The organism is uncultured Hymenobacter sp. (assembly GCF_964242765.1).
In the GTDB taxonomy this organism is placed as follows: Bacteria; Bacteroidota; Bacteroidia; order Cytophagales; family Hymenobacteraceae; genus Hymenobacter.
In genome coordinates, this window is sequence record NZ_CAXTBM010000035.1 from 1 (window position 1) to 57,546 (window position 57,546).

A 57,546-nucleotide genomic window follows, 5' to 3' on the forward strand; every position below is an offset into this window, starting at 1 on the left:
AAGGTGCTCAGCGGAGCGTTTCGAGAAATTCTCAACCAATACGCGGTGCACTTTACCAATGGCTAGCTGGTTGCGCAGGCGGCTGTGCTGCTGCTGTAGGTCGATTACTTCCTGAAGCCGGCGCTTTTTCACGAGCAGCGGTACGTCATCATCCAGCTTGCGGGCAGCCAGCGTGCCGGGGCGCTCGGAATAAAAGAACATGTAGGCCATGTCGTAGTGCACGAACTCCATGAGGCTCAACGTGTCTTGGTGCTCTTCCTCGGTCTCGGAGCAGAAGCCCGAAATCATGTCGGTGGAAATGGCGCATTCTTCGCCCAGTATGCGACGGATAGCCCGCACCCGGTCCTCGTACCAAGGCCGGTCGTAGGTGCGGTTCATGAGGGCCAGAACGCGGGAATTACCGCTTTGGGCCGGGAGGTGGATATACTTACAGATGTTGTCGTGGCGCGCTATGGTGTGCAGGACCTCGTCGGTGATGTCTTTGGGGTGCGAGGTGGAGAAGCGTACCCGCAGGTCGGGGCTGACCAGCGCCACGCGCTCCAGGAGCTGCGCAAAGTTGACGTGTTCGGTGCCATCTTCCGAAGCCCATTTGTAGGAGTCTACGTTCTGGCCGAGCAGCGTAACTTCCTTGTAGCCAGCGGCCACCAAGTCCTGTGCTTCGCGGATGATGCTGTGCGCGTCGCGGCTTCGCTCGCGGCCCCGGGTGAAGGGTACCACGCAGAACGAGCACATGTTGTCGCAGCCGCGCATGATGCTGATGAAAGCCGTGATGCCGTTGGAATTCAAGCGAACCGGCGTGATATCGGCGTAGGTTTCTTCGCGGCTAAGCAGCACGTTCACGGCCTTTTGGCCGCCGTCTACCTGCTGAATAAGTTGTGGCAGGTCGCGGTAGGCATCGGGGCCAACTACCAAGTCCACTAGCTTTTCTTCTTCTAGGAATTTGCTTTTTAGGCGCTCGGCCATGCAGCCCAGCACGCCCACCAGCAGGCCCGGGTTGCGCTTCTTATGGCCGTTGATCTGCGAAAGGCGCATGCGCACGGTCTGCTCGGCCTTCTCACGGATCGAACAAGTGTTAAGCAACACCAAATCAGCACCTTCTAGCTGCTCGGTCGTGTCGAAGCCCTCCTCAAACAAGATGCTGGACACGATTTCGGAATCCGAGAAATTCATTTGGCAACCGTAGCTCTCGATGTAGAGCTTGCGTTTGCGGCCCGTTTCGGTGGCCGGACTCACGCGCACGGCACCCGACGGGCTATCCTCGTGCGTGGTAGCGTCCGGGGTGGGAGTAGGCAGGGTATCGAGGAAATCTAAAGTAATCAGCGGTTGAGACATGGGTTGAGGCGCGGCGTCAGCTTCACGTTCGGGAGAACGGCAAAGGTAGCTGTTTTGGGGTGAAAATGACAGAATGGCAGACAGAGGAGGTGGTGAACTTATGAGATTGTGAGACAGTGGGTTTGCTGTTTAACTGGCGCAAACGGCACAGATTGAACCTGAAATTCGCCATTCCACAACTTCACAAACTTGCTACTCCTAGCACTTCCAGCATTGCTTGGGCTTTGAGGAGGCACTCCTCGTATTCGCGTTCCGGTACGGAATCGTAGGTGATGGCCGAACCAACTTGGAAGCTTAAGTAGTTGGTGTCGGCGCGGTATTGCAGGCTGCGAATAACCACGTTGAACTCGAACTCACCCGTGGGCCACACGTAGCCGATGCTGCCACTGTAGAGGCCGCGGCGGCTGTACTCGTAGTGCTCGATCAGTTGCATGGCTCGAATTTTTGGGGCGCCGGTCATCGAGCCCATGGGGAAGGTAGCGCGCAGTACATCGATTAGGTCTACTCCGGGTTGTAGCTCGGCTTGTACCGTTGATATCATTTGCCAGACGTGGCGGAAAGGGTAGAGTCCGAACAGCTCGGGCACGCGCACCGTGCCGGTTTTGGCAACGCGGGCGAGGTCGTTGCGCACCAAGTCCACGATCATCAGGTTCTCGGCACGCTCCTTTTCGTCGTGCAGCAGCGTGAAGCGTTGCTGTTCGTCTTCGGTGGGCGTAGTGCCGCGCCGGATGGTGCCCTTGATGGGTTGGGAAACGAGGGTGGGGGGGTGGTGGGCCAGAAACCGTTCGGGTGAGGCGCAGAGCAGGTAGTGGTCGTGCCAACGGTAGAAGCCGGCAAAAGGGGTGGGAGACGTCTCGTTGAGTTCAAGAAAAATAGCTGCCGGGTGTAACCGTACCTGCTCGGCGTAAAACTCCTGGCACAGATTCAACTCGTACACCTCGCCATTCAGTATGTCTTCGCGAATGGCCGCTACGGCCCTCAAATACTCGCTTTTAGGCATCCGGGAACGTAAAGGTGGCACCTGGGCGGGCGTTGACGGTGGCGCCGACGCAGCTAAAATAGCAGCCAGCACGCCTTCTATTTCCTCGCCATAAATCTCCAGCGTGTCTGTGCGCCAGTGCAACCAAACTTGCGGGCGAAAGAAATGCAGCTGTGGCCAGTCTAATTCCGTGAAATTATCACTGCTCAGGGCTTCAACTTCATTTTTGACGTCATAGGTGACAAAGCCACAAACCGGGGCGGCAGCGGGGGCAGAGCCAAGCCATTCTCGTAGCGCCGTTAGCGTGCCAGGCGTGTTGGTGGCTGTTGCAGCTACAGCCAGAATGCGGTCGAAAGTGCCACTAGGATAAGCTAAGTCGTTGGGTTCAAAATAAGCGCAGTAAATGAATTGGCTACCCCAGTGCAAAGCACGGGCGCGAAAGTCGAAGGGCAGGTCGGTGAGCGGAACAGATAACACGGGGCGAAGATACTAGGAGCAGGCAGCGCGTGCGGTGGGGGCAAGTTGCACAGTGCCGAACAGCGTTGCACATCTGCCGATTGGGAAATTAACCCGGTTGGCTGGCCTATAGTTTGAAGCGTAATGCGCCCAAGCCTTAGTTAATGGCTAGGCGGGCTCCAGCAAACGGCAAGTCATTTTAACTCGGCCAGGGCTAGCTTGGCTTTGGTGTCGGTGCTGTTTTTATACTCGTGTTTGGGGTAGCTCAGGGCTTTCTGAAAATAAGCCTTGGCCGTATTGTTTTGCCCTTCCGCCTGATACAAGTAACCAAGCTGCAAGGCCGACTGCGGTGCAAAGTAGTAAGGAGCCGTACCCGCCAATGCGATGGTGCGGGCGAAAAACAAACGGGCGGAATCCAGCTGGCCAAGGCCCTGCCAGGCGCGGGCGCGGCGGTAAGGTGCCTCTAGTTGGTCGCGTAGGGAAGTGGCAGCCGTGGTCCGAAAATTGACCAGCGTGGCGAGAGCCTCCCGGTAGTAGCCGCCGTCAATTTGCAGGCGGGCGCGAGTGAGTTGGCGGTTTAGTGGTTGCTGGTCGTCGTAAAAGCGTTGGGCGTAAGTGTCTTCTTCTACTATAGTGCGGCCACCCGCATCAATTTGTTGGCGGTATTGGTCGGCTGCACGCCCATCGTTCGAGAGCCAGGCGGCGAGGTAAAGCTTGAAATACGCGTCTTTGCGATAATGGGCACCTCGAAACTCTTTCAAAAAAAGCTCGTTTTCGCGGCGTGAGGCAGCATATTGACCCTGATAAAGTAGCAAGTCGGCGGCCATGTGGCGCAGATAGGGAAGCGGTATGTAGCCAACTCCTGTGGGGTGGGCGCGGTAAGCAGCCAACGCCGCATCGGTGCGATGCTGCTTTTTGTTGAGGCTGATAAGCAGGTAGTTGAACAGTAGGTTGTCGGGTTGCTGCTCACGTAGGCGAACAACGAGTTGCAGGGCTTCGGTAGGCTTTTTGTAGTAGGTTTCTTCTATCAGAGCCAGAATGATCTGGGCTTCGGTCTGGAAATCATTAGGCTGATGAGCAGCAGCGCGCAGATTGCTGAGCCCGCTTGTGATGCTGCCAGGCAAACCTAGCAGCTTCAAAAACCAGCGGTAGCCTTGCGGCAACGAGCCGATAAAGAACTGCATCATGCCCAATGTTTTGCGAGCCGGCAGATACTTTGGATAGCGTTTCACGGTGGCTTGCATCTGCTGGTAAGCTTGCCGTAAGTTCCAGGCTCCCTGTACTTCGTGCCCAAAAGCCACCTGCGCCGCCGCTTGATGCAACTGAATTTCAGCCCGCGCATATTGCGGTAGCGCTCCAGGTTCTCTGGTTTTTCCCAGCGCTTCCAGTCGCTGGTTTTGCGCCTCAACAGTAGCGGCATAGCGGCTGGCATCCTGGCCGACCATCAGTTCCGTAATGCTAAGACAGTCTTGAACCAGTAAGGTGCCAGCCGAGTTAGGTGGGGTTTCCTGCAGCAGGGCGCGAGCCGCCTCAGCACGCATTTTTAGCACCTCTGCATAAGCACGGGCTTGTCGAGCAGTGAGGGCGCTTTGAGCAGCAGCTTCGGGCTGGCGTGATACTCGCTGCACCAGCACAGGGGCGCAGAATGTTTCGCCAAGGAGTCTGTAGATAAGTGTCAGCAAGACTAGCAGCTTCTGCGCCCCTCTACGAATCTTTTTGCGTGCCTGAGCGGAAAACTTCATAGCAAAAAAAGAACGGCACTCAGGCCGTTCTTTTTTAAGTTAGAAAATCTAAAGCTTAGGAAATGCGGGCTTCTACATCGGCTAGTACCCGGCCGCAGTGTTCGCACACGATGATTTTCTTGTGCGAAATGATGTCGGCTTGGCGCTGGGGGGGGACCGTGTTGAAGCAGCCGCCGCAAGCATCGCGCTTTACCGTTACCACGGCTAGGCCGTTGCGTACGTTGCCACGGATACGGGTGTAAGCGGTTAGCAGGCGCTCTTCTACGGGTTGCGTGGCTTTGGAGCGCTCGTCCATCAGCTTTTTCTCGTCGGCTTCGCTTTCCCCTACGATGACATCCAACTCAGTTCTTTTGTTGGTAAGGTCTTTCTTCCGCTCGTCCAACCGCTGCTTAGTGCCTGCGATATCGGAGTTTTTCAACTCGATTTGGTACTGAGCTTCTTTGATCTTCTTGTCCGAGATCTGAATTTCCAGCTTCTGCAATTCGATTTCTTTGGCAATAGCCTCGTACTCACGGTTGTTGCGGACGTTTTGCTGCTGGTCTTCGTAGCGCTTGATAAGACCTTCGGCGTCTTTGGCGTTCTGCTTGCGCTGCTTGATCTGGTCGTTAAGGGAAGCAATTTCCTCATCGAACTTGCTTACGCGCACCTCGTAGCCAGCAATTTCGTCTTCCAGGTCGCGCACTTCTTCGGGCAAGTCGCCACGCACGCGCCGGATTTCGTCGAGCTGCGAGTCAATGCGTTGCAGGTTAAGCAGGGCTTCTAGCTTGCTGGCAACGGGTACATCGGCCGGGGCAGTAGCGACGGTATTAGAAGTCATAATGGACGGGGTTGGTATGGGTCTCGGCAATGAAGAGCGCAAAAGTACTACCAAAGGTTGAGGCAAGCAAATCCTGAAATATCTCGCCGGTGAATTGTTCGCTCTCAAAATGGCCTACGTCGCAGAGCATCAATTGTTTCTCGGCTTGAAAGTACTCGTGATACTTCAAGTCGCCGGTCACGTAGGCATCGGCGCCGGCCGCGCGGGCTTTGCCAATCAGGAAACTGCCGGCACCTCCGCACAAAGCCACTGTTTTTATGGATTTTTCGAAGGAAGTATGCTTGATTACCGGCACCAGCAGCGCCTTTTTCAATTGGGCGCGAAATTCCTGCGCACTCAGCGCCGTCGGCAACTCGCCGACCATGCCGGAGCCAACTTCCTGATTGCTGTTTTCCAGCTTGATAATTTCGTAGGCTACTTCCTCGTACGGATGCGCCTGCCGCAAAGCCCGTAGCGCGGTGCTTTGCAAGTGCAAGGGCAGCAGTACTTCCACGCGCTCCTCGGGTGTGGTTTCAGGCAATCCAACTTCTCCCTGGTAAGGAGTGGTGTCGGCGCCGGGCGTGAAGGTGCCGGTGCCTGCCATCCGGAAGCTACACGCCGAATAATCGCCGACCTGACCGGCGCCGGCGGCGTAGAGAGCTGTCAGGACGGTTTCGGTGTGCGTGGCCGGCACGTAGGTAACAAGTTTGGCGAGCAGGCCGGCTTTAGGGTCGAGGATGCGCACGTTGACAAGGCCTAACTTCTCGGCCAGCTTGCGGTTCACGCCGTGGCGGACGTTGTCTAGGTTGGTGTGCGCGGCGTAGAGTGCAACATCGTTTTTGATGGCTTTCAGGAGTGTCTGCTCGACTTCGTTGGCGCCGGTAAGGCGTTTGAGGGGCCGGAAGATGAGGGGATGATGCGCAACTACCACGTTGCAGCCTCGGCGCAGGGCCTCATCTACTACCGCCGGAGTGCAGTCGAGGGCAATGAGTACACCTCGTACTTCCATTTGCGGGTCACCACATTGCAGGCCCGCGTTATCATACGATTCCTGATAGGCCAGGGGAGCAGCGGCTTCAAGCACACGGGCTAGGTCTTGGACGGTAGGCATATATTCTGGCTCTGAACGTTTAGTGGGAAATGCGAGGGGCACAGTAACAGTATAGGTATCAGGAGCTAACAACAGATCCTAACACTTCTGCATAGCGCGCCACGTGGAGCGGCAACTCACGGCACTTGTACTGCATAAGGTAGCGCGGGTGGTCGAGTACGTGAATTTCGTTGAACAAGCCTAGTTCCTTGTTCAGCTTTTCAAACAGCAAGCCATTGCGGCGGCCTAGGCAGACGGCTGCTGTGCGCACCAGCCCTAGCTCGTCAACCTGTCGTTGTAAGGAAACACGAATAGCAGGTTCCAGCGCCGTAGTTAAAGCGGAGGAGTCGTAGTAGTTGTAGTTCTTGCCGTGGCGCAGCAACACCAGCGGGTAAAGAGAACCCAGGTAGAAATCTTGATAAAAAGCGGCGGGGCCGCCCAATGCCGCCACCACTCGATATACGAACTGGCTACTTAGCTCCGGGTGCTGCGGCAACTCGTTCGGAATGCCGCACGCCCCCGCCAGCGTGGCCGGATCGGTGAAGGCCACGCCCGTACGGCCAGCGCCAAAACGACCTGGATTGATACCAAGCAAAGCCACACGGGGGCGTTGGTCAGCATAATATTTCTGGCCGAACTGTGTCATTAGACTGGCTACTGTGGAATCCTGGTACGGATTGTACGCCTGTACCTCGTCGGGCAGAGTGGGCGGCGCCGGGAAAGTGGAGAGGAAGTGCAGTAGCCGGTCGGCGAAGGAAAGCATAGATGAAATTTAACAGTCAACCTGCCTGGTACGCATACCTGATGGGTTTGGTCCGCTAACTTTGCCGGCATGCTTGGTCTGCTCTCCTTGTTGCTCTTGCCTGCTGCCTGGCTGTACGCCGGCATTATGGCTGTGCGCAACTGGCTGTACGACAAAGGTTGGAAAGCGTCGGCGCGGTTCGGCGTGGTGCCCGTTGTTGGCGTGGGCAACTTGCGGGTCGGGGGCACCGGCAAAACGCCGCACGTCGCCTGGCTGGTGCAGGAAATGCGCCGCCAAGGCCAGCAGCCCGCTATTCTGAGCCGCGGCTACGGCCGCCGCACCCGCGGCTTCCGCCTCGCCAGCGCCGCCGAAACGGCCGCCACGCTCGGCGACGAGTCGTTGCAGCAATTCCAGCACTTTCGGGAGCAGGTGCCCGTGGCGGTGTGCGAAGACCGGCAGGCAGGTTTGCACGAACTGCTTCAGCAACAACCGCTTATCAGTGTCGTGGTTCTCGATGATGCCTATCAGCACCGCCGGGTACGCCCCGACTTTAGCGTGCTGCTTACCGAGCAGCAGCGGCCTTTCTACAATGATATGGTGTTGCCAGCGGGGCGCCTGCGTGAAAGCCGTGTTGGAGCGGTCCGGGCGGATGTGGTGATAGTTACGAAGTGCGAATCCACCTTAACGGCAGCCCAGCAACTGGCCATAGAGCAACGCATCCGCCGCTACAGCCAGCCCGGTATACCCGTCTTGTTTAGTACCTATGCATACGGGGCGCCGGTACCGTTAACCGAGTTGAATGAAGTTGTTGGCACGCCTTACTCTTCGGAAATTGTGCTGTTGACGGGTATTGCGCAGCCGGGCCCGTTGCGGGATTATCTGCTGGCAGTTGGCTACCACATCGTGCACCACGCCGAATTTGGCGACCACCACGTTTTTACAACCCAGGAAATTGCGGCATTGAAGGCGTATTCCGGGTCTGGGCGCCGTATTTTTACAACGCAGAAAGATGCCACTCGTTTGCTCGACCCCGTGCTGCATACGGAAATGGTAGGTCTGTCCGTTTTCTACATTCCAATTGCCGTGGAGTTTCTGGCCGACGGGGCGAACCGCCTGCGCCAGCTACTTCCAGCCGCTATTCAGCCCCAAGCTGTTGTCTGACCACTTGCTCTCCACCTTTTCAGTTTGCTGGCCGCTGCGCCAATTCACGGTTTTTATAGCCTGGTTTCGGCGCTACTGGGCGGCTTTGCTGTCCGTGCTGCTCTTGTTGGCAAGTACCATACCTACGGCGCAGGCCCAGATACTCGACGATTCCTCGAGGGTGCTGTACGGGGCTCGGACCACCCGCATCATCCGGGAAGACGACGTGCTGCGTGACCGAACAGAAGGGCGCATCATTGATACAACCCTCATCAACTTCCCCTCGGCCCGCAGCTGGTATCACGACAGTACTTTCCATCAGGATCTGGGCCACGTAGGCACGGCCGCCCGGCCCCTGCTGTGGCGCACCAACACGCAGCTCGGCACGCGCCTGGGTCGCAACGTTTTCGACCGGTACGCCCGCGACCCGGCCACTATTCCGTACTACGATACCAAGTCGCCCTACACGTTCTTTCGCTTTATTCAAGGCGGCAACGGCGAGCAGGTGTTCGAGTTGTCGTACACGCGGAGTATCAGCAAGAACGCCAGCGCCGGTTTGGCTTATGAGCGTTTCGCGGCCAATAAATTGTACGCTACCAATTCGCGTTCGGGGTTAGTTGAGCATACCAACTTCCTGTTTTTTGCCCGTTTTCAAAGCACCGACGAACGTTACCATGCGCTGTTCAATTACAGCAATGTGCGCCATCGATCAGTAGAGCAAGGTGGTATTCAGCCGCAGGGCGAGAGAGTAAACGGGAGCGTAACAATTCCGGCGGACACTGTTCCAGGGAATTTGTTTAGTTACGGAAATGAAGTTCCTCGTTTGTTTCAGGCTTCCAATACCGAGCACCGCGACGGCCTCCGCTTTGTTCACACGTACCGGCTGATTGGCCGTGGCCTGACGGCCTATCACATCGCGGATTGGCGGCGGCAGATGAATCGGTTTCAGGATGTTTTTACAGTAAATAGCCCTTCCAACACCAACGACATAGATTTCTTTCCGGTGGCGCTGCTGAGCCGCACTGCCACCGACGACCGGGCCGAGTTGCAGCAGGTGGAAAACACGGTAGGCGTGTTGGGCCGCAGTGAGGCCGTGGAGTACCGCCTGTATGGTCGTCACCGGGGAACTTCCTATATCACACGTCGGCGCGTCGGCGACCCGGGTATCTCCTCTTCCGCCGGAACAGAAAATGGCACCGATCTATTCTTGGGGGGCACGGCCAACTTTCGTTACAAGATATTTGCTATTGAAACCGCCGGAGAGTACGCTTTACCAACCGGGGAGGCTGCACTCGGCGAGTACTGGGCAAGTGGGCGGGCTCGCCTCGGACCGCTAACTGGGGAGGCACTTATTACCAGCTATTCCCCAACGCTTACGCAGCAGCAGTTTAGCGGCAACCACTATCGATGGGGTAGAAATTTCGATCAAAGGCAGTTCGATTATAGCGACGGTCTCGAGCTCGAGAACACGAATGTCCAGCAGCTCACAGCACGCCTCGACCAGACATTGGGGCGACACCGAGTGGAAGCGTCAGCCGCTATTATAAATATCACCGATCTTGTGTATTACGACGAGTTTGGTGAGCCCGCGCAAGTAGGTACGGCCCGGCAACTGCTTACCGGTTCGTTGCGCCACCGTTTCAACGTGGGTAACTTGTTCTTCGACAACCAAGTGCACGTAACCAGGGGTGGGCAGGTAGATGAAATTCGAATTCCCGACCTCATCACCAACAGCAAGGTGTACTATCAGGGCTATCTGTTTAGGAAGGCCCTGTTCGGACAAATTGGCGCAGAAGTGTATTATCAATCAAGCTGGCAGCCTTATGACTACAGCCCTAGTACGCAGCAATTCTTTCTGCAAAACCACTTCAACGCTGCTAATTTCGCCGTGGCGGATGTGTTTGTAACCGGCGACATCCGCACGGTGGCCGTCTTCCTTAAGATGGCCTATATAAATCAAGGGCTGCTGCGCGACGGTTATTTTGTGACACCCTACTACACCAGCTTACCCCGGCGGTTTGAGCTTGGTATCCGGTGGCAATTTTTCGACTAATTAGGTACGGGCTGCTGTCTTTCAAGCTTCCCATCTACTGTAGCAAGCTCCTGTGCTAAGCTTCACAGCAGCTATCTTGAGTGGCTTAGTTAACAAGGCCGGAAAGGCGCCTAGCACTCTCAGTAGGATTTACGCATCACTTACATGGAATCTCAGGATAAAGAAAAGACCATCCTTAAGCTCAAGCTCAATACCGACCCACGGTGGGTGGATATTGCCAGCAAGAACATCGAGGATATTCTCGTTGATCACGCTTGGTGCGAGCAAAAAGCGGCTAGTACGGGCATCAGTATGATCATTCATTATCCCGAGAAAACCCGGCTGGTGGATGAGTTGACCGACTTGGTGGCCGAGGAGTGGAGCCATTTCGAGCGGGTGCTGCTGGAGTTGCGCAAGCGCGGCTACCAACTCGGCCGTCCTCGCCGCGACGAGTACGTGGTGCAACTGCTAACGCACGTGCGCAAAGGTGGCCCCCGCGAGCGACAACTTATGGATCAACTTTTGGTATCGGCCCTCATTGAAGCCCGCAGCTGCGAAAGGTTCAAGCTGCTCTGGAAACACATTCCTGACCCCGAACTCAGCAAATTCTACTACGAGCTTATGGTGTCCGAAGCCGGTCATTTTGTGAGTTACGTCGACCTAGCCAAAGAATACTGCGACTCGAAAGAGGTGGAAATGCGCCTCCAGGAACTGCTTAAGCTGGAAGGCGAAATCGTAACCAACCTACCCGTCCGCGACGACCGGATGCACTAAGGGTTGGGCTACCGTTAGCAGTCAATTACTGAAAGTAAGAGTTGAGGGTGCCACATACAAAATACCGCTTCGCAAGTAGTTACGGAGCGGTATTTTGTATGTGGTAGAATGAACCTTCAAAGCGAAGGCAAGTTATTTTGCGGGCGTTGGTTGTCCGGCTTGGCTAGGACTGCGCGAGTTTAGCAACCCTGGCGGCACTGACAAAGCGCCGGTATGAGGATCGATAAGGCCGTTACGCTCGTCTTCGATGTTGGTAGCTTGGGTATAGACGTCGCCGGCAATAGGACGGGCACGGAGCTCTTGCTTGAACAGGCGGATGTCTTCGGTGCGGGTCTCGGCGTCTTTCGGGCCGCCGTAGTCGGAGAAGCCGAAACCGCCCCACTCACTCACTAGCAGGGGCACTTGCTTGCGGTAGAAGAATGGGTCGCCGACGACGAGGGGAAAAGCGGCGGTGCCTTCCAACTCGCCCTGCACCAATCGGTCGAGCAACTCTTGCCAGCGGCGCAAGTCGGGCGTATAAAGGTGAGCCGTAAGCAAGTCGGATTTCAAACGGCCCTCGTAGGAAATGTGGTGCCAACCGTCGTTATCAACCACCAGAAACTGTGGATGCGCCAGTTGCATGAAGTGGTACATCTCCACGATGTAGCGCCGCGTTTCGGGATTGGTGGCAATGTCCTGAGCACCCCAGTCCTCGTTGTATAGGCTCCAGATGACGACGGCGGGGTGCGTGCCAATCAGCGTGAGCATGCGCAGCAGTTCGGCTTGGTGGTTTTCGCGGCTGCGAGCGGTGGAACTGTGCGGACTTGGCACTTCTATCCAGAGCAGTAGCCCCAACTCATCAGCTAAGTTGTAGATGCGCGGATCGACGCCCGCAATATGCACGCGTACCAAGTTGCAGCCCAGTTCTTTCATGGCGTACATATGCCGCCGAATTTCGGAGTACGTGGCCGTACCGGGCTGATACAGAATGCCGTCCAAGTAGGTTGGCTCGTTGTTGAGGTACACGTAGCGGCCCCGCGCCTCAATTTTGCGCAGCCCGAAGTAGGTTTCAATTTGGGCCACATAGCCGTCTTGGTCGATGAGCTTGGCTACCAGGCGGTAGAGGTTGGGCGATTCAGGCGACCAAAGGCGGGCATTGGGCACTTCCATTACCACGCGTTGCTGTCGTTGCCCGGCTTCGAGCCGCAGCGGAAAATCAGAAGTGGCCAGGGGCCCTTTCTCCGATTGGGCGTTGCGCTCAAATACTTCTAAGCGCAGTATGTAGTTGCCTGGGTCGTGGATGCGGGGTGTGAGGGTGAAGCGTACCAGTTGGTCTTCTACCACGCTCACCACGCTCACCCGGGAGCGAAGGCGGTTGCGTTCCACCATTTCCAACCAGATGCTGCGCACGGCTCCGGTGGAGGTTTGGTACCAAATACCACCACGTTTGTACACGTGCGACTCTTGCTTGCCGCGCGGCGTTTCGGCGTCCAGCGTATCGGCCACGCGTACGGTCAGGCGGTTAACGGGGCGTAAGAATTCGGCTTGCAATTCGTAGGAAAACGACGTGTACTCACCGTAATGAATTTCCTCGCCTTCAATAGTGCGCAGCAAACGCCCGTTCAGCCACACCCTGGTTTCGTAGCCACAGGCGCCGAAAGTAAGTTGCAGCATCGAGCGGTTAAGCGACTCGGCCATTTCCGGCATCGGAAACTCACGCTCATACCACGCTACTACGCTGTCGTGCCAGGTAGCGGGTTCGTGCTGGCCGTGGGCCTGGGCCATGTGCTCTTCCACCGAGCCCGGCCACTGAGCCCGGTGTTCGTAGTAGTGGCCGAGGTGCCAACCGTCACGCAGGCCCGCGTCTTCGGCATCAAGCGCAAAGCGCCAGTCGCCGTCGAGCAGCACGTGGGTATTGAAGCGCAGCACGGCGCGGGGCAGGGGGTTGACAAATGGTTCCGGGACGTTCAGTTCTTCCTGACTAATCGACAAGCCGTAGTTGGTTTGCTCGGAATTCATAGAGGTTGGTTTAAAGAAAAATAGCGCCCTTAAGAGTCGGCCCAAACCAGTCCTGAGTTGGGAAGAAGGCTTGCTCCCTAAGGAATTGCTGTCGGGCTTTTAAGAGTACGTGAGAAAAGTGGTTTATGCTGCCTCATTTCAAGGAAGCAGCTTTCGGGGTTTCAATTACCTCCCACAGTACGTACTCTACGGAAACGGAAGACGCTACCTACCTAAAATGTTAGCGGCCCGATTGTTTTTGCTGATAAGTCTGGGCTCAATAGCAAGGCGCTGGCCAGTGCGCTGCGTAAGAAAGTTGCGCGAATAGAGCAGTTTAATAGCCCCCATGGTTGTATTCGCTGACTACCCAGCCAAGCTACCTTTGCCGACAACAAGCAACTACCTGCGTCGTTGATGGTAACGAGAGTCGAACAGTTATTCGCAACCAATATTCTGGCAGAAATCTCGCAGCAAAGTTGGCACTAGGGTACTCGGAAGAAGTTGCCAGAGTCGTAGCCGTACGGCATCACGAGGTGTTGTCACGGCCTTGCCCGACGCGCTGCCCAGATCCATAGCGTGTGGATGGATGCAACAAGTGGATGGATGCAACAAGCCCTAGACTGCCTCCTTAAGCATTACCGCCACAGACGTACTTTATGAGTTATAATAAGTTAGTGGAAGGGTTTTTTGCAAAAGCGAGAGGCGCTCTTGAAAAAGCCAGCAAACGTTATAGAGTTTCAGTAGCACTGGCAGCGCTAAATTTAAATATCTTATGTGTCGGATTTGTTGGAATGACAATCCTACGTATGCATCAGGTCTTCTGCTTCTTTTTCTTGGCAGCCGGAAACAGTACGTTGTTGAGAATCAGACGATAGCCGGGCGAGTTGGGGTGCAGGGCCAAGTCGGTAGGATCTTCTTCTACTAAGTGTTGGTAATCTTCGGGGTCGTGGCCACCGTAGAAGGTCCAGGTGCCTTTGCCTAACGTGCCATGCATGTAGCGGACCTCGCCCGAGGCCTTGTTGTCACCCATCACCACCACATCCGATTTGATTAGGCTCTTGCGGAAAGCAGTGGTCTGGCCCATGAAACCCTTGATGGTTTTTTCGTGGTCCTGGGTGAGCATAGTGGGCACTGGGTCGTACTTGGCCGAGAAGGTGAAGAGCTGGAAGTAGTCGTTGTCTTCGTATACGCCCCGTTCGCGCGGGTCCATGTCGATGTTGCTGAACTCGTACTGGTAAGGGTCGCGTACAATCTGGAAGTCTTTGAAAGCCAGGGTGCGGTTGAAGTTGAGCTTACTTTGTGCCGCAGGGTCGGCGGGGTCGCCGTCGTACATGCTTTCGGCCATATCTACGCCCAAGCCGGCCAAAGCAATATCATAGGTATCGGTGGCCGAGCACATGGCAAATTGGAAGCCGCCGCCAGCAATAAATTCCTGCATCTTGGTTACCACGGCCGCCTTCATCTGCGAAGTTTTAGTGAAGCCGTGGCGCTTAGCAGCAGCTTCGGCCTCCCGGATTTGCTGCTGGTACCACGGCCGGTTGCGGTACATAGCGTAAAATTTGCCGTTTTGGCCCGTGAAGTCTTCGTGGTGCAAGTGCAGCCAGTCGTATTTGGGCAGCTTGCCGTCTAGTACATCATCGTCATAAATCTGGTCGTAGGGAATTTCGGCATAGCCAAGCACCATGGTCACAGCGTCGTCCCAGGGCTGCTTGCCTTTGGGCGTGTACACCGCAATTTTGGGCACCTTCTCCAGCTTCATCACGTCCATGTTGGCGTTGGGGTCGGCTATTTCCGAAAGGATGCTGCTGTACTGCGCTTCGCTGATAACTTGGTACGTGACATTACGCACCGCCATTTCATTTTCCACGCCCGCTGCTACCTCGCAAGCAAAAGAGCCACCGCGGTAGTTAAGCAGCCAGTCCACCTCCACTTGCCTAGTGAGCAGCCAGTAGGCAATACCATACGCTTTAAGGTGCTCTTTCTGCGCCTGGTCCATCGGAATAAGTACATGGTTGGCACGGGCAGTAAGAGGAGCAGCTAAGCCAGTAGCCAGCACTAGCAGCAGAAAAAGGCGAGAAAAATTCATAGAGCAAAAGTTGAATGCTGAATGTTAAAACGCCCATAAAGACGCTTAACAAGCTGAAAATGGATCGGGGCAAAAAGAATATTTACGTTTTCAGTTAAATCTAATTTAGGGGATTATGTTGGAAACTTGGACCTATTCTAGAAACTATAAAATTAAAATAATCAAATATCTTGGACATCTACTATAGGCAAGCACGCGAGCCTTGAATCTGCCGGAAACCCGCTACATTGCGTGCCTCATCCAACTTCTTGAACAACTATTTTGGGTGTTAAGTTAAGTGGGATTCCGCGCCGCCCGCGCCTTTTTGTTCTGTCATTATGCATCTGCTAGAAAACATCAAGGAGGCTTTCCGTTCCATTCAAAGCAATCTGCTGCGCACCGTACTAACGGCCCTCATTGTGAGCATCGGCATCATGGCCTTGGTCGGGATTCTAACGGCTATCGATGCCATGAAGTATTCCCTGAACCAAACCTTTGCCAGTTTAGGCGCTAATTCCTTTGAGATGAAGGCCAAGGGCTACACCAACCGGTTCCGGCGGGGTGGGGTACAGGGCCGGATTTACCCGCCTATTAGTTTGCTGCAAGCCAAAAAATACAAACAGGCCCTCGGCGACGAAGCGCAGGTGGGTATTTCAGCTTTTATCTCGGGAGCCACCGAAGTGAAGGCCAATGGTCAGAAAACCAACCCGAACGTGCAGGTGGTGGCTGGCGACGAAAACTACCTTCAAATCCAAAGTTATAACCTCGGAATCGGGCGGGCTTTTTCGCCGTTAGAACTGGAGAATGGTACCAACGTGGCCATTATTGGCGCGGAAATCAAAGATAAGTTGTACCCCACAGAAAGCCCGCTCGGCAAGTATGTGTATCTGTTGGGTCGGCGCTTTTTGGTGGTCGGAATGCTTGAAAAAAGCGGCAGCACTGGCCAGGGTGGGGGCGCCGACCGCCTCGTACTTATTCCGCTGGAAACCGGCAACCAACTCCCGCGTCAGCGCGCCCTCACCTTCGACGTGAAGACTGCTACCCCCCGGCCCGAAGAACTGAATTACCTCACGGGCCAAGCCACCGGCGTGATGCGCGCCGTGCGCCACGATCCTTTGGGGCAGGAAGACAGCTTCGATGTGGAGCGTTCCGACTCGATGGCCGCCAAACTCGACGAATTGTCGGGGGGGCTTAAAATGGGCGGCTTTCTGGTTGGATTCATTACCCTGCTCGGCGCTAGTATTGCGCTCATGAACATCATGATGGTGTCGGTAACGGAGCGCACCCGCGAGATTGGGATTCGCAAAGCACTCGGGGCAACCGCCTTCCAGATCCGGCAGCAATTCCTGATCGAAGCCATTGTCATTTGCCTGATGGGGGGCATGCTAGGCATTATCTTGGGCGTGTCTATGGGTAATGCCGTGTCGTTGTTTGTGGGCGAAGGTACTTTCCTGGTGCCCTGGTTCTGGATGATTTTGGGGCTCGTCATCTGCGTCACTGTTGGGCTGGCTTCCGGGTATTACCCCGCCAGCAAGGCCGCCGGCCTCGACCCAATTGAAAGCTTGCGCTACGAATAAAGTAGGAGCGGAAAGCTATGGGTTTCAGTGCATTTGAATGGAGAACCGGCTCGTTCCTACTGGCAGGACTGCTCCTCTTGAGTGGGCCAAAGGCGGAAGCACAGCTTGCGCCAAATAAACGGGCACGGATTTATTCTATTGCACCTACCGGCGAAGCAGCTCGGTTTCAGGTCCCGCAGGTACGGTTGCCGACTGCCGCCATAGCCCGGCGCATCAACCAGCAACTACTCCGCTACGTCATCAACGAATTCAGCTCGGTGGACTCAACTCAACAGCCAGTCCGCGGCGGCAGCTCTACCAGGCGGCACAGGAATGCTGCTACGACCAAGATGCGAAAAGCTGGCGAGCCGGCGGCGAGGGCTTAACTGCCACTGCCTACGAAGTGCTGCTCAATCAGGACTACCTTTTGTCTCTTGAATTTCAAAACGACTACCAGTGCCTTGCCGAGCCGTCCACTCACCACCTCACTTTCGACTTACGCACCGGCCGTCTTTTAACCCTAGCCGACCTTGTAGCCGACCCGCCCGCTCAGCTAAGTCGTGGGCTCTGCGCAGCCATCAGTCGGCGCTTGCGCGACGACTTAGCTACCGTGGCGGCCAATTATGGTGACTCCGCCCAAGTTGCATATGTGGCGGCACTTTATGGCATTCAGGAGTGGGCTGGCGCTCGATACTGCCAATGGCGCAAAGGCTGACCCGACCAAATTTGCATTGCAGCCTGATGCGCTATTGCTGTTCCATCCGGTGGACATGGCGCGTTATGATTTCGAGTTTTTGCCTGATGAAACCTACGTATTTCCGTTCGAGCGCCTAAAGCCGCAGGCCTTGCTGTTACCCACAGCCCGAACTGCCAAAAAACAAGAAGAACAGAATCAATATGGTAAAGCAGTAACATTGGTTTTTACCATTTGTACGTATATTGCGGCATAATTCATTTGTATAATGGCGGATTCAGGAACTGTAGGCCAACGCTTTACTCAATTGATTTCTCACTTGGGTATAAGCAAAAATGCTTTTGCTACGTCTCTAGATAAAACGGCAACCGTTATCCAACATCTTGTGGATGAGAGAAACAAACCCGGGTTTGACCTTTTGTGCAAGGTATTTGAAGTTTATCCAAATGTATCAAAAAGCTGGCTGTTGCAGGGAGAGGGCCCGATGCTTACTGACGCAGACCTGGCGCTAGACCAAGCTAATCCCGCGCCAGTAGTAAAGGCGTCTCCAACGGCATCGGTAGCAGCAGCGCAAGCGGCGCCACCTGAGCCGCAAGAAGTGAAGTTGAAAACAAACACCCAGCCTGCTGAAGTTGAGGTGGCTCCCCCAGTATCTAAGCCGACGGCCGAATCCACTACTGTACCAACCGAACTAGTGACACCCATGCCCGCGGAGCCGGTACCGCAAGGTGCTACAGTCAATCCGGTGGCGGCCCAACCTGCTGCATCTGCCGATGCAAGTTGGCAAACGGCGCTTTACACGCAACAGATGGCTCACCAACTAGCTATGGCGGAGTTACGTAATCAACACTTGCAGGAGCAGCAGCGCCTTATGCAGCAGATGCTAGATTTGATGCAACGGCAGTTGGTACGCTAGTAAGCGCGGCTAGAAACTGCAAAGGCCAGGTTCCGCTTGTTCGGACCTGGCCTTTTTTCATCCTGCCTTGAAAAAGTTTATTGTTTATAGCTAGTGCTGGAAAACTTCTATGCCGAGCTCTTCTGCTTCCATGAGGTTCTGTGGATTCACAGCTGTTAGGCGGAGGCGCTTGAGTTCTCCTACCAACAAGGGGTCGTATTTGGCCGCAACCCGGATGTAATTGGGAGTGAAGCCTTCTATACGGCCGTTAGTTACGTCATCCTCGAAGAGGACGGTGGTTTCTGCGCCTACGTGCTGGGCGTAGAAAAAGCGCTTTTTCTTTTCGGAAAGACTGCGTAACTGCGTGGTGCGTTCGTGCCGGTGGCGGTCCTGCACGCGGCCGGGCAAAGTAGGAGCCAGCGTGTTTTCGCGCTCTGAATACGGGAAAACGTGCAGGTAGCTTACGTCCAAGGCGTTGAGAAACTGGTAGGTCTCCAGAAAGTCAGCCTCGGTTTCGCCTGGAAAGCCCACAATCACATCAACTCCAATGCAGGCGTGCGGCATCACTTCCTTGATAAGTCGTACCCGCTCCACGTATAGTTCGCGGCGGTAACGGCGGCGCATGAGCCCCAGAATTTTGTTGGAGCCCGACTGCAACGGGATGTGAAAATGAGGCATAAACCGCTTGGAGCGCGCTACAAACCGAATAATCTCGTCGGAGAGCAAATTAGGCTCGCAGCTACTAATGCGGAACCGCTCGATGCCTTCGACTTCATCCAGTGCCTGCACCAAATCATAGAAATTCTCTTTCCGCTCGCGCGCCGGCCCCTGCAAGCCAAAGTCGCCGAGGTTGACGCCGGTTAGCACGATTTCCTTGACGCCGGTTCCAACTAGCTCGTTTACCCGCTCTACCACGCTTTGCACGGAGTGGGAGCGGCTCTGGCCGCGGGCCAGCGGGATGGTGCAGAACGAGCAAGAGTAGTCGCAGCCGTCTTGGACTTTCAGGAAAGTGCGGGTCCGCTCGCCGTAGGAGTGGGCCGCATGAAACTCGGTAGCCGCCGAAATAGCAGAGGCGTACACCCGGCCCGGCTCGCCCGGCGTCGGCTTTCGGAAGCCGGCTAGCGTCTCAACGAGCTGAAACTTCTCGGCCGCCCCCAGTACCGCGTGCACCCCCGGAATTTCGGCAATCTCCTGCGGCTTAAGCTGCGCATAGCACCCCACCACCGTTACAAACGCCTCGGGGTTGTGCTTTAAGGCTTCTTTCACCACTTTCCGGCACTTGCGGTCGGCGTGGTCGGTGACGGAGCAGGTGTTGATGACGTAAATATCGGCTGCGTCTTCGAAGGGTACTTTCTCGAAGCCATGTTCCTCGAATTGCCGGCCAATGGCGGACGTTTCCGAGAAGTTGAGCTTACAGCCCAGCGTATAAAAGGCAACTTTCTTGGTTTCCATAATAAGGCCGCAAAGATACAGCTTACCGGGCTTTGAAAGTTTCCTAAGCTACAGTTTAGTGGAGTTGAGTGAGAACCTTGTAGCCTGAGTAGTTTTGGAAACGCAGTTAGTTCTGTGCCCGGAGTTGTGAGAATAAGGCGTGTGCATAGCTGTCAGTTATAGTATAGTTGGCGGAAAGCTAGCCACCAGTTTCACCTGCCCATGCAGCAATACGCTTCGTCTTTGGTGGGGACTAATGCCGCTCAGACCGCAGTGCAAGGCGTGCGGTTATGGTTTGCATCAAGCCCGGCAAATCCAGACCGTCAAGCTCGGGCTTCGATAAAAAGAGCTGCCATCCATTGCTTGCTATTCTGAAGGCAGCAGGCAACGGGTATTCCCGCAGCTCAGGAAATTCCACCAAGAACTCGTCGCGGTGCAGAAACCGGGTCTTTACGGGCAAGGAATGCAGGAACTGTTTCCATTCGGGCCGCATACTGGCGTTGCCGTAGGTAATGCCGCACAGCGAGCAGGGGTACGTTTTGGGCGACACAATCTTGTGAAACATATCCAGCAGGCCGTTTGCCAAACCACTGTCAGCATTATAAACAAAGAGTAGCTCGGCCATAAATGAATAGGCTAGGGGCACCTGAATGATACAGATTTACGCTCCTCAGCAAGGGAACGATACTAGTGTTGCTACTGCCGAAGAAGCTTGCTAGCAGCTACGGGGGCTAGCTTTATATACGTGGGTTGGTCGCGGTTGGCAGTGAGCTTGCCCGCTTGATAATGAAGCTCCACCACCTGAATCAGGCTGCGCTTGGTGTCGATGCTGGCGGCGGACAGAGTGCCTTCGGTGCGGCCAGGATGAGTGAAATAGAACAGATACGCCCGGTCGCCTTGCACTACTACATCCGGATGGCCGCCAATCGCCTGATCGAAAGCACCTTTGCCGGGTAGTTCGAGCAGGCGTTCGGGCTGCGGTTGCCACTGCTTTAGGTCCGGGGAACTGTACACGCCCAAGCCTTTCCATTTGTCGATTATCATCCAATAGCGGCCTTGCCACCGGAACACTTTGGGGCCTTCGCCGCGCTCGGTTAAAGCTTTGCCTTGGTCCTGCCAGTGGTAGAGGTCGGGGCTATCGGCGTAATAAATGCTTTTGCCGTCCCGCTCGTTGTTGTACCACATGCGCCAAGAACCATCGGGCAGGCGGTACACACTGGCATCAATCACCTTATCGGTAGCCAGCACTAAGCTCGATTCGTACTTCCAGTTCAGCAAGTCCGAACTAGTTAAGTGAAGGATGCTACGCGGGTGGTTCCAATCGGTGAAAATGCCTGGCACATACGTTAGAAACATGTGGTACCGGCCTTTGTCTTCTAGCACGTCGGGAGCCCAGTGCGTGTACTGCGGAGTAGGACGGTAATTAATGTTGGCCGTATCACGGTAGCGCCACGTGGCGCCACCATCCACTGATTCGGCAATACCGATGCGGGTGCCGTGCACCCAGGTGACACCAGCGGCCGTGGTATCGGTGGCGCGGCGGTTGGTATAAAACATAAACCATTTCTTCTCTTGCTTATTCCAGATAATCACCGGGTCGGCGGCCCCGTCATAGATCGGGTCGCGGAACAACGGTTTGGGCGCAAGCTTACCTGTTGGCTTCTGCTGTGCCTGAGCGGCGGAAACCAGCACCAAAAGGAAAAGCACACAGCGAAGGAGAAGAAGCATCCTGACAGTAAGTAGAGGCTAGTAATGAGAGAGCAATAATAAACTATCGCCCTCCAACTTATGAATAAGCAGCACCGGGCTGGTGTGACAATTTTGTACTTTCCTGCGGCTGTGCTTCAACGAAGGATGCGCTTCCCACCGCCGGTTGTAGCACTTCAGAAAAGGAATCAGGGGTTTCTTTTGTAGATAACCGCTCCTACGCCATGAGTTCGTGCCCAACTTCAACGCTGAAGTTATTTCGCCAGATAATCTGCGTACGTCAGTTGCTCGTAAGCCTGGCCCTGCTGAAGCTGCGTGGCCGGTACTGCCGCATCGCGGCTGATTTCGCGGCGGGAGATATTGTCGAACAGCAGTAGACCGGCGGGCGTGATAAAGCCGAAGCCATCCGTATAGCAATAAAACGCCGACGGCTGAAGCACGGGGCGCAGTAGGTCGCGGCTCCAGCGGTAGGGAGCCGTAGGGAGTTGCAACTGGGCCAGCAAGGTGGCGGCTACATCGGTTTGGGAGCCCAGAGCGGACACCACGCGGCCCCGCGCCTCGGGACGCAGCGCCCCACCGGCCAGCACCAGTGGAATCCGGAACTTCGCCGGATCTTCCACCGAATTGTCGCCTGGCAGTTGATGGCCGTGGTCTGCTACCAGCACCAGCAGCGTGTTATCATACCAGGGTTGGCGGCGGGCCTCGTGCAGAAAGCGGCCCAGTGCCCAATCAGTATAGTACACCGAGTTGCGGAAAAGAGCCGTTTCGTCGGTGCCCTTGAATTTGCGCGCAATTGGAATTTCGAACGGCTCGTGGCTGCTCAGCGTGAAGATGGTGCTAAAGAACGGCTGCGGCTGCGACTCTAGGTCATGCAGCACCCGCTCGAACAACACATGGTCGTGGGCGCCCCATTTCGAGTTCTGCTGACTTTTAGGAAAGTCGTCGCGCTCCGTTAGGTTGTCGTACCCCGCCGTTACGAGGTAGCTTTTCATGTTGGCGAAAGCCAATTCTCCACCATAATAATAGTGGGAGCTGTAGCCCACCTGTTTCAGCGACTGGCATAAGTGCGCCAACTGCTCGGTTTTGCGCGGATACTTGATAATACTGTTGTTGGGCTGATTGGGAAAGCCAGATAGCAGCGCCACCAGCCCTTTCTGACTCCGGTCGCCGGCCGCGTACATGTTACTGAACAACACCCCCGTACGGGCCAGACTATCCAAATTCGGCGTTACGCCCACTTCACCGCCCACGCTGCCTACTAGTTTGGACGTGAAGCTTTCCAGAATAATGAACACCACATTGGGGCGCTTGCTGCGCAACAAAATGTGGGTTGTTGAATCGGGGGCCGGCTGGGTATAGGTGTAAAGCGGCCGTACCAGGCGGGCGGCGGTCGAGTCGGGCAGGAAGCGGTAACGGTCGGTGTTTTTGTCGCGCAGCCGCACGGAGTTGGCCACGTTCCAGGGCAGGTTCACGGCCGCATGGTTGGCAAATGGAACGGCGGAGAAATACACGTCACTCTGGTTGACGGGAATCTGCTGCAAGCCGCCCCGCAATGGCACCACCAGCAGGGCAGTGTAAAGCAGACCAGCCAGCGCCGCCCGGCCGCGCCCGAAACCACTGGGTGAGAGTGGTATTTTGCCTACTATCCTATTATACAGGAGTACCCCTACCGTCACCAGTCCCACCAACGCCAGCCCAAGTGCCAACAAAGGCGCACTTCCCGCTGAGGCCGCCATTTCAGCGGGGGAACTTAGATACTGCAAGGGGGTAGCATCCAGGCGGAAGCCCCAGACACGGTACAATTCCAGGTCGGCTACGCTTAACAAGGCCACCAGTAGGCCAACTACGGCCGTGTAGCTTCTTACAAGTGGCCCGAGCGGGAAGCGCGCCCCAATCAAGGAGGCCAGAATGAAAAGTATGAATGGGACTACGCTTAAGTATGCAGTTGTCGAGGCATCTAGCCGCAATCCGTAGCCAAATATGCCGGCAAGTGTAGTGGCCGGCAAAGGCGCTGTTTTAGAGAAATGGTAAAGCAGAAACAGCGCCTTGGCTACTACAAAATAAGCTAGCCAAAAAAGAAAGTAACGCCACTGAAACTGAAATCGGTTTTTCACGGGGCAAAGGTAACGGCCATGGCCTCGGAATGAAGAGTTCCCAGCCATTTTTAGCGCCCCTGATTGGCCTGCCTATTATAGTGACCACTGACTCACCTCTATCGGCTTGTATAATATGCTGAAAATACCCCTGTCAACAAAAAATTCACTTAATTTTCAAGTTAAGTGTCAATTTGAGAGGGGGGTGAGCAAGAAAACATGATTAATTGAAAAATAACTTTTGAAATTCAAGGGTCGTATTTGGAAAAGCAAAAAATGCGCTTCACATTTGCCATCATCAAGACGGCGCATTTTAACCATCTCACCCTTACATGGCAATACTTCGCTTCAAAGCACTCGAGTTAGTAGACCAGCGTAAACCGCTGATAATAGAGGGCAATGGTGAGCGTCGCTCTGACACATTCGGTAAAAATGTCTTCAATCTGGAAGCTATGCGGGCAACGATGCCCGGCGAGTACTTCAAGAAATTGCAGGCAGCAATCAAGCAAAGCTCTCCAGTAGAGCACAGCGTAGCTGATGCCGTGGCGTCGGCCATGAAAACCTGGGCCATGTCGAAAGGTGCTACGCACTACACGCATTGGTTTCAGCCGCTGACCGGCGCAACGGCCGAAAAGCATGATTCGTTCTTTGACTTAAATTCGGACGGTCGTCCGATCGAGAATTTCAAAGGCTCTGCGCTGGTTCAGCAGGAGCCAGATGCTTCGTCGTTTCCGAACGGCGGCATTCGTAACACGTTCGAGGCCCGTGGCTACACCGCTTGGGACCCAACTTCCCCCGCCTTCATTATCGAAACGGCCGGTGCCAAAACCCTGTGCATTCCCACCATTTTTGTGGCCTATACAGGTGAAGCGCTAGACTACAAGGCCCCCTTGTTGAAGTCGTTGGCAGCGTTAGAAAAAGCAGCCGTGGATGTGTGCCAGTACTTCGATAAGGACGTGAACCGCGTACACACCACGCTCGGTATCGAACAGGAATACTTCCTTGTTGATAAGGCGCTCTACGCTGCCCGTCCTGACCTGGTAATGACTGGCCGCACGCTGTTTGGGCACGCGCCAGCCAAAGGCCAGCAATTGGAAGACCACTATTTTGGCTCGATTCCGGCGCGGGTGCACGCCTTCATGCTGGACTTCGAAGAAGAAGCTAACAAGCTCGGGGTTCCGTTGCGCACCCGTCACAACGAAGTGGCGCCGCACCAGTTCGAGTGCGCGCCAACTTTCGAGGATGCCAACCTCGCCGTAGACCACAACCAACTCCTGATGGATATCATGGAGCGGACGGCCGACCGGCACAACTTCCGGGCGTTGCTGCACGAGAAGCCTTTTGCGGGCGTCAATGGCTCGGGCAAGCACAACAACTGGGCAATGAGCACCGATACGGGGGTGAATCTGTTGGCTCCTGGTCGTCGTCCTAAAGAGAATCTGCAGTTTCTGGCGTTTTTCATTAGCACCATCAAGGCAGTGCATACCTATGACGAACTGCTGCGCTCTAGCATTGCCTCGGCTTCCAATGACCACCGCCTCGGTGCCAACGAAGCCCCCCCGGCTATTATGTCGGTGTTCGTAGGCTCGATGCTGGATTCAGTACTTGATGAGTTGGAGCGCACGGCTAAACTGCCACTCGACAAAGGCGACAACATCTACCTGAAGCTGGGTATCGACAAAATTCCAGCTATCTTGCTCGACAACACCGACCGTAACCGTACATCGCCTTTTGCCTTCACCGGCAACAAATTCGAGTTGCGCGCCGTAGGTTCATCAGCGAACTGCTCGTCGGCTATGACCACGCTGAATGCCATTGTAGCCGACCAGCTTATCGACTTTAAAACGTCGGTAGATCAACTCATCGACCAAGGCAAGAAGAAGGAAGTAGCGATTGTAGAAGTGCTGCGTGAGTATGTTATCAGCTCGAAAAACATTCGTTTCGAGGGCAATGGCTACTCGGATGAGTGGAAAGAGGAGGCCGCCAAACGAGGTCTTGCCAACGTACCTACCACGCCACAGGCGTTGGATGCGCTGGTAACAAAAGAAGCGTTAGCTTTGTTTGAGCGTCACAAGATTTTCTCTCACGTCGAGTTGCACGCCCGGCACGAGATTTTGCTGGAGGAGTACATCAAAAAGATTCAGATTGAAAGCCGCGTAATGGGCGATTTGGCCATCAACCATATCATTCCTACTGCGGTATCCTACCAAACCAAGCTAATTACCAACGTACGCGGCCTGCGCGAGCTAGGCCTCGACGATGCGGATACGCAAGTAACCGTAGATACCATCAAAGCTATTTCGCGTCACATTACCATCATCAAAACCACTGTGGATGAGATGACTAATGCACGCAAAATAGTCAACAAGATTGAAGACACTCGCGAACGGGCCTTGGCCTATTGCGACAATGTCAAAGCACATTTCGACACCATTCGTCGCTCGGTTGATAAGCTGGAGCTGATGGTGGCCGATGAGGACTGGCCCCTCGTGAAGTACCGCGAACTTTTGTTCCGGCACTAAACGTAGGGTACAGAATCGGGCCGGAGTTGGGTGGGAATTTTCTCCGCGCATCGATTTCAAAAAAGCCGTTTCCGGGTGGGGGCGGCTTTTTTTGTTGCCTGAACTTTTCAGCTTTATTGGAAGGATTTTCTGCTTGGTCTAGAGATGCTTTTACTGCGTCGTCCCAATCGTAACAGGTTAACTTGAAATAGATGATATTAAATCATCTTGCGGAAGAGTCAGCCTTTTTATAACGGTGAAAAGAAGAAGTTATGCCAAGCTGTTTGGACCAGGGCTTATGATGCCTCAAGCACCAATAACCGATATAATTAAAAAGCTAGATTACGGCAAAGGAAATGCACAAAGAGGCGAAACTAGATAAGTGGGTTAAACTGCCTTATCTCTCAATTTTTTGATTTCATTTTTATGTACTACCCCTTTATATAAAAGAAGAAGGGGCAATAGCGCACAAAGTTGGGTAACAACTCGCCATCGTTGGAGAAACTACTACTGTATATCCCTCTTCGGGAAATCGCCACACATCCCCAGCCTGGGGCCGCTACTATAACCGCCAATAAAGCAACTTGATACTAAACTCAAGCGCCAGTGGTCGATTCAGCGCGGATCTTGTGCCTGCTGAGCGGCTCGCAGCCATTCCAGGCCTTCGATAACGCTGTCGAAGATGCGCATCTCAAGCTTTTCGTTCAGCTCGGTGTGCATGTTGTGGGCCGAAAACGCTGCGAAGGATTCCGAACTTACTACATGCGCAAAATGAGTGAGACCGAACTGGATGGCCCGCGGTGCCCAGTCGGTAGTAATCCATTCCAAGGCATGGTCCCAGGGGCCGACCACCTTGCTGTTGTCATTGAGCATATAAGAGCAATGATACTCTTTGCTGACTTTTAGGCTGGTATTAGCTCCGCCCACAATGCTGGCATAAGTCTGGTAGCCAAGCCAGTTGTTGTAAACCACATTAATTGCCTCGTGGAACTCAACGGTGAGGTATATTTCACCAAACGAATTACGTATTTCTGTCTTCATGCTGCGGATGGTCAAGTGCCTGCCAAGCAAGTAGAGAAAAGTGCAGTATGCACTATAAGGCTGTAACTGGTGGAAATCGTGGTTTTCTGAGTTAATGGCAGCTCTCATGGAGTGATCTGCTTATCAATTCCTTTTTCTTTATAAAAGAGAGTGATTTTAATACTATTTATCAGTATACGCGCAAAGAGCAAGTCACGGATATGCAGGTACTGTTCAGCTAGCACGAGGTGTGAAACAGCTAAGCACCATTCTATGCAAGCAGTTCTATAAACTGCTCTCCTATTAGCTTTTACCGTTCGCGCTTGGGTTGAACCTGGTCTTTAGTGCTAGTCGAAGAAAAAGCAGTTTATTCTTCCATGCTGCGGGTTAAGTACCACGTTATTAAGCCGCCCAAAAAGCCGGAACCAGCCAACTGAAACAGGTGGTCGATGAAATCTAGTTGCTCTTTGGTGAGTCAGAATTGGTTGGGCGGTAGGAAAACGTGACAGGCCCGGATGACCAAGGCAACCAGTAGAATAATGCCGGCTACAACCAATGTCGTCTATAACAGCGTTTTCATAAACTCATCACGGAAGTCGTTGGCAAAATGCAGCACGTTTTGCAAATGGATAAATTCAGAGGGCTGGTGCGTCGTCGTTAGCACAACCGCTTGCATTCCGGCATTTTGGGCGGCTTCGGCACCTTTGGGCACATCCTCGAAAACAAGGCAGTCAGCAGGCGAAACAGCTAATAATTCTGCGGCTTTAAGGAAAGTTTCGGGATGCGGTTTACTTAACACTACGTCATCGGCACTGACAATGGCTTTGAAATAGTGCCGGATGTTCAAGGTATCGAGCACAAAATCAATGTTAAACGGAATAGCGGCCGAACCAATAGCCATAGGAATTTGGCGCTGATAGGCATTTTCCAAAAAGTCGGGTAAACCGGGCAGAAGCTGTAGATGCGGCAGAAACTCGTCTTGGTAGCGCTGTTCTTTTGCAAGAGACAAGCGCTGCATTTCCTGCTCTGTGAATCTATCGGGGCCAAACATTCTCACCAATACTTCTTGGTTCTTGCCGTACATCTGCGGCTTCACTTCTTCCCAAGTGAAGTTGCCGCCCAGGTCGTGGTTGAGTATGTGTTGCCACGCTCTGGTATGGTATTCCATGTCGTGGATCATGGTGCCATTCAAATCGAAAATAAAGCCTTTCATAATGGAAGTAGGAATGGAAAAGGTGCGCGCAAACCTACCACGCAACCAGCACAAATGCCGTTGGCCCGTGTTTTTGTTTCGTATCTGCGTGCCTCCTTGCTGCTCATAAAGTCAAGCTATTAACTTGATTAGTTTGCTTTTAACTTCTCTGTTTTAATTGATTCGATTCCGCTAATAAACAGTTGAACTGCCTGTTAAATCGTAGAAATGTCATCCCGTGCGCCTCCACTGCTTGGCGAGCATTGCGGCTAGTTACCAGGGCAACATAGCAGTTGCAGGTGTGGCCTTGGCTTGTAGTATCTCTGCTTTTTGAAAACGGTCGCCAGTGCGAACAAAGCAGTATACAAAGACCAACGCTACCCCGAATCCGACTTGGATTCCAATGGTGGCTTCGCGTAATAGGCGGGTAGGTTGAGGATTTTTGTAGTTTGCTCTCCCTCTCGCTAAAACCCGGTCGTAGGGCGGGCTTTAGTGGCAAGACAACTCCCACTTACTTTATTTGCTCCAATGATTCGACAGTGGTATTCACGCCGCAGTTTTCTTAAGAACACTGGGCTGGGCCTGGTCGTGGCCTCTTTCTCGTTAGTTGGCTGCGCGCGTGTTGCGCCCGGCACCGACGCGCCCGGGTATTTGGTGTACATCGGGACCAACGTCAACTCAGAAACAGAGAATACGATTTTCTTGTACCGCCTCAATCCCGCCACTGGGGCCCTGACGCCGGTAAGCGGCCTGAAAGGGGGCGCGAGTCCAACCTACCTGACTTTGGACGCCAAACGCCAGCATTTGTATGCTGTCAATGAAACCAACACGTTTCGGGGGGCGCCGAGTGGGGCCGTCAGCGCTTTTGCAGTTGACCCCAAAACCGGCGGTCTTACCTTATTGAGCCAGGAGCCTTCGCAGGGAGCTTCGCCGTGCTACATCAGTCTCGACCGCACGGAGAAAGCAGTGTTGGTGGCCAACTACATGGGCGGCAACGTGAGTGTGCTGCCCGTGCAAGCCGATGGGCGGGTGGGGGCACCCACCGCCATGGACCAGCACCAAGGAAGCGGGCCGCACAAAAATCAAAACGCGCCGCACGCCCACTGCTTTCTCGCCGACCCGGCCAATAAGTACGGCCTCGCCGTAGACCTCGGTACCGATAAAGTATATGGCTACCAACTAGATCCGGCGTCGGGCAAGCTCACTACTAGGCCGGAACCTGCCTTTACGGCCAAGCCCGGCGCGGGTCCCCGCCACCTTACATTTCATCCCAACGGCCGCAACGCCTACCTCATCAACGAGCTTAACTCCACGGTAACGGCCTTGGCCTACGACGCCGCGCAAGGCACTTTCCGGGAGCTGCAAACCCTTTCGACGTTGCCGGCGGGCTTTGTGGGTGACAATTCCTGCGCCGATATTCACGTCTCGCCCGACGGCAAATTCCTGTATGCTTCCAACCGGGGCCACAACAGCATTGCCGTATTCGCCATCGACAGCCGCAGCAACCTCACCCCGATTCAGCACGAAAGCACGCAAGGCAAAACACCCCGCAATTTCACCCTCGACCCAGCCGGCCGCTTGCTGCTCGTGGGCAACCAGAACTCCAACAACGTCTTCACCTACCACATCGACCGGCAATCGGGCAAGCTGCGCCCGACTGGCCAGTCCATTGAGATTCCCTCGCCCATGTTCCTGTTTGTTACCTCCGACTTCACGCAGGGCAGTAAATAGGCTGGATCAGGAAACGGTGCCGAGTCCGGTGAGTTGGTATCCTTACAACGCTACCGGTCCTGCTGTGCTTATCGAAAAACTTCGCGTAGCAAAGACATGTGACAAGAGCTGGAATTTCCGGCGCTGATTACAGGCCGGCTTAATACAGGCCGGCTTAGGCTGGTAGCTGACGGGGTGGCTCGGCGTCATCACTTTCCAAAACGTGGGCTCCCGTGCCGTGGTCGGGTACGAGGCGCTTCCAGACAGCCTGCTTGAGTTCTTCGAGGCGAACAAGGCTTTCTTGCACAGTAGGGTTGGCGCGGAGCTTGTCGAAGAGGCCGGTGCGCTGCCCAACTTTCACCATCTGCTCGAGCACGAAAGGCAAAATCCAGCCGACAACGTTGGAAGCCAAGGCCCCGCGCAAGCCAAGGCGTACCAGCAACCGAGCGGTCATGCGCTCCAGCAGCAGGGCGCGGGCAGCGGGCAGGGCTTTATCGGTGAGGAAGTCAACAACGAGCTTGGCGTTGCCTTTCTGGATTTCCGCCCGTAGCACTTCCTGAACGGAATCGAGGGCCGAGGCGGCGGCTTTACGAAACAGCCGGCCGGTCTGCCAGGTGGCCACGCCCGTTAGGTGGCCGGCGGTGCGAAGGATGCGAGGAAGTAGGGTCAGCTTTTTCATGGAAGGCAAGAAACGGAAAATGCAGCAGGAAAGCAGCGCAACGCTTTTGTCTTGCGTAGTACCAGGCACTGCTCCAGCCGGCACAATACCGGTAGGCACTGCACTACTACGCCTTGCTTTTCTGCCATGAACTCTATACGTATCACTGAACCTGGTGGCCCTGAGGTCCTGCGTCTTGAAGCACACCCCGCGCCCGAACCGGCCGCCCACGAAGTACTGATCCGGGTGCGCGCCGCCGGGGTCAACCGCCCCGACGTGCTGCTTCGGCAAGGTAAATACGCCGGTTCCGGCGACGTGAGCGGCAGCGTACCCGGGCTGGAAGTAGCGGGCACTGTAGAGCAATGCGGCGCCAGCGTCACGCGCTGGCAACCCGGCGACCCAGTGTGCGCCTTGCTGGCCGCTGGGGGCTACGCCGAATACGCCGTGGCAGATGCCCGCCACTGCCTGCCAGTACCAGCCGGCTGGAGCTTCCCGGAAGCAGCCAGCCTCCCCGAAACCGTGTTTACGGTGTGGCACAACGTGTTTGAGCGCGGGCAGTTGCAACCCGGCGAAACGTTGCTCGTGCACGGGGGTAGCAGTGGCATTGGTATTACGGCCGTGCAACTGGCCCACGCGCTTGGCAGCCGCGTGGCGGCCACGGTGGGCAGTGCCGCGAAAGCCGAAGCCGTGCGGGCGCTCGGGGCCGATGTGGTAGTCAATTCCAAAGAGCAGGACTTCGAGGAAGCTGTGCAGGCCATGGGTGGGGCCGATGTGGTGCTGGACATGATAGGCGGTGACTACACGCCCAAAAACCTGCGCCTGCTCCGCGACGATGGCCGCTTGGTGTTTATCAATGCTATGCGCGGTGGCACCGCTGATTTTAATGCGCTGGAGCTAATGCGGCGGCGCCTTACCATCAGCGGCAGCACGTTGCGCCCACGTTCCGCCGATTTCAAGGCGGCGCTAGCGGCGGAAGTGGAGCGCCAAGTATGGCCGTTGCTTGGCGAAGGCAAGTTTCGGCCGGTGCTCTACCGCACCTTTCCGTTGGCCCAAGCTGCAACTGCTCACCAACTACTGGAAAGCAGCGAGCATATTGGCAAGATCGTGCTGATAGTGGGCGCGTAGCACCAGGGTAGAGTGGCTGCCGGCCTTCTATTGCGCTGGCGCCGTAAATAAGGAAGCGAAATAGACTCAATAATCTTGCTGTAGAGCAGCCATAACCAACCAAACTGCGTACAAGCTCAACAGGAACATATTTTCCGCCGTTCTCTTGGGAAGAAGCCCGTCCGTCCTCGCCCCACACCTTTTGTGCGCTTCATGAAAATTGCTTTACTCATCGGGGCTACCGGCCTCGTAGGCGACTACTTACTGCGTCAGTTACTTTCCGACGACCGTTTCGCTACTATCAGGGTCTTCACTCGTCGCCCCACTGGCTATCAGAACCCAGAAAAGCTGGAAGAGTATCGCGTAAACTTCGATGAGCCGGAGCAATGGCAGCATTTATTGGCAGGGGATGTCTTGTTTTCAACCCTGGGCACCACGCTCCAACAGGCCGGCAGCCAGAACGCACAATACAAAGTCGATTATACCTACCAGTTTCGGACGGCCGAAGCCGCTGCCCAAAACGGCGTGATAACCTACGTGCTGGTATCTTCTGCCTCTGCCGATCCCGACGCGTTTGTGTTTTATACTCGCATGAAAGGCGAGCTGGAGCGGTCCATAAAGCGACTGCCATTTCAGCGTATCCGCATCATCCAGCCCGGAATGCTAACCGGAAACCGCCGGGAGCCCCGGCTAGCCGAGCGAATCGCACTACCGTTGGCCACCTTGGTAGCGCGCGTGCCGGGCCTGGCGCCGTACCGCCCTATTCACGGCCGGGAAGTGGCGCAAGCCATGATAAATGCCGCCCTCGATGAGAAGCCCGGCGTGCAAATCGATACGCTGGAGAACGTATTTAAGCGAGCTGGCAACCAGTAAGTCACCGCCAAAAAATTGCCCGGCCAGCACCCCACGCATAACGTGTGGGGTGCTGGCCGGGCAATTTTTTGGCGGTGGTTAAGCTACGCTTTCCTCCATTTAATACCGCAGCCTACTGCTCTCGTTGAATTCGGGGAAGCGGGTTTACCGGCCAGAATTTCAGTCATGGCGTTTTCCACGTACTTGGTTTTCACCAGCTTGGCATCTTCGGAGTTATCGTCGATGGCACCGATATAGCTAACCTTGAACTCGTTGCCGGAACCCTGGCGGGTCAGCACGTAGAGGTGAGGCGTGCGGGTGGCGCCGTAGGATTGAGCTACTTGCTGGGTTTCATCGAAGAGGTAGGGGAAGGGATAGTTCTTGCTTTTGGCCTGCGCTTGCATAGCCGCGAAAGAGTCGCCGGGGGCAAGGGCGGGGTCGTTGGGGTTGATAGCCACTACGGGGTAGCCCTGGCTGGCGTACTTCTGGTGCAGCGCAATAATGCGGCTCTCGTAGGCCTGCGCGTAGGGGCAGGTGTTGCAGGTAAATACTACGATGTAGCCTTTGGTCGTCTTGTTGTCGGCCAATGACACCATCTTGCCATTTACATTCTTGAGCTTGAAGTCAGTGGCTTTGTCGCCGACTTGGTAGCCAGCCAGTGGGCGGATGTAGCTGCTTAGCACCAGCATAAGGCAGGCAGCCAGAAAAGGAACAAGCTTTTTCATAGCAGTGAAAGGTAATTGGTGAAGAAAAAAGCTAGCAAAAACAGTTGGAAAAACTCTTCTAAAAGTTAGAACGCTGGCTGTAGAGACGCGACGTAACACTTTGCGCTTGGTCGTTGCCAAGGCTGTTGCAACCGAGTGGTTCGAGCGGGAGACGCGAAGTGGCGCGTCTCTACCGCACAAAACCGCCTTGCAGACCAGGACCAATAGCTGTTAAATTAAGTTACTGAAGAAACTCTTGCAGGGCGGCCGTCAACTCGGGCTGCGTGAACTCCTTTTCGTAAGCGGCGCGTTTCTGCTTGCCGTTGTTGATCATGAGCGTGAAGGGCAACGCACCCGACCATTTGCCGTCCACCTTGTCCATCCACGTGTTGGGGTCGGTTTCGTTGAGCAGCACCACTTCCGATTTCAGGCCGCGCTTAAGCACAAAGGGCTTCACTTTCTTGTCGAGCTGCGAAGCGTAATCCATGCTCACCAAGAGCACTTTCACTTTTTGCTTGGCGTAGGTGGCATTTAGCTGCTCGAAATACGGCAGTTCCTTTATGCAAGGCGCGCACCAAGTGGCCCAAAAGTTGACGACGTAGGTGGTGTCGGTTTTGCTGCTGAGGCGCTTTTGCAGCTCCGGCAGCTTGATCAGGGCTACTTGCTGGGCCCGGCTGGGCAGTTGCAGAAGCAAGGCCGCCGCCAGGAAGAAGTATTTCGATGGGTTCATGTAAAGAAGGGAAGCGTGTGTTTTCTATAGACAGCCACCACAGATAGAAGTTGCGGCCGTCCGATCCACAACTATGTTTTGGTGCATGACGCGCGAGCAACACTTTCGGATACGCAGCCAACAACGAACCTTCCGTACCTTTGTTATTACAAGAAACAGCTTCCCTTCGGGTTATGAATAAGACGTATTGCCCTAGCCTCACCGAGTACAAGCGCCGCCTCTCCCGCGAAGTTCAACTCGGGGACCTGCCCATGGGTGGGCTCAACCCGATTCGGGTGCAGAGCATGACCACCGTCGATACCATGGATACCCTCGGCTCGGTGGAACAGACGCTGCGCATGGTAGCAGCGGGCTGCGAGTACGTGCGCATCACGGCGCCGAGCGTGAAAGAGGCCCAAAATCTGCTCGAAATCAAGAAAGAGCTGCGCAAACGCGGGTGTACCGTGCCCCTCATTGCCGACATTCACTTCACGCCCAACGCCGCCGAATTGGCCGCCCGCATCGTGGAGAAAGTGCGCGTGAACCCCGGCAACTACGCCGACAAAAAGAAATTCGACTTCATCGAGTACACCGATGCCACCTACCACGCCGAGGTGGAGCGTATTCGGGAGCGGTTTCGGCCGCTGGTGCAAATCTGCAAGCAGTACGGCACCGCCATGCGCATCGGCACCAACCACGGCTCCTTGTCCGACCGAATTCTGAGCCGCTACGGCGATACGCCGCTGGGCATGGTGGAGTCGGCGCTGGAATTCCTGCGGCTCTGCGAAGAAGAAAACTACTACAACGTGGTGCTGAGCATGAAGGCCTCCAACACGCAGGTGATGGTGCAAGCCTACCGCTTGCTGGTGCAGAAGCTCGACGAAGAAGGCCTGCAACCCTACCCGCTGCACTTGGGCGTAACCGAAGCCGGCGAAGCCGAAGACGGCCGCATCAAGTCGGCCGTGGGCATCGGGACGCTGCTCGAAGACGGCCTCGGCGACACCGTGCGCGTGAGCCTGACCGAAGCCCCCGAAGCGGAAGCGCCCGTCGCCAAGGCCCTGATTGAACGGTACACCAACCGCGCTGCCCAAGCCCAGCCTATTCGGCCCCTACTGGAAGAAGAGCCGCTCGACCCATTCCAGTACCACCGCCGCGTCACGCATGAAGTGCTAAATTTCGGGGGCTTGAACGTGCCGCGCGTGGTGGTCGACCTCTCGCGCCTGCCTCGCCTCGAATACGCCGATTTGCGGGCTGCCGGCCACTTGTACTCGTCGTTTCTGGATAAATTTCAGATGAGCGACTTGGGGGCCGATTACATCTATACCGGCGAGCGGCCCGTGCCGTTTATGCTGCCGAACGGGCTCAAGGAAATCGTGACGCACAGTGCCTGGGTGGATGGCGGCCAGCGCCTCGACCATTTTCCCTTGCTTACCGTCGACACGTACTTGGCCGATTTCCCCAAGCTCCACCCGCAGCTAAATTTTTTGGTGGTAGAACTGGACACGCTGGACGCCGAATTGCTGAAGCAGTTACGCACCGAAACCAAGGTGGTGCTCACCCTGAGTACGGCCAATGCCCACGCCATGCCCGAGCTACGGCGCGCCTTCTTCGACCTGCTCGATTATGGCGTCACGTGCCCGGTGGTAATTCGGCGGGTATACCCCGTGCACGACATGGCCCAAACCCAGCTCGATGCCGCCACCGATATAGGAGGCTTGCTGATAGATGGCCTCGGCGACGGCCTTGTTCTGTGCGCTGACTTGCTACCCGAGCAAGCGCAGGAAGGTTGGCTGCGCGACCTCGACCAACTCAACCAACTCTCGTTCGGCATCCTGCAAGCGGCCCGCACCCGCATGTCCAAAACCGAGTACATCAGTTGCCCAAGCTGCGGCCGGACCCTGTTCGACCTCCAGGAAACCACCGCCATGATTCGCAAGCGCACCGACCACCTCAAGGGCGTGAAAATCGGTATCATGGGCTGCATCGTGAACGGCCCCGGCGAAATGGCCGACGCCGATTATGGCTACGTGGGCGTCGGCAAAGGCAAAATTGCCCTTTACCGCGGCCAGGAGGTCATCAAGAAAGCCGTGCCCGAAGCCCAAGCCGTAGACGAACTCATCGAACTCATGCGCGAAGACGGCCGCTGGATCGAGAAGGAGGTACTGGAAGAGCCGGTAGGGGTGTAACAGGAAAGCGAATCGGGCAGGCCATATAGGTCTGCCTATTCTTGTAAATACAAATTATGTTGGACTTTTATCTGATTCACAATAGCCGAAATGCATCAAGTAAAGGGCTAATCTTGGAGCGAGTAGAAGGTATTGAGGATGATCTATTCTTACAACTCCAGCATGATGGTAGTATCGAACCGTGGTTTGACTATTATGGCAAATTTCGTTGAGGTAGCGAGTTGGTAATGCGTATACTGCTGAAAATACAGCAACAACCAATCGCATCATCTTTACAGAAAGAGAGAACGACTTTCACAGAGGTTTTGCGGAAAGCAGCTGATACGAAATGTGGGCTTATAAGGTGTGGCGGTTAAGACTTGCAGTAGTACTGTATTAAATTCATCGTCATTTTGTAAATGAAAAATAAGAAATATCAAAAGAAAAATAAGTTAGAAATTGGTGACTGGTTTTTTATAATGATAATAGCTTTGGTGATAATGTTCGTAATCAAAAATATTATTAAGAATCATCTTTTAAATTCTAACTACAAAGTAGTTGATGCATTAATAATAGACCATAAAAACCCATTAGGTAATAACAACGTAGCAGGAAAATTTACTTACTCCTATCGTTTTTGTTTGGATAATGATTGTTATATAAATAATGCACTAAGTGATGATTACAATATTGGTGATAGAGTTAAAGTGAAATACTGCGAATATTATCCTGATTTTAATGAGTTAATTACTGATAAAAGATAAAAATTAACAAACATCCGCGCCCCTGATCCGTCTACCTTAGGCATGAAAATACGCGCAATAGTTACCGGGGCAACGGGCATGGTGGGAGAAGGAGTACTGCACGAATGCCTCAACCACCCCGATGTGGAGCAGGTATTGTCCATCAACCGCAAGCCCCTTGGCATTACGCATCCGAAGCTGCGCGAAATTGTGCACGCAGATTTCCAGGATCTGTCCTCTATTCAAGACCAGCTGACGGGCTATAATGCTTGTTTTTTCTGTTTGGGCGTGTCGTCGGTGGGGATGCAGCAGCCCGAATACCGCCGCCTGACGTACGACCTCACGCTGCATTTTGCCCAGACGCTGCTACCCAGTAACCCCGGCCTTACGTTCTGTTACGTTTCCGGCGCCGGCACCGACAGCACCGGGCACGGCCGCCAGATGTGGGCCCGCGTGAAAGGGCAAACGGAAAACGCATTGTTGCAACTTGGTTTCGAGCGGGCCTACATGTTCCGGCCCGGTTTTATGCGGGCTACGCCGGGCTTACGCAATACCTTGCCCTATTACAAGTACTTCAACTGGTTGTATCCGGTCCTGCGCAGGCTGCTGCCGCGGTACGTTTCCACGTTGCAAGAACTTGGCTTGGCCATGATTACTGTCGTTCAACAAGGCTATACCAAGCCCGTGCTGGAAGTGCCCGACATCGTAGCGCTGGCCAAAGCGTGAGCGTACGCGCAAGAGGCGGCCCGAAACGATAACTGCCCTTCGGTATAGCAACGCCCGTTCGGCTCACTACATTTGGCGAGCTTCTTACCTTGTTTGCATGATTCGTACTGTTGTTTTCGATATGGATGGCGTGCTGGTCGACACCGAGCCGCTGCATCACGACGCCTTTTTTCGCCACTTCGCCGAGCTCGGTATTACGGTGTCGGCCGAGTTGTACGGCACGTTTCTGGGCGCTTCCACCCGCAACGTGTACCAGCAAGTCAAAGAGCAATTCAACCTGCCGCAAGCCATAGATGAGCTGATGGATCGGAAGCGGGAGTTGTTTGCCAAGGCCTTTGACGAATCCAAGGAACTGGATTTGCTGCCCGGTGCTCGGCAATTGGTAGAAGACCTGCACGGGCAGGGCGTGCCGCTGGTGGTGGCGTCGTCGGCTTCCCGGGGTACCATCGACCGGGTGTTCACACGCTTTGGGCTGTACCCGTTTTTCGCGCACATCGTCAGCGGCGAGGATTTCACGAAGTCGAAACCCGACCCGGCGATTTTCCTGCGCGCCGCCGAACTAACCGATACTCCCCCAAACGAATGCCTGGTGATTGAAGATGCGGCCAATGGCGTAGCCGCGGCCAAAGCAGCCGGTATGTATTGCATCGGCTACCGCAGCGAGCATTCGCAAGGCCAGGACCTGCACCACGCCGACCGCATTGTAACGAGGCTGGAAGAACTTGATGCGGCGACAATTCTAGCGTTTCCGGGGGCTACAGATGTTGCCGGAGCCGTATAAATAGCTCGTTGCTTCCGCAGGTGGCGTAGCTGTGGCGGCTCCCGAACAATGACCGAACGTTCACTTAAACTGCCGGAGTTGGGCTTGCTTGTTTTCATGCTCCGCGGCAAACCCGGCGCCGAACGCCTGTTGGCGTTGTTGCATACCGTGGTAGTAGCGGAGCTGAAAGCCGGCGAAATAGGCGGCTTGCGGTTCGCCGGCAATCAGCCCGGCCGGCGGTTAGGCGAGCGAATAGCTAACACCCAATTCCTGGACGAGGATGGGGTGCTGGTATTTGCCTCGCTCTACCTGGACGAGGAAGGCGAACTGTACGAGCTAGATTATTGGAAAGTAGACGATAGCCCAATACACCGCATACCGGCTTTCTGAAGGAGCAAAACCAAAGTAACAAGCGGTAAAACAGCTTTTGAAAGCCATCCAATCACTTGTTACTTAAAGTCTTGCTGCTCTCCGGCTATTTGCATTTTTCCTTGCGCCGCGTGTCAATGACGTGTGCGATTTTCCAGCCGCTCGCTAGCTTCACCAGTTGAAACGAGTTGTAGCCGCAGTGACTGAAAGTCTTGCCGAGGTAGAACTCATACGGCGTCCAGACGCTGGCTAAGTTGGCGTCAATCAGGATTTTATCGAAAGTGATGCGCTCGTCCCACACCTCTTTGTGCGGCTTACCTACCGCCTTCACAAAGTTCGATGGGTTTTCGGGCACGAGTTGGGTGGTGCCGTTGCGGTTGGTAATGGTGTGAAAGACGGCGCCGGGGGCAAACGTGGAACGCACCAGCGTGCTGTCGCCCTGGCGCATGCCCTCGAAGAACGTCTGGATGGTTTGCTTGACGGCTTCGGTTTCAACCGGGGCAGTTTGAGCCGTGGCGTAGGTGGCGGGCAGCAGAAGCACGCAGAGTAGCAGGTAGTTCATGGGTTGGAAGGTAAGCTGAAGCAATGACACCGGCCAACTCACACCGTTGCGGGCGCTACTGGCTGGGTACGCCTGGGTATGCAAGCGTTGCTGACGTTTTTCTTGTCCTTCTGAGCCTGCGAAAAACCTTGTGCCCGCGAAGCGCATGGTTGGCATGTCCGTTGTTCGCGGGTGAAAACATCCTTCGTAAACTCAGCAGGCAGGCGGTTAATGCGCTATCATCTGGGCCTCCGCACGACCAGTTGTTTGCTGGCTGGAAGAGAGTTGCCAACAAATAGTTGGAGCGAACAGTAAGATTGTGGCCTGGCTCCGCTATTGGCACGCAGCCGAACTATTTTTGTGTCAACAACCGCTTTACTTGCTACTGCCTCTTACCCACCCATGGAAATCCGTCGCACCTTTGATTTGCTGGCTCGGCTGGCTACTACCACGCCAGAAGCTGCTTGTTTGGTGGAAAAAAAGGCCGGCACCTGGCAGCCCTCTAGCGCCGCGCAGGTGCAAGAGCAAAGCAACCGGGTGAGCTTGGGGTTGCTGCAACTAGGCATCGGGCACGGCGACAAAGTGGCCATCATCTCCGCTAACCGCCCTGAGTGGGTGGTGGCCGACTTTGGCATTGCGCAGCTCGGGGCCGTGAGCGTACCGATGTATCCCACCATCACCGTGGAAGACTACCGCCACATCTTTCAGGATGCCGGCGTGCGGGTGGTACTGGTGGAAAACAAAAGGCTGCTAAGCCGGGTGCAAGAAGCAGTAGCAGGGCTGCCGCACGGCCCTGAGCACATTTTCACATTTGAAAAGCTGGAAGGTTCCCGCTCGTTCGCCGACTTGCTGGCCCTGGGGCAAGCCACCGATGCAACAGTCCTTGACGCGCTAAAAGCCGTCGTAGAGCCCGATGATCTGCTGACGCTCATCTACACTTCGGGCACCACCGGACGGCCCAAAGGCGTAATGCTCAGCCACCGCAACCTGCTCTACAACTGCGAAAACCTGACCGGCTACCTGCCGCTGCCGCCCGGCCAGAAAGCTCTTAGCTTTCTGCCCCTGAGCCATATTTTCGAGCGCACCGCCACCTTCCTCTACCTGATGCTGGGCTTCAGCATTTGGTACGCCGAGGGCGTGGAGCACATTGCCGACAACCTGCGCGAGGTGCAGCCCCAGGTGTTTACCACCGTGCCGCGCTTGCTGGAAAAAATCTACGATAAGATAGTAGCCAAAGGCCAGGAACTGACGGGCGCCAAGAAAAAGCTGTTCTTCTGGGCTCTGGAGCTGGGGTTGCGCTACGACACGCAGCAAGACCAAGGCATTTGGTACAACGCGCAACTGGCCTTGGCCAACAAACTGGTGTTCAGTAAGTGGCGGGAAGCTATGGGCGGACAGGTGCGCTACATCGTGAGCGGGGGCGGGGCATTGCAGCCCCGGCTGGCGCGGGTGTTCTGGGCGGCCGGCATCCGGGTGATGGAAGGCTACGGCATGACAGAAACCTCGCCCGTTATTGCCGCCAGCCAGCCCGAGGCCAGTGGCAACCTAATCGGGGCCGTGGGGCCGGTCATTCCGGGGGTGGAAGTGAAGCTGGCCCCCGACGGCGAAATCCTGACCCGCTCGCCCTCCGTGATGCAAGGCTACTACAACCGCCCCGACCTCACGGCCGAAACCATCGACGCCGACGGCTGGCTGCACACCGGCGACATTGGCGAGCTGGTGCAGGGACGGTTTCTGAAAATTACCGACCGCAAAAAAGAGATGTTCAAGACTTCCAACGGCAAGTACATTGCCCCGCAGCCGTTGGAAGCGCGGTTGTCGGAGTCGCCGCTGGTGGAGCAGGTGATGGTGGTAGGCGAAGGGCAGAAGTTTGCGGCGTGCCTGCTGGTGCCGGCATTCGCGGAGCTGCGCGCTTGGGCCCAAAGCCACAACTTGCCGGCCGACCTCTCAGATGCTGCATTGGCCGCCCACGCGCAGGTGCAGCACCTCTACGAGCAACTCGTGCAGCAAACTACGGCCGCTTTCGCGCAATGGGAGCAAATCAAGAAAGTGGCCCTGCTACCAGCACTTTGGAGCGTGGAATCGGGGGAGCTGACGCCGACGTTGAAGGTGAAACGCAAGATTATCAGCCAGAAAAATCAGGAGCTGATTGAGACCTTGTACCAACAATAAATACAAATAAATAGACAAGAATAGAGCGAGAAAAGTAAATCATTCTGGGGTCCGGAATGTTATATCAGCACACCAGAAGACTTGAATTATGCGCATGAAAGGCTTGTTTAACCTGGGTCCCGTTTTCGGTTACTTCTTCCGTAAAAACGACCCGAACCGCACTTCCAACTTCAACCTGCGGACTATGCACTTTATCAATAAGCTCTCTATGGCGATGTTCCTAGTGGGATTTATTGTGTTGCTCTACCGCTGGTTTCTTCGCTAGATAACCACTTCTTTGCAGCGCCAACTTGCAGTTGGTAGCTTCCCCAGACCGAGCTTTCTTGCACTGGTTTGGGAAAGCTGCCAACTACAAGTTGGCGCTCTTTCGTTTGTAACTTTTATTGCTAGCGTTGCATGAACATCGAAGACTTCCGGGACTATTGCTTGCTGAAGGCCGGAGTAACCGAAGAAACTCCCTTCGGCCCCGAAACCTTGGTTTTTAAAGTCGGCGGCAAGGTCTTCGCCCTTACCGATATTGATACGTTCGGCAGCATCAACCTCAAGTGCGACCCGGAGCGCGCCGCCGAGCTGCGCGAGCAGTACGACTACGTGCTGCCCGGCTTCCACATGAACAAAAAGCACTGGAACACCGTGCTGATCGGTACCGGAGCTTCCGAGGTGCAGCTCCGCGAGTGGATAAACCATTCTTATGACCTTGTTTTGGCTTCGCTGCCGCGTGTCACGCGCGAGGCAATCGTCAGCGAGCAATAAGCTGATCTTGAACGCATTACTCCACTAACTCGGTGCGCGTGAAGCAGATGGCATCGCCTTGCAGCAGCTGCATCGACACTTTGGTGGGCGACTGTTGAAGGAAATAGGTGAAGTCGTGAATCAGATGGCTTTGGTCGTAGTAGCCATGCTGCTCTAGCAAAGCCAGCCAATCCTCTTTCTCGTTTCGTTCGCGCTGTTCTAGCTTTCCCAGCAGCCGTCGAAAGCGCATAAAGCGGGATACTTCCTTTACGGAGAACCCCAGGTACTTCTGGAAGCGTAGCTGCAAGGTTCTTTCCGACACTTTGGTGGCGGAAGCCATAACCTTTAACGGATTCAGATGGCGGCTTTCGGCTAGCAGCGGCAACTGCGTCATGAGTTGGGCTTGCGTTGCTTCCAAAGCCTTTAGATAAGGCAAACTGAAATCAGCAAGGGCCTGCACGAGGGCCGCCGGGTCCTGAAGTAAGCATAGTTGTTGCCATAGCTGCGCGAAGGGTCGGTGGGGCACTAAGTCGTCGGGGTCGGTGAAGTCGTCGGTGAGGCGTTCTACGGGAACCTGAAACAGCCGGAAGAAGCCTTCCAACGTGAAGTTGACGGCCAACACGCGGCTACTGCCTGGCAGGCGGTACTGGAAAGCCCGTTTGAGGGGAGCCGTAACCACAATACCCTGTAGCTGGTGCACCTGCGCCAGCGCGCCGTCGTCGTGCCATATTTCGGCCGTGGGGCCGAGGTTGATCAGCATCACGATCTGGAAGGTGGGCAGCAGCGTGCGCACCACCGGCGCGGCGCCTTCCGCCACCGTCAACAGCACGCAGTACTGGAGAACCTGCTGCAAAGAGCGAGGCGCCACAATGAACTGTTCACGTAACACGCTCATCGACATTGGTAGCTTGTAAGGTTGCGCGAGGGATTTCTATAAAATAACACCAAGCAACTGAGTATCTGGTGCTAAGCTATTCGCGATTCGCTTAAACCGGAAGCAGTTTGCGCATTGGTCAAGCTACATCCAACAGGCCCAGATCCAGCAGCGCATACGCAAAGACCGATTTTTCAGTGGTAATCTAGCCTTTATTAAGGTGTATGGACAGTAAGCTGCGCGGCGAGAAGCGAAGTTGAAGGACTAGCGAAACGGCTAAGAAACGGGCAGGTGGAGTTGCTTCGTTTTCTTACAATTTTCCGGAGAAGAAGGCCAGTAGGTTTGCATCAGTTCTACCAGGCAGGACACCACGAGCCCGTTGCCAAGGGTGCTTTTCCGTGCTGGATTCTGCTGTTACTTCCTCCTTTTCCTTCTTCCCATGAACAATCTTCTTGCTTCCGCAGCCACTACTTCCGCTAGCAACTCCTCGCCAACCATTTTGCTAACCGGCGCCACGGGCAACATCGGCACCGAACTAAGCCGGCTGCTTTCCTCTGCTGGCGTTCCGTTTCGGGCCCTCGTTCGTTCGCTGCAAGACCCGCGGGCGCAGCAGTTACAGGCGCTGCCAGGCGCCGAGCTGGTAACCGGCGACTTAAACCAGCCGGAAACGGTGGCGCCAGCGCTAATCGGCATCGAGCGGGCCTTCCTGCTAACCAACTCTTCCGAATTAGCCGAAGCGCAGCAACTCGCTTTCGTGAACTTGGCCCAACAGGCGGGGGTGCACCACATAGTGAAGCTCTCACAGTGGGCCGCCGACCGGAATTCGCCGGTGCGTTTTCTGCGCTACCACGCCGTGGTGGAGGCAGCTATTGAGGCCAGCGGCCTGACGTACACCTTCCTGCGGCCCAATCTGTTCATGCAGGGTTTGCTGGCCTTCCGGGATTCAATAGCGGCGCAGGGCAAGTTCTTTGCGGCCATCGGCGAGGCCAAAGTCAGTGCCGTGGACGTGCGCGACATAGCCGCGGCGGCCGTGGCGGCCCTCACCGAACCCGGCCACGAAAACAAAATCTACAACCTGACCGGCCCCGAAGCCTTAACGCACGCCCAAATGGCCGCCCAACTCGCCGCGGCTTTAGGCAAGCCGGTTGCGTTTCAGGATGTGCCAGCCGAGGCCATGCACGCGGCAGTGTTAGAAATAGGTTTTCCCGCTTGGCAAGCCGAGGGATTGATGGAGGACTACGCGCATTATCACCGCGGGGAAGCCGCCACCGTGGCCACCGGCGTGCAAGAAGCCACCGGCCACGCGCCCCGGCCCTTTGCGGCTTTCGCGCAGGAATACGCCCCGGTGTTTAACTAAGGGGTAGCACTGGCTGCAATGCGCAAAGGCAAGGTTTCCTGGTTTTTCTCCTGACAACACATTATGGCTACGCATTATTATCCGAGTGATTTGGCGGCAGCATTGCAGCAGCGCTGGCCCCACGATGGGGCCGCCAGTCCGCCCCTGCCCGCGCAAGAGGTGCTGACGCAACTGATTTCCACCCTCTATCAGGCAAGTATGCTCCAGGAGGAGGGCCGGGCGGTGGAGTGCCACGTCATCTTTGCTTCGGCCGACCAGCTGGAAGCGCAAGCTGTGACGCCAACGGGCTTTCACCTGGTGTCTTTCACCCCGCCGCGCGCTTGCAACGAGCAGGAGATTCGGCGGCTGAGTCCGGCGGTGCAACGGCAGTCGAGCTTGCTGGCCGTGCGTTTAACGGCTGATAACAGTTTGATGCTGTGGGGGATGCTGTTCACCCACCACGAGTGGGACCGGCTAGCGGAAAGTCCGCGCTCCTCGCCGGCTAGTCCGCCGCTGGCGCTGATGGTGCACGTACGAGGGCCCGGCAACCTGGTATTCTACTGCGGCAATACGCGGGTGCTAACCCTGCAACACGGCCGCATCGACGGCCACGGCTTTGTGCAGTTTCCCAGCGCCTGGGGCGAAGGCCGCTTCAATGAAAACGGGCACCTGCTTCAGCAAGCGCAACTCCCGACGCTGGTTACGCCGATGGAGGAGGAACTGGTGGTGTTGCTCTCGCACCACTTGCAGCGCCAGGCGCTGGTGCGGATGCGCGCCAGCGGCCACGGCGGCCTGGTGCTGCTGGTCCCCACCGACAAAGTGGCTTACCTGATGGCCTCGGGCAGCATTCTGCAACCCAAGTACAAAGTCGAGCCTGGCAATGCGGGGCCGCGCTACCGGACGCTGCTAGTGGCTGTTGTGCGCCGGCTCGGCGAGTTGGGAGAAGTTAGCTGGGCGCACTATTGTCGTTCGCAGGATGCCACGCTGCTCGCCCTCGATGCCGAAGTAACCTACTTCGCTGATCTGCTCGCCGATATGACGGCCGTTGATGGCGCCCTCGTGCTCACCAAACAGCTGCAAGTGGTGGGGTTTGGTGTCGAAATCAAAGCCTCCCAAACCGCTATCAGCAACGTCTACCGGGCCCTGGACATGGAAGGCCGCACCCTGCAAACGGTGCCCGCCGACCACGGCGGCACCCGCCACCGGGCCGCCTATCGGCTGTGCTTGGCCGAGCCGGAGTGCCTGGCCATTGTGGTGTCGCAGGATGGGGGCATGCAGTTCGTCCACCAGGACGCCGGGAAGGTGATTTTCTGGGACCAGCTCTCTTCTTGATGCGGAGCTGATTCAGCCGCCCTACTTAAGCTGGAAAGTGCTCCTGAAACCACTCAACGCCGGTTTCTACGTCGGTGGGGGTGAGGTTGTGGCTGGCGGGAATGTCGCGGCGGGTGACGCTGAAGCCCGCGGCGGTGAGTAGGGCGGCGTAGCGCGTCGAGGCCTCGGGTTGCACGGTGGGGTCGTGGGTGCCGGGGCTGAACAAGATGGGCGCGCGGCGCGATGTAGTGAAAGCAGGTACCGCGCGGGTGAGGGGCTGCATCGGGCGCCACAGCACGGCGCCGGCCAACAAGTCGGGGTAGAGCATCAGGATGCTGCCGGCAATATTGGCCCCGTTGGAGTAGCCTACGACTACCAGTTGCGTAGCGTCGAAGCCTCCTTTGGTGCTGATTTCTTGCAGAAAAGCAACAAGCTCATGGGTGCGGAAGACCACATCTTCTTCATCGAAAACGCCCATGCCGAGGCGGCGGAAAAAGCGGGGCATGCCGCCTTCTTGCACGTTGCCGCGCACACTGAGCACGTTCACGCCCGCCCCGAAACGGGCGGCCAGGGGCAGCAAGTCCCGCTCGTCGCCGCCGGTGCCGTGCAGCAAAAGCAGCGTGTGGCTAGCTGGTGCTGCGGCCGGCTGGTAGAGGTAGCGCAGGGGTTGGTAGGCCGGAGAACTCATACAATAGGTGGTAGTTGGGCGACGATCTGCTGGCGTCGCGGTTCGTGTTGGGGCGGCAGGAGTAGGTGCGTCCCGAGTTCGGCCAGCGGCTCGTCCACCAGAAAGCCGGGGTTATCGGTGGCTAGCTCGAACAACACGCCGCCCGGCTCGCGGAAATACAGCGAGTGAAAGTACTGCCGATCAATCCAGGGGGTGATGTTGAGGCCGCGCTCCGCAACCCGCTGCCGCACGCGCATCAGCATGGCGTCGTCCTTCACCCGGAAGGCAACGTGGTGCACCGAGCCGCCCGCCACCACGCCCTGCGCTTCGCCGGGCACTTCTACCAAGTCCACAATGGCGGCGGCGGGCACGGTGTCGGTGACGTAGCGGTAACGGTTGACGTGCTGCTCGGTGAGGGTGTAGCCGAACAGCTCGGTCAGGACGGCGGCCGTGCCTTGCTGGCTGGTCAGCGTCAGGGTTACGTTGTGAAAGCCGCGCAAAGCTACTTCGGCCGGCACGGCGTCGGTGGTCCAGGGAACACGCGGGTCGGGGTTTTTGGGAACGATGAGTTCCAGCTTCAAACCGTCGGGGTCGAGGAAGGGCAGGTACAACTCCCCGAACCGTTCGCTCGGCTTGTTGTAAACAACGTTGTGTTCATCGAAGCGCTTCAGCCAGAAATCAAAGCTGCCGGCGGGTACCGAGTAGCCGATTTCGGTGGCCTGCCCCGTGCCGCGCCGACCCGCCTTGATATGGGTCCAGGGGAAAAAGGTGAGGATGGTGCCCGCCGACCCAATTTCGTCGCCGAAGTAGAAGTGGTAGGTGCCGGGGTCGTCGAAGTTGACGGTCTTCTTCAGGAAGCGCAAACCTAGAACCTTGGCGTAGAAATCGAAGTTGCGTTGGGCGTCACTGGCAATAGCCGTGATGTGATGCAGCCCTAAAATCCGGTCTTCCATAGCAGTGTGTACAATCAAACTGGTAGATGAAAACGGCGCGAACTGCCAGCCAGGCTACTTATCGCGCCGAGACAAAGTACGGTTATTTCCAAATTGAACCAGTATAACTGCAAACCGCGCCTACTTGTTGAATCTTGGCGGGGTCCTAGTACGCAGACCGGAGAACTGCTGTAGGCTTCAGCAGAAACGGACAGGGTGCAAGAATAAAAGCCAGTGCAAGACGGCCTTAAGCGGCCAGGAAACTATGACGCGCCTACGGGCATTATACTTCTGGCTGCCGTAAATAGAGTAAGGTCTGCCAGAAACCAACTATTTTGCATCATGCGCCAGATACTCCTCACCGTTCCCGACGAGCAATACGCCTTTATGATGAAGGTGCTGAAAAGCTTCGCCTTCGAAGTGGAAGCCAAGCCCGTTCGCACTCCGAAAGAGAAGAAACTCTCCTCCGCTCAGCAGGAATGGGTGGATGAGATGAAAGAAGCTTTAGAGCAAGTGGAACTGCATCAGCAAGGCAAAATCAAGCTGAAATCCGCATACGACCTGCTGGATGAGCTGTAGCCCAGTTGCAACTCCATTCTTTGAACGTGAGTTGAAGAGATTAGCCAAAAAGTATCCTTCTATATAAAGAAGATTATCGGCGTTTTCTAACGGAAATAGTGGAGAATCCGGTTCAAGGCAGTGCCTTAGGGCAGGATTGCTACAAAGTCCGCATGGCCATAGCTTCCAAAAATAAGGGCAAATAGCGGTGGCGCCCGAGTTATTACTTGTGTAAAGGTGGTTCAGGAAACGGTCTACTTACTTAAGATGTATGACAAGTCAGCGCAGGAATCCATTTCCACCAGTGACTCGACGGATTTACTCGAGGCCTCAGGTCTTGGATAAGGAAAAAGGCCCGCTGACTAATGCCAGCGGGCCTTTTCAATAAAAACTAGCATCACTTACACTACCACGTTCACCATGCGGCCGGGCACGACGATAACCTTCTTGGCCGTTTTGCCTTCGCCGAACCGCGCCAGGAAATCCGAGCCGAGCACGGCAGCTTCGATGTCGGCGGCGGTGGCGGTGGCGGCGAATTCAAGCTGCTCGCGTACCTTGCCGTTGATGGCTACCGGGTAGTTGACGGTGTCTTCCACCAGGAATTCTTCCTTGAACTCGGGGTAGGTGGCCGAGCTGATGCTGCCGGCTTCGTGGCCGAGCAACTGCCACAGCTCTTCGGCTAGGTGCGGGGCGTAGGGCGAAAGCACCACGACCAGTGGCTCCAGAACAGCGCGCTTGTGGCATTCGAGGGCAGTTAGCTCGTTCACCGTAATCATCAAGGCGCTGACGGTGGTGTTGAAGCTGAACCGCTCGATGTCTTCTTCCACCTTCTTAATGGCCTTGTGCAGCGCCTTTAGCTCCGCGGGTTTTGGTGCTTCGTCGGTTACGGCGAAGGCACCGTCCTGCGGATGGTAGAGGCGCCAGAACTTCTTGAGGAAGCCCGCCACGCCGCTCATGCCGTTGGTGTTCCACGGCTTGAACTGCTCCAGCGGCCCCAGAAACATTTCGTAGAGGCGAAGGGCATCCGCGCCGTACTGGCTTACCAGCACGTCGGGGTTGACCACGTTGAACTTGGCCTTCGACATCTTCTCGACTTCCCAACCACAGATGTAACGGCCATCGTCTTCAAAAATAAATTCGGCATTTGCATAATCAGGGCGCGAATTCTTGAAAGCTTCCATGTCTAGCACATCGTTATGGGCAATGTTCACATCGACGTGAAGAGGGGTTATAGTTATTTCCTCAATGCTGGTAGTTTCAAAAGCTACATACCGGTATACCTCAAGAAAATGACTGATCCTGCTACTGTAGTACTTATATATTTTTTCGAGAGCTTCCTGCTTCTTAACAGCATCTGTGCCTTTTACAATAGCCTCAGCAAGACTTTCTGTGACAAATATTTGGGGAATTTTTTTAGGATCAATCGTTATTGAATTTCCTGGTTGTGAGTGATAGACAAAAGATAAATTCGCTCGATACACGAAGTTCGAGCGGCCCAGTATCATCCCCTGATTAATCAACTTCTGGAATGGCTCATTCGCCGTCACCAAGCCTAAGTCCTTGAGGAAGAGGTGCCAGAAGCGGGAGTAGAGCAGGTGGCCGGTGGCGTGTTCGGCGCCGCCGAGGTAGAGGTCCACGTTCTGCCAGTACTTTTCCGCTTCTTCGCCCACGAACCGCTCGGCGTTGTGCGGGTCCATGTAGCGGAGGTAGTACCACGAGGAACCGGCCCAGCCGGGCATGGTGCTTAGCTCGTAGTCGTAGAGGCCTTTGTACTTCCAGTCTTTGGCGCGGCCGAGCGGCGGCTCCCCGGTTTCGGTGGGCTTGTACTCGTCGATTTCGGGCAGCACGAGGGGCAAATCCGCTTCGGCTACGCCGTAGGCGGTGCCGTCTTTGTAGTAGATCGGGATGGGCTCGCCCCAGTAGCGCTGGCGGCCGAAAATGGCGTCGCGGATGCGGAAGTTGGTTTTGCCTTTGCCGAGGCCTTTCTCTTCGAGAAACGCTATCAGCTTGGCAGTGGCTTCTTTGTAGCCGAGGCCGTCGATGATGCCGGAGTTAACGTAGCGGCCTTCCTTGGTGGGGTCGGCTTGCTCGTCGAGGTGTTGCTGGGCATCGGTTACCTGCACGATGGGCAGGTCGAAATGCTTGGCGAACAGGTAGTCGCGCTGGTCGCCGGAGGGTACGGCCATCACGGCGCCGGTGCCGTAGCCAGCCAGCACGTAGTCGGCCAGCCAGATTTGCACCGGTTCCCCCGACACCGGGTTCAACCCGAAGCTGCCCGTAAATACGCCCGAAACCACCTTCACATCGGCCATCCGGTCGCGCTCCGAGCGGCGCTTGGTGGCGTCGATGTAGGCTTGCACCGCTTCTTTTTGCCCCGGCGTAGTGAGCTCCGTCACTAGCTCGTGCTCGGGAGCCAGCACCAAGAACGTGGCGCCGTAAATGGTGTCCACGCGGGTGGTGTACACCTTGATTTGCGCGTTGGCATGGCCCTGAACCGGAAACGTCACTTCGGCCCCGATGCTCTTGCCAATCCAGTTGCGCTGCATTTCCTTCACGGCATCGGGCCAGTCCAGCGTGTCGAGGCCTTGCAGGAGGCGGTCGGCGTAGGCGGTGATGCGCAGGTTCCACTGCGGCATCAGGCGGCGCTCGACGGGGAAGCCGCCGCGCTCCGAAAGGCCGTCTTTCACTTCGTCGTTGGAAAGCACCGTGCCCAAGCCGGCGCACCAGTTCACGTAGGTGTCCTGCTGGTAGGCGAGGCGGTAGGGGTGCACGGCCTGGAGGCGCTGCTTTTCGCTCATCATCTGCCACTGGCCGGCCGTGAAGTCGTGGCGCTCTTGCTCGTCGCCGGCCGCGCGAATGCCCTGGCTGCCGTTTTCGGTGAACTTGTCGAGCAGGGTTTTCAGCGGCTCGGCGCGGTTGGTATCGAGGTTGTACCAGCTATTGAAGAGCTTCAGAAAAATCCACTGCGTCCACTTGTAGTAGGCCGGGTCGGAGGTGCGGATTTCGCGGCTCCAATCGTAGCTGAACCCGAGCGAGCTAAGCTGCCGGATGTAGGTTTCGATGTTGCGCTCGGTGGTAAGGGCCGGGTGCTGGCCGGTTTGGATGGCGTACTGCTCGGCGGGCAGCCCAAACGAGTCGAAGCCCATGGGGTGCAGCACGTTGTAGCCGCGCAGGCGCTTGAAGCGCGACACGATATCGGAGGCTATGTAGCCGAGTGGGTGCCCGACGTGCAAACCCGCGCCGCTGGGGTACGGAAACATGTCCAGCGCGTAGAATTTAGGCTTGTCGGAGCTGTTATCGGCTTTGAACGTGTGGTGCGCTTGCCAGTGGGCCTGCCACTTCTTCTCGATTTCCTGGGGACTGTAACCGGGCATGGATGTTAAATTGGTCCAAAGAGTTAGGGACGGCGAAATTACGGCGAATTGCCGGGAAGGGCTAATGCCAAACACTCAAGCGAGCCGCGCGGTTGTATTCTGGGCCCGCCCGTTGGATCACCCTCTAGTATCTTTCTTGCCCGTACCTTGTCTGCCGAGCCCGTTTGCGGGCTCCTTGTGTTCCCGCTATGCCTGATTCTGACGCCCGGTATTCCGCCTTATATTCCCCTGCCGATCTGCTGGAAACTCTGCTGGACGGCTCGTTGACGGGCATTGCCCTGCTGCGGCCCCTGTACGCAGCCGAGGATGAAACAAAGCTTATCGATCTGGCCTACGTGCGCCTCAATGCCGCGGCGCAGCAGGCGATGCAACTGCCGGAATATCCCGCCGACAGCGTTCTGGTCCTCCATCCAGACGCCAACGCTAGCGGGCTTTTCAACTTCTATCAGACCACTTTCCAGACGGGCGAGGCGGGCCGCTACACCCTCAATTACCAGCGCAATGAAGCCAACAGCTACCTGCACCTGGCGGCCAAGCGCAGCGGCCAAGTACTGGTCGTCAACATCAGCGAAGCCACCCACGCGGGCCGGGCCAAGGAAGTGGGCCCTCCGGCATGCGTTGAAGACGAGGGCCTAACTTCAATTTTCAACGCCTTACCGGAAGCGTACTTGCTGCTCTCGCCCGACCTACTGATTGAGGCCGCCAGTGATTCTTATTTGGCCGCTACCCTCACGCAACGAGGTGAGTTGCTGGGGCAGCACTTATTCGCCGCCTTCCCCGACAACCCGGAAACGCCCGAAGCCAAGGGCGTGCAAAACCTGCGCGATTCGCTGGAGCAGGTGCGGACTATGAGCCAGCCCCACGAAATGGCTTTGCAGCACTACGACGTGCCCGACCCGAAAAACCCCGGTCAGTTTGTGGAGCGGTACTGGCTGCCGCGCAACACGCCGGTACTCGACGCGCAAGGCCGGTTACGCCATTATATTCACTCCGTAATCAACGTGACGGAGAGCATTCGGGTCGAAGCTGAACTGCGCGAAAGCCGGGCCCGGGAGGTGGTGTCCCAAGCCGCCATTGACCGTGAGCGGCAAGTGCTACAGGCCGTTATTCAGCAAGCGCCCGTTGGAATTTGCTTGTTGGAAGGCGAAAGCCAGATGGTGACGGCGGCCAACAAGCAGATAGGCGCCCTGTGGGGCTACACGCCGGAGCAGGTAGTTGGCAAGCCGCTGTTGGAGGCCGTGCCCGCGCTGCGTGGCCAGGGCTTCACCGAGCTGATAGCCGAGGTGGCCCACACGCTAGTACCGTATGTGGGGCGCGAAGTACCCGCGCAGCTAGGGCAGCCGGGCCGACAGGAAACCCGGTATTTCGATTTTGTTTTCCAGCCCTTATATGATGGGGAAGATGCCATGTTGGGGGTGCTTGGTATCCTAACCGATACCACCACGCAAGTACGAGCCCGCCAAGGCGTAGAGCGCAACGAGGCGCAACTCCAACGGCTCAACCAGCAACTCGAAGCCGCCAACCAAGCGCTGCTAACCGCGGCCCAAACGGCGGAAGATGCCCAGGCCGAAGCCGAAACCCAACGTCAGCGCCTATACGATATTCTAGAGCAACTACCCGCCAGTATTTCCACTTATTACGGCCCCAACCACGTTTATCAGTTCGTCAACCCGCGCTACCAGCACTTGTTTCCGGCGCGTACCTTGCAAGGGCGGGCCATTCGCGAGGCGTTGCCGGAGCTGGAAGGACAGCAGTATTTCGAGCTATTAGATCAAGTGTACCAGACTGGTGAGCTTTTCTACGGCTACGAAGTTGAAACCTGGGTGGCTCTTACCGAAACAGGAAAGCTGGAACAGCGCTACTTCAACGTGTTTCTGCAAGCCCTGCGCGACGGGCAAGGCGACGTCAATGGCCTCCTCAACTTTGCCTACGACGTGACCGAGCAGGTACAGGCCCGGCGGCAGGCCGAGCACAGCCAACAGCAGGTGGAGCGCTTAAACCAGGAATTGGCCGCCGCCAACGAAGAGCTGTTTGTTGCCAACGAAGAGGTGCGCGCCAACATCAACGAGTTGCAACTCACCGAGCAGGCCTTACTGGAACTCAACAACGACCTGGAAACGCGCGTGGCAGAGCGGACGCAGCAGGTCCGGCAGGCGCAGCAGGAAGTGGAGCGGCAACGCGCCCGCCTGGAACGCTTCTTCATGCAAGCCCCGGCCGCTATTTGCATCCTTGATGGGCCCGACCTGGTGTACGAACTGGTGAACCCGGGTTATCAGCAGCTGTTTCCGGGGCGGGAGCTCCAAGGCCGGTCTATTTTGGAGGCCCTGCCCGAAATTGCCGATAATGCCGTTTACCAAACCTTGCGGCAGGTATACGACACCGGGGTTACGCACGAGGAGCAAGCGCTGCTGATTCCGATTAGGCGCCCCGAGGATGGAGTGCTCGAAGACCGGTACTTCAACTACGTGCAGCAGGCCCGCTACAACGAACACGGGCAGATCGACGGTATTCTCGTGTTTGCCTTCGAGGTGACGACGGAGGTGCAGGTCCGGCAGCGCGCCGAGGCCTTGCAGGCCGAAGTGCTGGCAGGAGTGCAGCGCATAGCCCAGGAGCGGGAGGCGTTCTACCAGGTGTTCGAGCAAACCCCGGCTAGCATAGCCTTGTTGCGCGGGCCCGAGCACCAAGTGCAATACCACAACCCAGCCTACCAGCAGCTGTTTCCGGGCCGCAACATGCGGGGCCTCACAATTGCCGAAATCCAGCCCGATGCGTTGGCGCAGGGGTTTGTGGCCTTGCTCGACAACGTCTACCAAACCGGCGAGACTTTCTACGGTAATGAGGTGCTACTCATTATCGACCAACCCGGCGGCCGACCGGCCAAGGATTCCTATTTTAATTTCAACTACCAGGCCTACCGCGAAAACGGACTAATTGTGGGGGTTTCGGTTTTTGCCTACGACGTGACGGAGCAGGTGTGGGCCCGGCAGCAGCGCGAGGCGCAGCAGGCGCAGCTACGGGCCATGTTCGAACAGGCGCCGGTGGCCATCGGCGTCTTTCAGGGCTCCGAGTACCTAGTGGAAGTGGCCAATCCAGCTCTATGCCGCATAGTGGGCCGGGCTTCGGCGCAGCTAGTGGGCCGGCCGCTGTTCAAGGCCGTGCCGGAAGCTAACGACCAGGGCTTTCAGGCGGTGCTGGATAAGGTGCGCCAGATGGGCCGTGGGGAGGTAGCTCAGGAAGTGCCGGTCCAGATTCAGACAAGGCCAAATGGGTCCGAGGAAATTAAATATTTCAACTTCGCCTACGAGCCCCTGCGCGACGGGCAAGGCAACATCATCAGCGTAGCCGTGGTAGCCTCCGACGTAACCGAGCAGGTGCTGACCCGCCAGCAAGTGGAGCAGAGCCAAGTGCAGGTACAGGAACTGAACGAAGAACTGGCCACGATCAACGAAGAGTTGCAAGGCACCAACGTGGAGCTCGGCACCGCCAACCAGCAGCTAATCCGCACCAACGTCGACCTCGACAACTTCATTTATACCGCCTCGCACGACCTGCGGGCTCCCATTGCCAACATCGAAGGGCTACTGCATGCCCTCACGCAGCAACTGCCCGAAGCCAGTGCCACTGACACGCAGGTGCTGACCATTCTGCAAATGATGCAAGGAGCGGTGGAGCGGTTCCAGAAAACCATCGACCACCTAACCGACGTCACGAAGCTGCAAAAAGAGCATGTGCAGCCCAGCCAAGCCGTGAACCTAGCCGCCGTAGTAGAGGAAGTGTGCCTGGATCTGGCGCCGCTGCTAAAGTCCACCCAGGCCCGGCTAGACGTGGACGTAGCCCACTGCCCCACCATTTCTTTTTCCCAGAAAAATCTGCGTTCGGTGGTGTATAACCTGCTCAGCAACGCCCTCAAGTACCGCCACCCCGACCGGGTGCCGCACGTGCGCCTGCGCTGCCAACAAACCGACAGCCATGCCGAGCTTAGCGTGCAAGACAACGGCCTTGGCCTTACAGCTCCCCAACAGGCGCGGCTTTTTGGCATGTTTCAGCGCCTCCACGACCATGTAGAAGGCACCGGTATTGGGTTGTACATGGTTAAGCGCATGGTCGAGAATGGGGGCGGGCACATTCAGGTGGAAAGTCAGCTGGGCGTTGGCTCAACCTTTACCATTTCTTTTCCCCGCTAATTGCGTATACTGTCGAGTATCTTACCGGACATGGTAGGTGGTTGGGTGGTAGCTGTTATAGGGTGGTGTAGTTGTTTTTATATGGATAAGCTTCCTAGTATTCTTTTGGTTGATGATGACTCGACAACTAATTTTCTTAACGAGCTATTGCTGAAAAGTTTAGGTGTTTCAGAACAGTTGTTTGTAGCCCAAAACGGCCGGGAAGCCCTGGCCACTCTCGACCAGTGTTGCACGCGCCCCGGGGCGCGTTGTCCCTCGCTTATCCTGCTCGACGTGAACATGCCCGTCATGAATGGCATCGAGTTTTTGGAAGAGTACCTCCAACTGCCCCGCGCTCAACAACAATCTATTGTGGTGGTGATGCTCACGACCTCTCTGCACTCTCGCGACCTGGAGCGTGTACAGGAGTTGCCCATTGCCGGCCTGGTCAACAAGCCCCTAACCAAAGAAAAGGTCGATACCATTCTGCAAATGCACTTCCAGCGCCAGCTACCGGAGGATAGCTAAGAAAGCGCCAGGCCAGATCTAGCTTGTCGGTTGGTTTTGCTGCAACCTCGGTAAGCGGATGTTGGACCAAGCAGGGCGTTTCTCTTAAGCTCCTGTTACCCTGCTTCCGGCAAAGTGAACAGGAAGCGGCTGCCTGCACCAGGAACACTTTCCACCCATAGCCGACCGCCTTGGGTGTGAATGAACTCGCGGGAAATGCTCAGGCCGAGGCCGGAGCCGCCTTTGTGGCCCGCAGGATTAGGCACTTCGGCGAAGCGCTGGAAGATCCGCTCGTGATACTCGGGCGGGATGCCGGGGCCGTAGTCCTGCACACTTACTTGCAACTGGTGGTCGGGCAGGCGGGTGGCGTGCACCGTGAGGCGGGCGCCGCGCGGCGAGTAGCGGATGGCGTTGGCGAGCGGGTTGATGGGCACCCACGTAGTTTTTTCGAGGTCGGCGCGGACGGCGGGCAGGGTGGGGGGCAGGTTGGTTTCCAAACACAACTCCTTGTCCTGAAGCTGCGGCTGCACCGTGTCCACGGCATATTCCACCACGTCGGCCAGCGCCACCGAGCGCACATCAAGCTTGATACCGGCCCCCGCATCCAGCCGCGAAACGTCGATGAGCTGGCCCACCATGCCCAGCAAGCGGGTGGTTTCCTCCCGGATGCCGTCGGCGATGCGCAAACGCTCCTCAGGGTCGGTGCGCTCGTCTTGCAGCAGCATGAGGCTCAGGTTGATGCTGGCCAGCGGCGTTTTCAACTCGTGCGATACGGTGGCCAGGAAGTTGGATTTGATTTCGTCCAGCTTCTTGAATTCCGACACGTTGCGCAACGACAAAATGTGCCCCGCAAACTCGGTTTGCCGCAGTTCCTTGTTGAACGACACGATGTGGCTGGCCGTGAGCCGATAGTACACGTCCTCGCCATGCTGCCGGAATGTGAGCAGCGGCGGCTGCGCACTGCCATCGGCGGGCTGAGCGGGCGGTTCCAGCAGCGGCCGAAACAGCGTGTGCAGCAGTTCGGATTCGCGGCTGAGGTCTTCGGCCTTGCGGCCAACTAAATCGGCGGCGGGGCGGTCGAGCAGGCGGCGGGCGGTGGGGTTGGCGAGCAGCACGCAGTTGCTTTCATCAAGCAGGAGCAACCCTTCGTCGAGGTGCTCGACCAGGCTTTCCAGGCGGTTGCGCTCGGTGGCCAGGGCCACGCGGGTGGCGCTGCGCTGGTCTTGCATGTAGCCGAAAGCCCGGTTCAAAGCCAGGGCCACGGCCCCGACTTCGTCGTTTTTGGCGATGGGCACTTGGTTGGTCGGGCCGGGGCTGGCCACATCCTCTACGTCGGCGGTGAGGCGGCGCAGGGGGCGCAACACTTCCCGCGGCAGCCGCACCACCAGCACCAGACCAACGGCGGCGCTCAAACTAATAAAAATCAAGACTATCTGCCGGGCGCGGGTGGCATTGGTGGTGGCTACCTGGGTTTTGGCATTGAAGGAACTGGTATTCAAGTCAATAACGCGGTGAATTTCCATTTGCAGCTGACGCAGTTTCAGTTGCTGTTGTCCCAGCGGCGCCTGCTCATCAACCAAAGTCTGATAATCAGCAAGATGTTGGGTGAGCGTATCGACCAGCGCCAACTCGCCGGGCTCGGTGATGTTGGCCGCCTCGCGAGTC

General features: G+C 56.2%; 47 protein-coding genes (1 of these 47 only partly in view). 24 read left to right on the forward strand and 23 right to left on the reverse strand.

Annotated elements, in window-relative coordinates; genetic code table 11:
- From miaB to ACFE7X_RS15050, 6 genes are all read right to left on the reverse strand, one after another.
- Positions 1 to 1,332: tRNA (N6-isopentenyl adenosine(37)-C2)-methylthiotransferase MiaB (gene miaB / locus ACFE7X_RS15025; protein ID WP_375436499.1), on the reverse strand; the 1,332-nt coding region annotated here is incomplete at its 3' end.
- 181 nt (positions 1,333 to 1,513) lie between these two features.
- Positions 1,514 to 2,788 (reverse strand): anthranilate synthase component I family protein, encoded by a 1,275-nt coding sequence (locus ACFE7X_RS15030; RefSeq protein ID WP_375436500.1) that lies wholly within the window; start codon positions 2,786 to 2,788, stop codon positions 1,514 to 1,516.
- A gap of 173 nt (positions 2,789 to 2,961) precedes the next feature.
- Positions 2,962 to 4,509, reverse strand: a complete 1,548-nt coding sequence (locus ACFE7X_RS15035) for a DUF3808 domain-containing protein (RefSeq protein ID WP_375436501.1) — start codon at positions 4,507 to 4,509, stop codon at positions 2,962 to 2,964.
- A gap of 55 nt (positions 4,510 to 4,564) precedes the next feature.
- A complete protein-coding gene (locus ACFE7X_RS15040) occupies positions 4,565 to 5,326 on the reverse strand; it encodes a zinc ribbon domain-containing protein (protein ID WP_375436502.1) in 762 nt (253 codons plus the stop codon).
- The gene (locus ACFE7X_RS15045; protein WP_375436503.1) at positions 5,316 to 6,416 is read right to left on the reverse strand and encodes a Nif3-like dinuclear metal center hexameric protein; all 1,101 of its coding nucleotides are present in this window, start codon (positions 6,414 to 6,416) and stop codon (positions 5,316 to 5,318) included. The genes ACFE7X_RS15040 and ACFE7X_RS15045 overlap by 11 nt, the downstream gene beginning before the upstream one ends.
- 58 nt (positions 6,417 to 6,474) lie before the next feature.
- The gene (locus tag ACFE7X_RS15050; protein ID WP_375436504.1) at positions 6,475 to 7,158 is read right to left on the reverse strand and encodes a uracil-DNA glycosylase family protein; all 684 of its coding nucleotides are present in this window, start codon (positions 7,156 to 7,158) and stop codon (positions 6,475 to 6,477) included.
- A gap of 69 nt (positions 7,159 to 7,227) precedes the next feature.
- On the opposite strand from ACFE7X_RS15050, the gene lpxK reads away from it, so the two are divergent.
- The 3 genes from lpxK (at position 7,228) to ACFE7X_RS15065 (ending at position 11,083) form a co-directional block, all read left to right on the forward strand.
- Entirely contained in the window at positions 7,228 to 8,298 is a 1,071-nt protein-coding gene (gene lpxK / locus ACFE7X_RS15055; RefSeq protein ID WP_375436505.1) for a tetraacyldisaccharide 4'-kinase, read from the forward strand.
- Positions 8,291 to 10,330: a putative porin gene (locus ACFE7X_RS15060; protein WP_375436506.1), complete on the forward strand. Its 2,040-nt coding sequence runs from the start codon at positions 8,291 to 8,293 to the stop codon at positions 10,328 to 10,330. Before lpxK ends, ACFE7X_RS15060 begins: the two co-directional genes overlap by 8 nt.
- Positions 10,331 to 10,474: 144 nt before the next feature.
- A complete protein-coding gene (locus ACFE7X_RS15065; protein ID WP_375436507.1) occupies positions 10,475 to 11,083 on the forward strand; it encodes a tRNA-(ms[2]io[6]A)-hydroxylase in 609 nt (202 codons plus the stop codon).
- Between the two features lie 132 nt (positions 11,084 to 11,215).
- Here ACFE7X_RS15065 and ACFE7X_RS15070 read toward each other — a convergent pair whose 3' ends face one another.
- Both ACFE7X_RS15070 and ACFE7X_RS15075 read right to left on the reverse strand, forming a co-directional pair.
- Complete coding sequence (locus tag ACFE7X_RS15070) at positions 11,216 to 13,081, reverse strand: glycoside hydrolase family 2 protein (protein WP_375436508.1); 1,866 nt, start codon at positions 13,079 to 13,081, stop codon at positions 11,216 to 11,218.
- A gap of 790 nt (positions 13,082 to 13,871) precedes the next feature.
- Entirely contained in the window at positions 13,872 to 15,146 is a 1,275-nt protein-coding gene (locus tag ACFE7X_RS15075; protein ID WP_375436509.1) for an asparagine synthetase B, read from the reverse strand.
- Positions 15,147 to 15,463: 317 nt separating this feature from the next.
- On the opposite strand from ACFE7X_RS15075, the gene ACFE7X_RS15080 reads away from it, so the two are divergent.
- From ACFE7X_RS15080 to ACFE7X_RS15095, 4 genes are all read left to right on the forward strand, one after another.
- Positions 15,464 to 16,702, forward strand: a complete 1,239-nt coding sequence (locus tag ACFE7X_RS15080) for an ABC transporter permease (RefSeq protein ID WP_375436510.1) — start codon at positions 15,464 to 15,466, stop codon at positions 16,700 to 16,702.
- A gap of 406 nt (positions 16,703 to 17,108) precedes the next feature.
- Entirely contained in the window at positions 17,109 to 17,396 is a 288-nt protein-coding gene (locus tag ACFE7X_RS15085) for a hypothetical protein (protein WP_375436511.1), read from the forward strand.
- On the forward strand, positions 17,329 to 17,631 hold the full coding sequence (locus ACFE7X_RS15090) for a hypothetical protein (RefSeq protein ID WP_375436512.1): 303 nt from the start codon (positions 17,329 to 17,331) through the stop codon (positions 17,629 to 17,631). Before ACFE7X_RS15085 ends, ACFE7X_RS15090 begins: the two co-directional genes overlap by 68 nt.
- Before the next feature lie 228 nt (positions 17,632 to 17,859).
- Positions 17,860 to 18,291: a hypothetical protein gene (locus tag ACFE7X_RS15095; protein ID WP_375436513.1), complete on the forward strand. Its 432-nt coding sequence runs from the start codon at positions 17,860 to 17,862 to the stop codon at positions 18,289 to 18,291.
- A 90-nt stretch (positions 18,292 to 18,381) separates the two neighbouring features.
- Here ACFE7X_RS15095 and mtaB read toward each other — a convergent pair whose 3' ends face one another.
- The 4 genes from mtaB to ACFE7X_RS15115 all read right to left on the reverse strand — a co-directional run bounded on the left by mtaB (position 18,382) and on the right by ACFE7X_RS15115 (position 23,522).
- Positions 18,382 to 19,722, reverse strand: a complete 1,341-nt coding sequence (mtaB, locus tag ACFE7X_RS15100; RefSeq protein ID WP_375436514.1) for a tRNA (N(6)-L-threonylcarbamoyladenosine(37)-C(2))-methylthiotransferase MtaB — start codon at positions 19,720 to 19,722, stop codon at positions 18,382 to 18,384.
- A gap of 232 nt (positions 19,723 to 19,954) precedes the next feature.
- The gene (locus ACFE7X_RS15105) at positions 19,955 to 20,326 is read right to left on the reverse strand and encodes a hypothetical protein (RefSeq protein ID WP_375436515.1); all 372 of its coding nucleotides are present in this window, start codon (positions 20,324 to 20,326) and stop codon (positions 19,955 to 19,957) included.
- Positions 20,327 to 20,397: 71 nt separating this feature from the next.
- On the reverse strand, positions 20,398 to 21,408 hold the full coding sequence (locus tag ACFE7X_RS15110; protein ID WP_375436516.1) for a glycosyl hydrolase: 1,011 nt from the start codon (positions 21,406 to 21,408) through the stop codon (positions 20,398 to 20,400).
- Positions 21,409 to 21,662: 254 nt separating this feature from the next.
- Positions 21,663 to 23,522, reverse strand: coding sequence for an LTA synthase family protein (locus ACFE7X_RS15115; RefSeq protein ID WP_375436517.1), 1,860 nt, complete (start codon positions 23,520 to 23,522; stop codon positions 21,663 to 21,665).
- Positions 23,523 to 23,833: 311 nt separating this feature from the next.
- On the opposite strand from ACFE7X_RS15115, the gene ACFE7X_RS15120 reads away from it, so the two are divergent.
- Positions 23,834 to 26,023 (forward strand): glutamine synthetase III, encoded by a 2,190-nt coding sequence (locus tag ACFE7X_RS15120; RefSeq protein WP_375436518.1) that lies wholly within the window; start codon positions 23,834 to 23,836, stop codon positions 26,021 to 26,023.
- Positions 26,024 to 26,617: 594 nt separating this feature from the next.
- On the opposite strand, the gene ACFE7X_RS15125 is transcribed toward ACFE7X_RS15120, so the two are convergent.
- Entirely contained in the window at positions 26,618 to 27,043 is a 426-nt protein-coding gene (locus tag ACFE7X_RS15125; protein ID WP_375436519.1) for a hypothetical protein, read from the reverse strand.
- A 541-nt stretch (positions 27,044 to 27,584) separates the two neighbouring features.
- Entirely contained in the window at positions 27,585 to 28,235 is a 651-nt protein-coding gene (locus tag ACFE7X_RS15130; protein WP_375436520.1) for an HAD family hydrolase, read from the reverse strand.
- 507 nt (positions 28,236 to 28,742) lie between these two features.
- Here ACFE7X_RS15130 and ACFE7X_RS15135 point away from each other — a divergent pair.
- Complete coding sequence (locus ACFE7X_RS15135) at positions 28,743 to 29,945, forward strand: lactonase family protein (RefSeq protein WP_375436521.1); 1,203 nt, start codon at positions 28,743 to 28,745, stop codon at positions 29,943 to 29,945.
- Positions 29,946 to 30,099: 154 nt separating this feature from the next.
- Here ACFE7X_RS15135 and ACFE7X_RS15140 read toward each other — a convergent pair whose 3' ends face one another.
- On the reverse strand, positions 30,100 to 30,603 hold the full coding sequence (locus tag ACFE7X_RS15140; protein ID WP_375436522.1) for a hypothetical protein: 504 nt from the start codon (positions 30,601 to 30,603) through the stop codon (positions 30,100 to 30,102).
- A gap of 126 nt (positions 30,604 to 30,729) precedes the next feature.
- Here ACFE7X_RS15140 and ACFE7X_RS15145 point away from each other — a divergent pair, with 126 nt between their 5' ends.
- Together ACFE7X_RS15145 and ACFE7X_RS15150 are read left to right on the forward strand one after the other, a co-directional pair.
- Positions 30,730 to 31,707, forward strand: coding sequence for an NAD(P)H-quinone oxidoreductase (locus tag ACFE7X_RS15145; protein ID WP_375436523.1), 978 nt, complete (start codon positions 30,730 to 30,732; stop codon positions 31,705 to 31,707).
- 192 nt (positions 31,708 to 31,899) lie between these two features.
- Positions 31,900 to 32,559 carry an NAD(P)H-binding protein gene (locus ACFE7X_RS15150; RefSeq protein WP_375436524.1) on the forward strand — a complete coding sequence of 220 codons (660 nt, stop codon included), beginning with the start codon at positions 31,900 to 31,902 and terminating at the stop codon, positions 32,557 to 32,559.
- Between the two features lie 83 nt (positions 32,560 to 32,642).
- Here ACFE7X_RS15150 and ACFE7X_RS15155 read toward each other — a convergent pair whose 3' ends face one another.
- Positions 32,643 to 33,263 (reverse strand): thioredoxin family protein, encoded by a 621-nt coding sequence (locus ACFE7X_RS15155; RefSeq protein WP_375436525.1) that lies wholly within the window; start codon positions 33,261 to 33,263, stop codon positions 32,643 to 32,645.
- Positions 33,264 to 33,483: 220 nt separating this feature from the next.
- Positions 33,484 to 33,972, reverse strand: coding sequence for a TlpA disulfide reductase family protein (locus ACFE7X_RS15160; RefSeq protein ID WP_375436526.1), 489 nt, complete (start codon positions 33,970 to 33,972; stop codon positions 33,484 to 33,486).
- A gap of 173 nt (positions 33,973 to 34,145) precedes the next feature.
- Here ACFE7X_RS15160 and ispG point away from each other — a divergent pair, with 173 nt between their 5' ends.
- The 5 genes from ispG to ACFE7X_RS15185 all read left to right on the forward strand — a co-directional run bounded on the left by ispG (position 34,146) and on the right by ACFE7X_RS15185 (position 38,735).
- Positions 34,146 to 36,137: a (E)-4-hydroxy-3-methylbut-2-enyl-diphosphate synthase gene (gene ispG / locus ACFE7X_RS15165; protein ID WP_375436527.1), complete on the forward strand. Its 1,992-nt coding sequence runs from the start codon at positions 34,146 to 34,148 to the stop codon at positions 36,135 to 36,137.
- Between the two features lie 398 nt (positions 36,138 to 36,535).
- Positions 36,536 to 36,880 carry a hypothetical protein gene (locus ACFE7X_RS15170; protein ID WP_375436528.1) on the forward strand — a complete coding sequence of 115 codons (345 nt, stop codon included), beginning with the start codon at positions 36,536 to 36,538 and terminating at the stop codon, positions 36,878 to 36,880.
- 42 nt (positions 36,881 to 36,922) lie between these two features.
- Positions 36,923 to 37,585 carry an NAD-dependent epimerase/dehydratase family protein gene (locus tag ACFE7X_RS15175; RefSeq protein WP_375436529.1) on the forward strand — a complete coding sequence of 221 codons (663 nt, stop codon included), beginning with the start codon at positions 36,923 to 36,925 and terminating at the stop codon, positions 37,583 to 37,585.
- Positions 37,586 to 37,682: 97 nt separating this feature from the next.
- Positions 37,683 to 38,366, forward strand: a complete 684-nt coding sequence (locus ACFE7X_RS15180; RefSeq protein ID WP_375436530.1) for an HAD family hydrolase — start codon at positions 37,683 to 37,685, stop codon at positions 38,364 to 38,366.
- 48 nt (positions 38,367 to 38,414) lie between these two features.
- Entirely contained in the window at positions 38,415 to 38,735 is a 321-nt protein-coding gene (locus tag ACFE7X_RS15185; protein WP_375436531.1) for a DUF6984 family protein, read from the forward strand.
- Between the two features lie 85 nt (positions 38,736 to 38,820).
- Here the strand turns inward: ACFE7X_RS15185 and ACFE7X_RS15190 are convergent, their stop codons facing one another.
- Positions 38,821 to 39,276, reverse strand: coding sequence for a nuclear transport factor 2 family protein (locus tag ACFE7X_RS15190; protein ID WP_375436532.1), 456 nt, complete (start codon positions 39,274 to 39,276; stop codon positions 38,821 to 38,823).
- Positions 39,277 to 39,657: 381 nt separating this feature from the next.
- Here ACFE7X_RS15190 and ACFE7X_RS15195 point away from each other — a divergent pair, with 381 nt between their 5' ends.
- The 3 genes from ACFE7X_RS15195 to ACFE7X_RS15205 all read left to right on the forward strand — a co-directional run bounded on the left by ACFE7X_RS15195 (position 39,658) and on the right by ACFE7X_RS15205 (position 42,180).
- Positions 39,658 to 41,427: an AMP-dependent synthetase/ligase gene (locus ACFE7X_RS15195; RefSeq protein ID WP_375436533.1), complete on the forward strand. Its 1,770-nt coding sequence runs from the start codon at positions 39,658 to 39,660 to the stop codon at positions 41,425 to 41,427.
- 94 nt (positions 41,428 to 41,521) lie between these two features.
- Positions 41,522 to 41,692 carry a DUF6728 family protein gene (locus ACFE7X_RS15200; protein WP_277228338.1) on the forward strand — a complete coding sequence of 57 codons (171 nt, stop codon included), beginning with the start codon at positions 41,522 to 41,524 and terminating at the stop codon, positions 41,690 to 41,692.
- A gap of 131 nt (positions 41,693 to 41,823) precedes the next feature.
- Complete coding sequence (locus ACFE7X_RS15205; protein ID WP_375436534.1) at positions 41,824 to 42,180, forward strand: MmcQ/YjbR family DNA-binding protein; 357 nt, start codon at positions 41,824 to 41,826, stop codon at positions 42,178 to 42,180.
- Positions 42,181 to 42,196: 16 nt separating this feature from the next.
- Here ACFE7X_RS15205 and ACFE7X_RS15210 read toward each other — a convergent pair whose 3' ends face one another.
- Positions 42,197 to 43,054, reverse strand: coding sequence for a DUF6597 domain-containing transcriptional factor (locus tag ACFE7X_RS15210; RefSeq protein WP_375436535.1), 858 nt, complete (start codon positions 43,052 to 43,054; stop codon positions 42,197 to 42,199).
- A gap of 418 nt (positions 43,055 to 43,472) precedes the next feature.
- Here ACFE7X_RS15210 and ACFE7X_RS15215 point away from each other — a divergent pair, with 418 nt between their 5' ends.
- Together ACFE7X_RS15215 and ACFE7X_RS15220 are read left to right on the forward strand one after the other, a co-directional pair.
- Positions 43,473 to 44,390, forward strand: a complete 918-nt coding sequence (locus ACFE7X_RS15215) for an SDR family oxidoreductase (protein ID WP_375436536.1) — start codon at positions 43,473 to 43,475, stop codon at positions 44,388 to 44,390.
- 63 nt (positions 44,391 to 44,453) lie between these two features.
- Positions 44,454 to 45,701 (forward strand): putative sensor domain DACNV-containing protein, encoded by a 1,248-nt coding sequence (locus tag ACFE7X_RS15220; protein ID WP_375436537.1) that lies wholly within the window; start codon positions 44,454 to 44,456, stop codon positions 45,699 to 45,701.
- Positions 45,702 to 45,726: 25 nt separating this feature from the next.
- Here ACFE7X_RS15220 and ACFE7X_RS15225 read toward each other — a convergent pair whose 3' ends face one another.
- Both ACFE7X_RS15225 and ACFE7X_RS15230 read right to left on the reverse strand, forming a co-directional pair.
- A complete protein-coding gene (locus ACFE7X_RS15225) occupies positions 45,727 to 46,368 on the reverse strand; it encodes an alpha/beta hydrolase (RefSeq protein ID WP_375436538.1) in 642 nt (213 codons plus the stop codon).
- Complete coding sequence (locus ACFE7X_RS15230) at positions 46,365 to 47,300, reverse strand: ring-cleaving dioxygenase (protein ID WP_375436549.1); 936 nt, start codon at positions 47,298 to 47,300, stop codon at positions 46,365 to 46,367. The genes ACFE7X_RS15225 and ACFE7X_RS15230 overlap by 4 nt, the downstream gene beginning before the upstream one ends.
- Positions 47,301 to 47,621: 321 nt before the next feature.
- Between ACFE7X_RS15230 and ACFE7X_RS15235 the strand changes: the two genes are divergently transcribed.
- The gene (locus tag ACFE7X_RS15235; protein ID WP_375436539.1) at positions 47,622 to 47,858 is read left to right on the forward strand and encodes a hypothetical protein; all 237 of its coding nucleotides are present in this window, start codon (positions 47,622 to 47,624) and stop codon (positions 47,856 to 47,858) included.
- Positions 47,859 to 48,238: 380 nt separating this feature from the next.
- Here the strand turns inward: ACFE7X_RS15235 and ACFE7X_RS15240 are convergent, their stop codons facing one another.
- Positions 48,239 to 51,211 carry a leucine--tRNA ligase gene (locus tag ACFE7X_RS15240; protein ID WP_375436540.1) on the reverse strand — a complete coding sequence of 991 codons (2,973 nt, stop codon included), beginning with the start codon at positions 51,209 to 51,211 and terminating at the stop codon, positions 48,239 to 48,241.
- Between the two features lie 188 nt (positions 51,212 to 51,399).
- Between ACFE7X_RS15240 and ACFE7X_RS15245 the strand changes: the two genes are divergently transcribed.
- Positions 51,400 to 55,395 (forward strand): PAS domain-containing protein, encoded by a 3,996-nt coding sequence (locus ACFE7X_RS15245; protein ID WP_375436541.1) that lies wholly within the window; start codon positions 51,400 to 51,402, stop codon positions 55,393 to 55,395.
- 81 nt (positions 55,396 to 55,476) lie between these two features.
- Positions 55,477 to 55,902 (forward strand): response regulator, encoded by a 426-nt coding sequence (locus tag ACFE7X_RS15250; protein WP_375436542.1) that lies wholly within the window; start codon positions 55,477 to 55,479, stop codon positions 55,900 to 55,902.
- 95 nt (positions 55,903 to 55,997) lie between these two features.
- Here ACFE7X_RS15250 and ACFE7X_RS15255 read toward each other — a convergent pair whose 3' ends face one another.
- Positions 55,998 to 57,546 carry the 3' portion of an ATP-binding protein gene (locus ACFE7X_RS15255; RefSeq protein WP_375436543.1) on the reverse strand. The gene runs 230 nt beyond the window's last position, so the window shows 1,549 of its 1,779 coding nt (coding positions 231–1,779); its start codon lies beyond the right edge, outside the window; the stop codon is at positions 55,998 to 56,000.

Excerpts from the sequence above, each read along its gene's own strand:
- ACFE7X_RS15230 (WP_375436549.1), bottom strand. The coding sequence starts at position 47,300 with ATGGAAGACCGGATTTTAGGGCTGCATCACATCACGGCTATTGCCAGT.
- ispG (WP_375436527.1), top strand. The coding sequence starts at position 34,146 with ATGAATAAGACGTATTGCCCTAGCCTCACCGAGTACAAGCGCCGCCTC.
- ACFE7X_RS15035 (WP_375436501.1), bottom strand. The coding sequence starts at position 4,509 with ATGAAGTTTTCCGCTCAGGCACGCAAAAAGATTCGTAGAGGGGCGCAG.
- ACFE7X_RS15050 (WP_375436504.1), bottom strand. The coding sequence starts at position 7,158 with ATGCTTTCCTTCGCCGACCGGCTACTGCACTTCCTCTCCACTTTCCCG.
- ACFE7X_RS15160 (WP_375436526.1), bottom strand. The coding sequence starts at position 33,972 with ATGAACCCATCGAAATACTTCTTCCTGGCGGCGGCCTTGCTTCTGCAA.
- ACFE7X_RS15240 (WP_375436540.1), bottom strand. The coding sequence starts at position 51,211 with ATGCCCGGTTACAGTCCCCAGGAAATCGAGAAGAAGTGGCAGGCCCAC.
- ACFE7X_RS15195 (WP_375436533.1), top strand. The coding sequence starts at position 39,658 with ATGGAAATCCGTCGCACCTTTGATTTGCTGGCTCGGCTGGCTACTACC.
- ACFE7X_RS15075 (WP_375436509.1), bottom strand. The coding sequence starts at position 15,146 with ATGAATTTTTCTCGCCTTTTTCTGCTGCTAGTGCTGGCTACTGGCTTA.
- ACFE7X_RS15155 (WP_375436525.1), bottom strand. The coding sequence starts at position 33,263 with ATGAAAAAGCTTGTTCCTTTTCTGGCTGCCTGCCTTATGCTGGTGCTA.
- ACFE7X_RS15215 (WP_375436536.1), top strand. The coding sequence starts at position 43,473 with ATGAACAATCTTCTTGCTTCCGCAGCCACTACTTCCGCTAGCAACTCC.
- ACFE7X_RS15180 (WP_375436530.1), top strand. The coding sequence starts at position 37,683 with ATGATTCGTACTGTTGTTTTCGATATGGATGGCGTGCTGGTCGACACC.
- ACFE7X_RS15070 (WP_375436508.1), bottom strand. The coding sequence starts at position 13,081 with ATGAATTCCGAGCAAACCAACTACGGCTTGTCGATTAGTCAGGAAGAA.
- mtaB (WP_375436514.1), bottom strand. The coding sequence starts at position 19,722 with ATGGAAACCAAGAAAGTTGCCTTTTATACGCTGGGCTGTAAGCTCAAC.
- ACFE7X_RS15065 (WP_375436507.1), top strand. The coding sequence starts at position 10,475 with ATGGAATCTCAGGATAAAGAAAAGACCATCCTTAAGCTCAAGCTCAAT.
- ACFE7X_RS15095 (WP_375436513.1), top strand. The coding sequence starts at position 17,860 with ATGCTTACTGACGCAGACCTGGCGCTAGACCAAGCTAATCCCGCGCCA.
- ACFE7X_RS15200 (WP_277228338.1), top strand. The coding sequence starts at position 41,522 with ATGAAAGGCTTGTTTAACCTGGGTCCCGTTTTCGGTTACTTCTTCCGT.
- ACFE7X_RS15185 (WP_375436531.1), top strand. The coding sequence starts at position 38,415 with ATGACCGAACGTTCACTTAAACTGCCGGAGTTGGGCTTGCTTGTTTTC.
- ACFE7X_RS15040 (WP_375436502.1), bottom strand. The coding sequence starts at position 5,326 with ATGACTTCTAATACCGTCGCTACTGCCCCGGCCGATGTACCCGTTGCC.
- ACFE7X_RS15045 (WP_375436503.1), bottom strand. The coding sequence starts at position 6,416 with ATGCCTACCGTCCAAGACCTAGCCCGTGTGCTTGAAGCCGCTGCTCCC.
- ACFE7X_RS15150 (WP_375436524.1), top strand. The coding sequence starts at position 31,900 with ATGAAAATTGCTTTACTCATCGGGGCTACCGGCCTCGTAGGCGACTAC.
- ACFE7X_RS15120 (WP_375436518.1), top strand. The coding sequence starts at position 23,834 with ATGGCAATACTTCGCTTCAAAGCACTCGAGTTAGTAGACCAGCGTAAA.
- ACFE7X_RS15140 (WP_375436522.1), bottom strand. The coding sequence starts at position 30,603 with ATGAAAAAGCTGACCCTACTTCCTCGCATCCTTCGCACCGCCGGCCAC.
- ACFE7X_RS15130 (WP_375436520.1), bottom strand. The coding sequence starts at position 28,235 with ATGAAAGGCTTTATTTTCGATTTGAATGGCACCATGATCCACGACATG.
- ACFE7X_RS15105 (WP_375436515.1), bottom strand. The coding sequence starts at position 20,326 with ATGGCCGAGCTACTCTTTGTTTATAATGCTGACAGTGGTTTGGCAAAC.
- ACFE7X_RS15170 (WP_375436528.1), top strand. The coding sequence starts at position 36,536 with ATGAAAAATAAGAAATATCAAAAGAAAAATAAGTTAGAAATTGGTGAC.
- ACFE7X_RS15235 (WP_375436539.1), top strand. The coding sequence starts at position 47,622 with ATGCGCCAGATACTCCTCACCGTTCCCGACGAGCAATACGCCTTTATG.
- ACFE7X_RS15190 (WP_375436532.1), bottom strand. The coding sequence starts at position 39,276 with ATGAACTACCTGCTACTCTGCGTGCTTCTGCTGCCCGCCACCTACGCC.
- ACFE7X_RS15080 (WP_375436510.1), top strand. The coding sequence starts at position 15,464 with ATGCATCTGCTAGAAAACATCAAGGAGGCTTTCCGTTCCATTCAAAGC.
- ACFE7X_RS15125 (WP_375436519.1), bottom strand. The coding sequence starts at position 27,043 with ATGAAGACAGAAATACGTAATTCGTTTGGTGAAATATACCTCACCGTT.
- ACFE7X_RS15245 (WP_375436541.1), top strand. The coding sequence starts at position 51,400 with ATGCCTGATTCTGACGCCCGGTATTCCGCCTTATATTCCCCTGCCGAT.
- ACFE7X_RS15220 (WP_375436537.1), top strand. The coding sequence starts at position 44,454 with ATGGCTACGCATTATTATCCGAGTGATTTGGCGGCAGCATTGCAGCAG.
- ACFE7X_RS15210 (WP_375436535.1), bottom strand. The coding sequence starts at position 43,054 with ATGAGCGTGTTACGTGAACAGTTCATTGTGGCGCCTCGCTCTTTGCAG.
- ACFE7X_RS15205 (WP_375436534.1), top strand. The coding sequence starts at position 41,824 with ATGAACATCGAAGACTTCCGGGACTATTGCTTGCTGAAGGCCGGAGTA.
- ACFE7X_RS15135 (WP_375436521.1), top strand. The coding sequence starts at position 28,743 with ATGATTCGACAGTGGTATTCACGCCGCAGTTTTCTTAAGAACACTGGG.
- ACFE7X_RS15225 (WP_375436538.1), bottom strand. The coding sequence starts at position 46,368 with ATGAGTTCTCCGGCCTACCAACCCCTGCGCTACCTCTACCAGCCGGCC.
- ACFE7X_RS15090 (WP_375436512.1), top strand. The coding sequence starts at position 17,329 with ATGTGGCGGCACTTTATGGCATTCAGGAGTGGGCTGGCGCTCGATACT.
- lpxK (WP_375436505.1), top strand. The coding sequence starts at position 7,228 with ATGCTTGGTCTGCTCTCCTTGTTGCTCTTGCCTGCTGCCTGGCTGTAC.
- ACFE7X_RS15145 (WP_375436523.1), top strand. The coding sequence starts at position 30,730 with ATGAACTCTATACGTATCACTGAACCTGGTGGCCCTGAGGTCCTGCGT.
- ACFE7X_RS15250 (WP_375436542.1), top strand. The coding sequence starts at position 55,477 with ATGGATAAGCTTCCTAGTATTCTTTTGGTTGATGATGACTCGACAACT.
- ACFE7X_RS15175 (WP_375436529.1), top strand. The coding sequence starts at position 36,923 with ATGAAAATACGCGCAATAGTTACCGGGGCAACGGGCATGGTGGGAGAA.